General features: G+C 43.1%; 56 protein-coding genes, 1 tRNA gene and 3 pseudogenes (1 of these 60 running past the window's edge). 21 read left to right on the top strand and 39 right to left on the bottom strand.

The features are described from left to right. From CAPGI0001_RS13080 to CAPGI0001_RS04705, 8 genes and pseudogenes are all read left to right on the top strand, one after another. Positions 1–568: hypothetical protein (locus tag CAPGI0001_RS13080; RefSeq protein ID WP_002667336.1), on the top strand; the 568-nt coding region annotated here is incomplete at its 5' end. A 431-nt stretch (positions 569–999) separates the two neighbouring features. After that, positions 1,000–1,830, top strand: coding sequence for a hypothetical protein (locus tag CAPGI0001_RS04670; RefSeq protein ID WP_002667293.1), 831 nt, complete (start codon positions 1,000–1,002; stop codon positions 1,828–1,830). A 537-nt stretch (positions 1,831–2,367) separates the two neighbouring features. Further along, on the top strand, positions 2,368–3,459 hold the full coding sequence (gene ychF, locus CAPGI0001_RS04680; protein ID WP_002667552.1) for a redox-regulated ATPase YchF: 1,092 nt from the start codon (positions 2,368–2,370) through the stop codon (positions 3,457–3,459). A 130-nt stretch (positions 3,460–3,589) separates the two neighbouring features. Next, entirely contained in the window at positions 3,590–4,579 is a 990-nt protein-coding gene (locus CAPGI0001_RS04685; RefSeq protein ID WP_002667600.1) for an MlaD family protein, read from the top strand. A 133-nt stretch (positions 4,580–4,712) separates the two neighbouring features. Further along, the gene (locus tag CAPGI0001_RS04690; RefSeq protein WP_211205493.1) at positions 4,713–5,954 is read left to right on the top strand and encodes a 4Fe-4S dicluster domain-containing protein; all 1,242 of its coding nucleotides are present in this window, start codon (positions 4,713–4,715) and stop codon (positions 5,952–5,954) included. Between the two features lie 452 nt (positions 5,955–6,406). Further along, a pseudogene (locus CAPGI0001_RS04695) lies at positions 6,407–7,013 on the top strand (TetR/AcrR family transcriptional regulator). Positions 7,014–7,103: 90 nt separating this feature from the next. Then, a complete protein-coding gene (locus CAPGI0001_RS04700; protein ID WP_428829066.1) occupies positions 7,104–8,453 on the top strand; it encodes a TolC family protein in 1,350 nt (449 codons plus the stop codon). A gap of 162 nt (positions 8,454–8,615) precedes the next feature. Beyond that, positions 8,616–9,434: a leucine-rich repeat domain-containing protein gene (locus CAPGI0001_RS04705; protein ID WP_002667257.1), complete on the top strand. Its 819-nt coding sequence runs from the start codon at positions 8,616–8,618 to the stop codon at positions 9,432–9,434. 330 nt (positions 9,435–9,764) lie between these two features. Here CAPGI0001_RS04705 and CAPGI0001_RS04710 read toward each other — a convergent pair whose 3' ends face one another. The 5 genes from CAPGI0001_RS04710 to CAPGI0001_RS12590 all read right to left on the bottom strand — a co-directional run bounded on the left by CAPGI0001_RS04710 (position 9,765) and on the right by CAPGI0001_RS12590 (position 17,822). Continuing rightward, a complete protein-coding gene (locus CAPGI0001_RS04710; protein ID WP_081451917.1) occupies positions 9,765–10,628 on the bottom strand; it encodes a phosphatase PAP2 family protein in 864 nt (287 codons plus the stop codon). A 222-nt stretch (positions 10,629–10,850) separates the two neighbouring features. Continuing rightward, the gene (rpoB, locus tag CAPGI0001_RS04715; protein ID WP_002667425.1) at positions 10,851–14,660 is read right to left on the bottom strand and encodes a DNA-directed RNA polymerase subunit beta; all 3,810 of its coding nucleotides are present in this window, start codon (positions 14,658–14,660) and stop codon (positions 10,851–10,853) included. Positions 14,661–15,473: 813 nt separating this feature from the next. After that, entirely contained in the window at positions 15,474–15,710 is a 237-nt protein-coding gene (locus CAPGI0001_RS13085) for a helix-turn-helix domain-containing protein (protein ID WP_162013385.1), read from the bottom strand. Positions 15,711–16,264: 554 nt separating this feature from the next. Continuing rightward, on the bottom strand, positions 16,265–16,963 hold the full coding sequence (locus CAPGI0001_RS04730) for a hypothetical protein (protein WP_155813440.1): 699 nt from the start codon (positions 16,961–16,963) through the stop codon (positions 16,265–16,267). Beyond that, complete coding sequence (locus tag CAPGI0001_RS12590; protein ID WP_002667384.1) at positions 16,908–17,822, bottom strand: DUF6291 domain-containing protein; 915 nt, start codon at positions 17,820–17,822, stop codon at positions 16,908–16,910. Before CAPGI0001_RS12590 ends, CAPGI0001_RS04730 begins: the two co-directional genes overlap by 56 nt. A gap of 1,813 nt (positions 17,823–19,635) precedes the next feature. On the opposite strand from CAPGI0001_RS12590, the gene CAPGI0001_RS04740 reads away from it, so the two are divergent. The 9 genes from CAPGI0001_RS04740 to rlmN all read left to right on the top strand — a co-directional run bounded on the left by CAPGI0001_RS04740 (position 19,636) and on the right by rlmN (position 25,864). Continuing rightward, positions 19,636–20,265 (top strand): hypothetical protein, encoded by a 630-nt coding sequence (locus tag CAPGI0001_RS04740; protein ID WP_002667346.1) that lies wholly within the window; start codon positions 19,636–19,638, stop codon positions 20,263–20,265. A 21-nt stretch (positions 20,266–20,286) separates the two neighbouring features. Continuing rightward, complete coding sequence (locus CAPGI0001_RS04745; protein WP_002667312.1) at positions 20,287–20,850, top strand: hypothetical protein; 564 nt, start codon at positions 20,287–20,289, stop codon at positions 20,848–20,850. Positions 20,851–21,128: 278 nt separating this feature from the next. Then, complete coding sequence (locus tag CAPGI0001_RS04750; RefSeq protein WP_002667521.1) at positions 21,129–22,226, top strand: major capsid protein; 1,098 nt, start codon at positions 21,129–21,131, stop codon at positions 22,224–22,226. After that, complete coding sequence (locus CAPGI0001_RS04755; protein ID WP_232781197.1) at positions 22,211–22,546, top strand: DUF6706 family protein; 336 nt, start codon at positions 22,211–22,213, stop codon at positions 22,544–22,546. The genes CAPGI0001_RS04750 and CAPGI0001_RS04755 overlap by 16 nt, the downstream gene beginning before the upstream one ends. Before the next feature lie 6 nt (positions 22,547–22,552). Next, complete coding sequence (locus CAPGI0001_RS13320) at positions 22,553–23,110, top strand: hypothetical protein (RefSeq protein ID WP_248601295.1); 558 nt, start codon at positions 22,553–22,555, stop codon at positions 23,108–23,110. Positions 23,111–23,219: 109 nt separating this feature from the next. Then, positions 23,220–23,654 (top strand): hypothetical protein, encoded by a 435-nt coding sequence (locus tag CAPGI0001_RS04765; protein WP_002667285.1) that lies wholly within the window; start codon positions 23,220–23,222, stop codon positions 23,652–23,654. Beyond that, the gene (locus CAPGI0001_RS04770) at positions 23,626–24,135 is read left to right on the top strand and encodes a glycoside hydrolase family 73 protein (RefSeq protein WP_002667499.1); all 510 of its coding nucleotides are present in this window, start codon (positions 23,626–23,628) and stop codon (positions 24,133–24,135) included. The genes CAPGI0001_RS04765 and CAPGI0001_RS04770 overlap by 29 nt, the downstream gene beginning before the upstream one ends. Before the next feature lie 89 nt (positions 24,136–24,224). Further along, positions 24,225–24,791 (top strand): hypothetical protein, encoded by a 567-nt coding sequence (locus CAPGI0001_RS04775; protein ID WP_002667389.1) that lies wholly within the window; start codon positions 24,225–24,227, stop codon positions 24,789–24,791. Positions 24,792–24,826: 35 nt separating this feature from the next. Next, complete coding sequence (gene rlmN, locus CAPGI0001_RS04780; protein ID WP_002667264.1) at positions 24,827–25,864, top strand: dual-specificity RNA methyltransferase RlmN; 1,038 nt, start codon at positions 24,827–24,829, stop codon at positions 25,862–25,864. A 45-nt stretch (positions 25,865–25,909) separates the two neighbouring features. On the opposite strand, the gene CAPGI0001_RS04785 is transcribed toward rlmN, so the two are convergent. The 30 genes and pseudogenes from CAPGI0001_RS04785 to bamG all read right to left on the bottom strand — a co-directional run bounded on the left by CAPGI0001_RS04785 (position 25,910) and on the right by bamG (position 52,046). After that, positions 25,910–26,683 carry a UDP-2,3-diacylglucosamine diphosphatase gene (locus CAPGI0001_RS04785; protein ID WP_002667313.1) on the bottom strand — a complete coding sequence of 258 codons (774 nt, stop codon included), beginning with the start codon at positions 26,681–26,683 and terminating at the stop codon, positions 25,910–25,912. Between the two features lie 227 nt (positions 26,684–26,910). Continuing rightward, positions 26,911–27,069, bottom strand: coding sequence for a DUF2004 domain-containing protein (locus CAPGI0001_RS12925; protein WP_002667542.1), 159 nt, complete (start codon positions 27,067–27,069; stop codon positions 26,911–26,913). 113 nt (positions 27,070–27,182) lie between these two features. Continuing rightward, positions 27,183–27,746 (bottom strand): hypothetical protein, encoded by a 564-nt coding sequence (locus CAPGI0001_RS04790; RefSeq protein ID WP_002667407.1) that lies wholly within the window; start codon positions 27,744–27,746, stop codon positions 27,183–27,185. 65 nt (positions 27,747–27,811) lie between these two features. Further along, a pseudogene (locus CAPGI0001_RS12750) lies at positions 27,812–27,979 on the bottom strand (IS1595 family transposase); the annotation flags it as partial. Positions 27,980–28,314: 335 nt separating this feature from the next. Then, positions 28,315–29,070 carry a hypothetical protein gene (locus CAPGI0001_RS04795; RefSeq protein ID WP_002667450.1) on the bottom strand — a complete coding sequence of 252 codons (756 nt, stop codon included), beginning with the start codon at positions 29,068–29,070 and terminating at the stop codon, positions 28,315–28,317. Further along, positions 29,067–29,291, bottom strand: a complete 225-nt coding sequence (locus tag CAPGI0001_RS04800) for a zinc metalloprotease (protein WP_248601296.1) — start codon at positions 29,289–29,291, stop codon at positions 29,067–29,069. Before CAPGI0001_RS04800 ends, CAPGI0001_RS04795 begins: the two co-directional genes overlap by 4 nt. Beyond that, positions 29,285–29,476, bottom strand: coding sequence for a hypothetical protein (locus tag CAPGI0001_RS04805; RefSeq protein WP_002667636.1), 192 nt, complete (start codon positions 29,474–29,476; stop codon positions 29,285–29,287). Before CAPGI0001_RS04805 ends, CAPGI0001_RS04800 begins: the two co-directional genes overlap by 7 nt. Further along, positions 29,477–30,454, bottom strand: coding sequence for a hypothetical protein (locus CAPGI0001_RS04810; protein WP_248601297.1), 978 nt, complete (start codon positions 30,452–30,454; stop codon positions 29,477–29,479). A 12-nt stretch (positions 30,455–30,466) separates the two neighbouring features. Then, positions 30,467–31,393 carry a hypothetical protein gene (locus tag CAPGI0001_RS04815; RefSeq protein ID WP_248601298.1) on the bottom strand — a complete coding sequence of 309 codons (927 nt, stop codon included), beginning with the start codon at positions 31,391–31,393 and terminating at the stop codon, positions 30,467–30,469. 65 nt (positions 31,394–31,458) lie between these two features. Next, a pseudogene (locus tag CAPGI0001_RS12755) lies at positions 31,459–31,626 on the bottom strand (IS1595 family transposase); the annotation flags it as partial. A gap of 175 nt (positions 31,627–31,801) precedes the next feature. Further along, a complete protein-coding gene (locus tag CAPGI0001_RS04820; protein ID WP_002667290.1) occupies positions 31,802–33,049 on the bottom strand; it encodes an FtsW/RodA/SpoVE family cell cycle protein in 1,248 nt (415 codons plus the stop codon). An 11-nt stretch (positions 33,050–33,060) separates the two neighbouring features. Further along, complete coding sequence (gene murD / locus CAPGI0001_RS04825) at positions 33,061–34,395, bottom strand: UDP-N-acetylmuramoyl-L-alanine--D-glutamate ligase (RefSeq protein WP_002667609.1); 1,335 nt, start codon at positions 34,393–34,395, stop codon at positions 33,061–33,063. An 88-nt stretch (positions 34,396–34,483) separates the two neighbouring features. Then, the gene (gene mraY / locus CAPGI0001_RS04830; RefSeq protein WP_002667283.1) at positions 34,484–35,716 is read right to left on the bottom strand and encodes a phospho-N-acetylmuramoyl-pentapeptide-transferase; all 1,233 of its coding nucleotides are present in this window, start codon (positions 35,714–35,716) and stop codon (positions 34,484–34,486) included. A 350-nt stretch (positions 35,717–36,066) separates the two neighbouring features. Beyond that, positions 36,067–36,471 carry a four helix bundle protein gene (locus CAPGI0001_RS04835; RefSeq protein WP_002667422.1) on the bottom strand — a complete coding sequence of 135 codons (405 nt, stop codon included), beginning with the start codon at positions 36,469–36,471 and terminating at the stop codon, positions 36,067–36,069. A gap of 167 nt (positions 36,472–36,638) precedes the next feature. After that, the gene (locus tag CAPGI0001_RS04840) at positions 36,639–38,123 is read right to left on the bottom strand and encodes a UDP-N-acetylmuramoyl-L-alanyl-D-glutamate--2,6-diaminopimelate ligase (protein ID WP_002667561.1); all 1,485 of its coding nucleotides are present in this window, start codon (positions 38,121–38,123) and stop codon (positions 36,639–36,641) included. A gap of 6 nt (positions 38,124–38,129) precedes the next feature. Next, complete coding sequence (locus CAPGI0001_RS04845; protein ID WP_002667404.1) at positions 38,130–40,133, bottom strand: penicillin-binding protein; 2,004 nt, start codon at positions 40,131–40,133, stop codon at positions 38,130–38,132. Then, positions 40,126–40,455 carry an FtsL-like putative cell division protein gene (locus tag CAPGI0001_RS04850; protein ID WP_002667530.1) on the bottom strand — a complete coding sequence of 110 codons (330 nt, stop codon included), beginning with the start codon at positions 40,453–40,455 and terminating at the stop codon, positions 40,126–40,128. The genes CAPGI0001_RS04845 and CAPGI0001_RS04850 overlap by 8 nt, the downstream gene beginning before the upstream one ends. 104 nt (positions 40,456–40,559) lie before the next feature. Further along, positions 40,560–41,477: a 16S rRNA (cytosine(1402)-N(4))-methyltransferase RsmH gene (gene rsmH / locus CAPGI0001_RS04855; RefSeq protein WP_002667606.1), complete on the bottom strand. Its 918-nt coding sequence runs from the start codon at positions 41,475–41,477 to the stop codon at positions 40,560–40,562. Beyond that, positions 41,464–41,928 (bottom strand): division/cell wall cluster transcriptional repressor MraZ, encoded by a 465-nt coding sequence (locus tag CAPGI0001_RS04860; RefSeq protein ID WP_002667373.1) that lies wholly within the window; start codon positions 41,926–41,928, stop codon positions 41,464–41,466. Before CAPGI0001_RS04860 ends, rsmH begins: the two co-directional genes overlap by 14 nt. A gap of 202 nt (positions 41,929–42,130) precedes the next feature. Next, entirely contained in the window at positions 42,131–44,254 is a 2,124-nt protein-coding gene (locus CAPGI0001_RS04865) for a peptidylprolyl isomerase (protein ID WP_002667334.1), read from the bottom strand. 284 nt (positions 44,255–44,538) lie between these two features. Continuing rightward, positions 44,539–44,817, bottom strand: a complete 279-nt coding sequence (locus CAPGI0001_RS12930; RefSeq protein ID WP_155813441.1) for a hypothetical protein — start codon at positions 44,815–44,817, stop codon at positions 44,539–44,541. A 163-nt stretch (positions 44,818–44,980) separates the two neighbouring features. Then, the gene (locus tag CAPGI0001_RS04875; protein WP_002667615.1) at positions 44,981–45,184 is read right to left on the bottom strand and encodes a hypothetical protein; all 204 of its coding nucleotides are present in this window, start codon (positions 45,182–45,184) and stop codon (positions 44,981–44,983) included. Positions 45,185–45,303: 119 nt separating this feature from the next. Further along, positions 45,304–45,471, bottom strand: coding sequence for a hypothetical protein (locus CAPGI0001_RS04880; RefSeq protein WP_162013386.1), 168 nt, complete (start codon positions 45,469–45,471; stop codon positions 45,304–45,306). Between the two features lie 219 nt (positions 45,472–45,690). After that, positions 45,691–45,870 (bottom strand): hypothetical protein, encoded by a 180-nt coding sequence (locus CAPGI0001_RS04885; protein WP_248601299.1) that lies wholly within the window; start codon positions 45,868–45,870, stop codon positions 45,691–45,693. Further along, positions 45,854–46,873, bottom strand: coding sequence for a hypothetical protein (locus CAPGI0001_RS04890; RefSeq protein ID WP_002667277.1), 1,020 nt, complete (start codon positions 46,871–46,873; stop codon positions 45,854–45,856). Before CAPGI0001_RS04890 ends, CAPGI0001_RS04885 begins: the two co-directional genes overlap by 17 nt. 3 nt (positions 46,874–46,876) lie before the next feature. Beyond that, positions 46,877–47,134 (bottom strand): chaperone HtpG, encoded by a 258-nt coding sequence (locus tag CAPGI0001_RS04895; protein WP_248601300.1) that lies wholly within the window; start codon positions 47,132–47,134, stop codon positions 46,877–46,879. 266 nt (positions 47,135–47,400) lie between these two features. Continuing rightward, positions 47,401–48,645, bottom strand: a complete 1,245-nt coding sequence (locus CAPGI0001_RS04900) for a hemolysin family protein (protein ID WP_002667371.1) — start codon at positions 48,643–48,645, stop codon at positions 47,401–47,403. A gap of 188 nt (positions 48,646–48,833) precedes the next feature. Further along, a complete protein-coding gene (lptC, locus tag CAPGI0001_RS04905) occupies positions 48,834–49,394 on the bottom strand; it encodes an LPS export ABC transporter periplasmic protein LptC (protein ID WP_002667613.1) in 561 nt (186 codons plus the stop codon). Continuing rightward, positions 49,391–50,707 (bottom strand): tetratricopeptide repeat protein, encoded by a 1,317-nt coding sequence (locus CAPGI0001_RS04910; RefSeq protein WP_002667405.1) that lies wholly within the window; start codon positions 50,705–50,707, stop codon positions 49,391–49,393. The genes lptC and CAPGI0001_RS04910 overlap by 4 nt, the downstream gene beginning before the upstream one ends. A 91-nt stretch (positions 50,708–50,798) precedes the next feature. Further along, positions 50,799–52,046 (bottom strand): BamG family beta-barrel-assembly machinery protein, encoded by a 1,248-nt coding sequence (gene bamG, locus CAPGI0001_RS04915; RefSeq protein ID WP_002667611.1) that lies wholly within the window; start codon positions 52,044–52,046, stop codon positions 50,799–50,801. 15 nt (positions 52,047–52,061) lie between these two features. Between bamG and CAPGI0001_RS04920 the strand changes: the two genes are divergently transcribed. The 4 genes from CAPGI0001_RS04920 to CAPGI0001_RS04935 all read left to right on the top strand — a co-directional run bounded on the left by CAPGI0001_RS04920 (position 52,062) and on the right by CAPGI0001_RS04935 (position 54,400). Then, entirely contained in the window at positions 52,062–52,313 is a 252-nt protein-coding gene (locus tag CAPGI0001_RS04920) for a hypothetical protein (RefSeq protein WP_040359698.1), read from the top strand. An 8-nt stretch (positions 52,314–52,321) separates the two neighbouring features. After that, positions 52,322–52,397, top strand: a tRNA-Phe gene (locus tag CAPGI0001_RS04925). Between the two features lie 92 nt (positions 52,398–52,489). Further along, positions 52,490–53,566, top strand: a complete 1,077-nt coding sequence (murG, locus tag CAPGI0001_RS04930) for an undecaprenyldiphospho-muramoylpentapeptide beta-N-acetylglucosaminyltransferase (RefSeq protein ID WP_002667512.1) — start codon at positions 52,490–52,492, stop codon at positions 53,564–53,566. Between the two features lie 66 nt (positions 53,567–53,632). Then, positions 53,633–54,400, top strand: a complete 768-nt coding sequence (locus CAPGI0001_RS04935; protein ID WP_002667486.1) for a hypothetical protein — start codon at positions 53,633–53,635, stop codon at positions 54,398–54,400. A 232-nt stretch (positions 54,401–54,632) separates the two neighbouring features. Here the strand turns inward: CAPGI0001_RS04935 and CAPGI0001_RS04940 are convergent, their stop codons facing one another. From CAPGI0001_RS04940 to CAPGI0001_RS04955, 4 genes are all read right to left on the bottom strand, one after another. Beyond that, complete coding sequence (locus tag CAPGI0001_RS04940; RefSeq protein ID WP_002667488.1) at positions 54,633–55,472, bottom strand: nucleotidyltransferase family protein; 840 nt, start codon at positions 55,470–55,472, stop codon at positions 54,633–54,635. 110 nt (positions 55,473–55,582) lie between these two features. Beyond that, a complete protein-coding gene (aroQ, locus tag CAPGI0001_RS04945) occupies positions 55,583–56,005 on the bottom strand; it encodes a type II 3-dehydroquinate dehydratase (RefSeq protein ID WP_002667310.1) in 423 nt (140 codons plus the stop codon). A gap of 3 nt (positions 56,006–56,008) precedes the next feature. After that, positions 56,009–56,929, bottom strand: coding sequence for an LLM class oxidoreductase (locus tag CAPGI0001_RS04950; protein WP_002667466.1), 921 nt, complete (start codon positions 56,927–56,929; stop codon positions 56,009–56,011). Between the two features lie 138 nt (positions 56,930–57,067). Further along, a protein-coding gene (locus CAPGI0001_RS04955; RefSeq protein WP_211205491.1) for a histone deacetylase family protein crosses the window boundary here: on the bottom strand, positions 57,068–57,671 show its 3' portion. It continues 236 nt past the right edge of the window; only the last 604 of its 840 coding nucleotides appear in the window; its start codon lies beyond the right edge, outside the window — the gene reads right to left on this strand; it ends in the stop codon at positions 57,068–57,070.

A 57,671-nucleotide genomic window follows, 5' to 3' on the forward strand; every position in this document is an offset into this window, starting at 1 on the left:
TTGGCGTGATGAAATTACACAAGATGAGGAGGATATGTTTACCTATTATGAGAGTGCTATAAAAAATGATACACTCTGCGAATTGGCTAAACGTAAAAGTATTTATGACTCTGCAAAGAAAACATTCTTACTAATTAATCAGTATGCTTTTAGATGCTCTGATGGAAGTGTCTCTATTAGTTGTAATAGTCTTACCTTTGATATAGAAGTACGAGATGCAAATTTTAAACAAGTACTTGATTGGTTCTCAGAAAATAGAAAACCTCAAAGAGTTTTTAACTTAAATCCAAAGCACGGTGAATATGGAAAAGGTGCACACTCATCTAATAAAGGTAATAAGGTCTCGTTGTTATTATGTGGGAGAGACGAAGCTGAAAAATTATTGTTAAGAGCAATTAATACTGATGATAGAGAAAACAAGACACTTTATTTTTATGATACTAATAAAAAAAGATACATAGAATTTAAAAAAGAATCTAAGAATGTTTATCACGGATTTCATTTAGACATTAAAGATGAGAAAAGAATATCACAGGAACTAAAAGAGAGAATTGATAGACTAAAGTAAGTATATTTTATTTTTTTTTTGTTGATAATTAAGGTAAATGAGAGTTTCTCTCAAAAACCATTTTGATTATCTTTTTAAACGTGTTTAAACTTTTTTGAGGAACTTGGAGATAAACCCTAATAAGAGCATTCCAATCCAAGTTACATCAAGATACTCATATCTCATTATCAAACCTTTATATCCGTCAAGCCAACCATTTGCTTGTTCAATCTTAAACCTATTTTGTACAATTCTTCATCAAAATAAACATCTGGTTGCGCTCCATTATTGAAGCTAAATTTTCCTATCCTTAAAAAGAGAATAATCCAATGATTTATTGTATCTTTGCACAAAGTTCCTGAATTTTGGTGTTCTTTTTCCTCAAACACAAATTTACTAATTTTCAGGAACTTTTACTTTATTAAACAGCTTCTTCATAAAAAATTAAGTATATGATTTACAAAATATCTATTTTCATCATTTTATCACTTGCTTTAAAATGTGCAATGGGAAAAGGCGATAATAACCCAAAGAATAGTATGAGTGAGGCAACTCTTATTGAAGGGGTAAATACTTCAGAATCATTCATAAAGAACATTGAATTAAAACAATACAAATACAAAGGCTCCTATATTGAAGATTTAAAATTAGATGATTTTCAAAAAAAGGATTTTCGCTTGGAGTTTTTCAAATTTTTAAAAGAACAAGAATTTGAAAAAGAAGAATATGCTCAAGTTTTTTTCATAAAACTATTGTTAGTTCGCATTGAACAGAAAGATGAAGCTATTTTATATGATATTTTGAATCATATTTTTAAAGATGATTCATTAGGATATTATTTAGAAGATTACAATGTATATTTATACCAACTTTTCTTATATAAACCTCATTTTTTCATTAAAAACGCCTATAAATATGCTGATGCTTCAATAATTGATTACATCAATCATTCTTTGCCAAACGCTTTGCTCACAGACGAAAAAACAATCAAAAACGATATGGGTGAAATCATAAAAGATAATGACAACCAGCTTTTGATAAGCGAACAACAAGTCGACCTTTTTTCATTAGCAGCATTAAGGGATAAAATCAAGAAACAGAGTGTTATAGAAGTTTTTTATGCCCCTTCACTTAAAAGGGGATGGAAAGAGAAAACTGCTGCTTATTACAATATTTACAATTATATTAACGAAGAAATTTCAACGTCCTTAACCGTAGAAGAAAGAAAATTTTTTGAAGAAAATTTTTACCCAATGTTTCAAGATTATATTAAACGTGTTTAATTTTTTTTGAGGAACTTGGAGATAAACCCTAATAAAAGCATTCCAATCCAAGTTACATCAAGATACTCGTATCTCATTATCAAACCTTTATATCCGTCAAGCCAACCATTTGCTTGTTCAATTTTAAACCTATTTTTGTACAATTCTTTATCAAAATAAACATCTGGTTGTTCTCCATTATTGAAGCCAAATCAAAATTACTTTTAAATCCTCTTTTCCCTAGACTTAAAAAGAGAATAATCCAATAAATTATTGGATCTTTGCACAAAGTTCCTGAATTTTGGTGTTCTTTTTTCTCAAACACAAAATTACTAATTTTTGGGAACTTTTACTTCTCTAAAAAGTTTAAACAGCTTCTATCTTAAAAATTATTGGAAATGCCAATCAAGAGTAAGACGCAATTCATTGCGTCTTACTACGGAAACAGAGAGCAACGATTAATCATTAATCATTGAACATTAATCATTGAACATTAAAAATTAATCATTAACCATTGATAATTATTTTGTATCTTTGCCCTCTAAAAACATCAACAGAATGAAAGCAGGTATTGTAGGGCTCCCCAATGTAGGGAAATCCACTTTATTCAATTGTTTGTCAAACGCTAAGGCACAGAGTGCAAACTTTCCTTTTTGTACTATCGAGCCGAACTTGGGGGTGGTGAATGTCCCTGATGCACGCTTAGAGAAGCTCGAGGAGCTGGTGCATCCCGAACGTGTACAACCCGCTACGGTCGAAATCGTGGATATCGCAGGACTTGTCAAAGGCGCAAGCAAGGGGGAAGGCTTAGGCAACCAATTCTTAGGAAATATACGCGAATGCCACGCCATCATACATGTATTACGCTGTTTTGATAATGACAATATCGTACACGTAGAAGGCTCGGTAGATCCTATTCGCGACAAAGAAACTATAGATATAGAACTACAGCTCAAGGACTTAGAGACGGTAGAGAAGCGCTTGGAGAAGGTAACCCGCGCCGCCAAGGCCGGAGACAAGGTAGCACAAAAGGAGCTTGCCCTCTTGGGGCGTTATCGCGAGGCCTTGCTCAAGGGGATTTCTGCACGTGCGGTCGAGCTAAGTGAGGAAGAGCAAGAGCTCAGCCAAAGCTATCAGCTACTGACGGCCAAACCTATCCTATATGTATGTAATGTAGACGAGGCTTCCGCTGCCACAGGCAACAAATATGTAGAGGCAGTACGTGAGGCGGTTAAGAATGAAAATGCACAAGTAATTGTACTGGCGGTAGCTACCGAAGCCGATATAGCTGAATTGGAGACCTATGAAGAGCGCCAGCTATTCCTACAGGATATGGGACTGGGAGAACCAGGGGCTTCTGTGCTCATTCGTGCCGCTTATAGACTACTCAACCTACAAACTTACTTTACCGCAGGGGTGAAGGAGGTACGTGCTTGGACTATTCCGGTAGGAGCGACCGCTCCGCAGGCAGCAGGGGTGATACACTCCGACTTCGAACGCGGATTCATCCGTGCAGAAGTGATTGCCTACGAGGATTTTATCTCCTATGGTAGCGAAAGCAAAGTGAAAGAAGCCGGCAAGATGCGTGTAGAAGGAAAAGAGTATGTAGTGAAGGATGGCGATATCATGCACTTTAGATTCAATGTGTAGATTTCAATGATCAATGATTAATGATCAATGATTAATGATCAATGATCAATGATTAATAATTAACAATTGAAAATTAACAATTAATCATTAAAAATTGTATCTTTGCCCCCAAATAATTTAATATATCGCCGTGAAAATATCGAAAGAAGCTAAAACCGCAATTATCATACTCTTAGGAGTAGGGAGTTTTATTTTTGGATATAACTTCCTGAAGTCCACGCCTTTGTTCAGCTCGGACAAGAACTATCATGCTGTATTCACCCACTCTGGGGGCTTGCAGACAGGGACGAATGTCACTGTAAATGGGGTTACCGTAGGGGCTGTGAAGAAGATTCAGATAGACCCTGCTACCGCCAAGATCATCGTAAGCTTTTCCTGTAAGAAGGACTTTACCTTCTCCAAGAACAGCCAAGCGGAGATCTACAGCAGTCTGCTTGGCAACACGGGGCTACAGATACTCCCTGCTCTCGATGGCGCTCCACAGGCACAGCCTGGGGATACCCTACCCTCGCATATCCAAGCGAGCTTGATGGATGCTATCGGAGCTAACTTAGAGCCTACCGCCAAAAACCTCAACAAGGTACTCTCCTCCACCGACTCGCTCATGACCACCTTCTCCCGTACCCTCGATGCCAAAGCACAACAGGATATCAAGGAGAGCTTGGCCAACCTGAACGTGACCCTACAACAGATGAGCCGTGCTTCAGTGAGCCTCAATAACCTATTGGCGTCCGCTCAAGCGCCTCTGCACAAGTCCTTGCACAATGTAGAGACCCTCTCAGGCAACTTCGTACAACTGAGTGACTCGCTCTCCAAGCTCCAAGTAGGCAAGCTCATGGCACATGTGGAAAGTACCCTTACTCAGGTAGATGGCCTACTCAAGGAAGTACAAAAAGGCGGTGGTACTGTAAGCAAACTACTGACCGACCCTAAGCTATACAACAACCTACAGACAGCTACCTCCGAACTGGGACTCCTAATGGAGGATATCCGCCTGAACCCCAAGCGCTATGTACACATCTCTATCTTTGGAAAGAAAAACAAAGAGTATGAGACCCCCACTAAGGTAGAAACGCCTATCTCGGAGAGAATCAGTGAGCAGTCGTCAGAGAATCAGTGAGCAGTGATCAGTAATCAGTGAACAGTAATCAGAGACTAGAACCTTTACATCCTAAATTCCTAAAGAACTCATAGTGGCTATACTATTGTTTATACTTATATTAGCAGCGGGCATAGGCTTTTTTGTAAGGAATATGCTGAGACTTCGCAGGGCAATACACTTGGGGGTAGCTCAGGATACTACTGACCACCCTAAGGTAAGGCTCTTACGTATGCTCCGCTTGGCTTTAGGACAAGGAAAAATGGGGGTACGCCCTGTGGCGGGAATCCTCCACCTATTCGTATATATAGGCTTTATCATTATCAATATAGAAGTACTGGAAATCCTTATTGATGGACTCTTTGGTACTCATAGGGTGCTACACTTCTTAGGAGGGTTTTACAACCTGCTTATCGGCAGTTTCGAGGTCTTGGCACTGCTGGTTCTCATAGGGGTAACCGTTTTCTATGTACGCCGCAACATACTGAAAATCACACGTTTTCAGAAGAAAGAACTTCAGGGGCGACCTCGTCGTGATGCCAATATCATCCTCTATGCCGAGGCGGTGATGATGACCCTTTTCTTGGTGATGAACGCCTGTGACCTACTCTTGCAGGAGCGAGGTGTCACCCCCTATGTGCAGGCGGGTGCCTTCCCGATAAGCCAGTGGCTTTCTCCGCTTTTTGCTTCTCTCTCCTCCCCTACCCTGATTCTCATAGAACGCGGGGCATGGTGGGGACACATTCTCGGGATTTTAGCTTTTTTGAACTATCTATACTATTCCAAGCACCTACATATCCTCTTGGCGTTCCCTTATACCTACTTTGCGCCTATAAAACCCAAAGGCGCTATGGACAACCTCGCTACGGTCACACGGGAGGTACAACTGATGCTCGGTACGATAGAGGATACGGGCGATACCGAGGAGACTACGCCTACCTTTGGTGCTTCAGACATCATGCACCTAAGTCGTGTGCAGCTCCTTGCTGCCTATGCTTGTACCGAATGCGGACGCTGCACCGATGAGTGTCCTGCCAACCAAACGGGCAAGCTCCTTTCCCCTCGTAAAATTATGATGGACACCCGCCGCAGAGCACAAGAGGTAAGCGCTAATATACTACAGAACAAGGGTACTTTTGTCCCTGACCAGAAAGCGCTCTTGGGCGACTACATCACCCCAGAAGAGCTCTGGGCATGCACCACTTGTGCCGCTTGTGTAGAGGCTTGTCCTATGGAGATCAGTCCCCTGTCGATCATTGTGGAGATGCGCCGCTATATCGTCATGGAACAATCTGCCGCCCCCGCCTCACTGAACAAAATGATGACCCAAATGGAAAATACCTCTTCCCCATGGGGCTATAACCCCGCCGAAAGAGAAACAGTACTCAATGAGTAATGGTCTTTCGAGAGTAACTCATGAAAGAAATCACACAACACACATATAATAAAAAAGAAGCTTTTGTAAAGCTTCTTTCTTTTTTATCCCCAATAGAAAGCCTCCTCTCCAACAGAGCCTCTATAATTATACAAAACAATATATCAATTATTTAACCACCTTCTCCACAACCATTCTTTCCTCCGAAAAAATTTTGGAAACTTTTTTTGTTTATTTAGTTTTTTGTATTACCTTTGCACCCGAAAAAGTGAAGAGTGTTTTGAGTGAAGAGTGTTTTGAGTGAAGAACGAAGAGTGAAAAGTGAAGAGTGTAGCCAAGCGAATAAACTTGGGTATGTGGTGAAGAGTGAGTAACTGATCACTGACAACTGACAACTGACCACTGACAACTGTTCACTGACCACTGACAACTGTTCACTGACCACTGACAACCGACGACTAACGACTGAGATAATGGATATAGTACCTCGTGCTTTAGGATATTTTTTACAGTATGGGTTTAAGACCTTTACAATGGATGATTTAGCGCATAACTTAGGAATTTCTAAGAAAACCCTTTACGAGCAATTTGCCTCGAAACAGATTTTAGTAGATGCTTGTTTGGATTATGCTTTGGAGATGTCTTGCTGTAGAACAGAAACATTTTTTTTCTAAGGAAGACAAAAGTGTTATAGAAAATGTCTTTTTAGGACAAAAGGAAGTGGAACATCTCTTCAATATGAAGAGTGCTCGCCCCTTATGGGAACTTAAGCGCTATTTTCCAGATACTTACAAGCGCATGGATAAGGAATTTGCTCAGGCGGATGCTCTCTTTATAGACATGCTCTTCGAAAGAGGTTGGAAGGAGGGGCTTTTTCGCAAGGATATCAATATCAAGTTCTATAAGCAGTTCTACACCCAAGTACAGCGATTGCGCTCCTTCGAAGAGGCTTTCGACGAAAGAGATTTCCCCTTCTGGGAGACTATCTATACCATGATGGAGTATTTCTTTAGAATCATTGTCAATGAAAAAGGAATGAAAGAACTGGAAAGAGTCTTGTCAATGATTAATGATCAATGATTAATGATTAATGATTAATGATTAACGATTAATGATTCTAAAACCCTTTATTATCTAAAAAATAAATTAGTAGAAGTGAAACATATTTTTATTACCATACTAAGTATCTGCGTGGGGACAAGTTCCCTATGGGCGCAGGAGGTAGGCAGAGAACTCACCCTCTCCCAAGCTATTGGCTATGCTCTCCAGCACAAGGCCAATGCTCAAAAGGCTCAAATAGAAGTCCGCAAGAGTGAATACAAGATCAAAGAGGCTCGTGCCAATGCCTTGCCTACTATCGCGGGCTCTGCGGGGCTCGTCTATAACCCTAAGCTACAGGCTACTTATATAGATGGGAGCGCCTTTGCTATCCCTGGAATGCCTGTATCCAATGAGCCCAAGAAGCTCGAAATGGGGCAGGAATGGGCGTCCTCGGCAGAGGTGAAGCTCACTCAGGTGATCTTCAACCAAGCGGTATTTATCGGCCTGAAAGCGGCTCGTACCACCCGTGAATTCTATCAGCTCAATGAGCAGCTCACCCAAAACGATATTATCGAAAAAGTAGCTCAAGCCTATTGGCAAGTATACCAAGGAGAACAAGCCCTTGAAAATGTGCGTGTAAACCTCGAACTTACCGAGAAAACGGCTAAGATAGTCGAAGGTTCCTACAAAGCGGGGTTGGCCAAAAAAATAGACCTTGACCGCGTAACTGTAGCCCTGAACAACCTACGCTCCGCTGAGCAACAAGCCAAGAGTGGCTTACAAGTGGCTACCCTCGCCCTGAAATACATGATAGGTATGCCTATGGATGAGCCTATCTCCTTGCCTAAAGAAGCCTTCAAAGCTGATTATTCCTTGGTTTTCGAAAAAGGAAATGCCTCAGAGCGTACCGAGATAAAAGTCCTCGAGAAGCAAAAAGAGCTCCTTAGCCTCAGTACTAAGGCACAACGTGGAGGACTCTACCCGTCTCTCGCCCTACAAGCTACCTATGGCTACTTAGGGATGGGACCTAAGACCCCTATCTTCTACGGGAAGGCTGATAAAGTGTATTGGTCTGACTACTCAGCCATTTCCTTAGGACTAAAAATACCTATCTTCTCTGGCTTCGGTACCCGTGCCAAGATAGAACAAGCTAAGATGGAAGAGGAAGCCCTCGAAGCGACCCTGAAGGATACGCGCCTTGCCCTAGACTTAGCACAGGAGAGTGCCCAGACAAAGCTGGCTAACAACCTACTGACCATACAGACACAGGAAGAAAATGTGAAATTGGCCAACGAGGTACTCCAAAATACCCAAAATAACTATCACGAAGGCCTCGCCTCCCTTAACGACCTTTTGGAAAGCGAAAGAGCCCTATCCGATGCTAAAAATAGCTATACCAACGCTCTACTTTCCTATAAGCTCGCCGAAATAGAGCTGCTGAAAGCACAAGGAAAACTCGGAACAATGATTAATGAATAATGATCAATGTTCAATGAATAATGTTCAATGTTCAATGTTCAATGAATAAGGAAGAGTGAAGAATTGCAATAAAGGTAATTCTTCACTTTTTTTAAATATCTTTTGTTATTTGGTAATTATTTTGTATTTTTGCCCCAGAGAAACAAATTAAATCATATTATAATGAAAAAAATTCTATCCTTAGCCTTAATAGTGGCTGCTTTTATTGGTTGTAGCAAAAGTAGCGATGACCCAAAAGAAAACGGAATTCCTGCAAGTTATTACAAACTTAGTGAGGATGGACTTACACTTCTGAAATGGGAAGATACTAACACTACTTCTCTTGATATGCAAGCAGATAGCAAACTTCAAAAAGTAAATACAATAGCTGCAAATGCTTTTAGAGATAGTAAGGTAGAAAACATTACACTCCCTAATAACCTGAAAGAGATAGGAGATTATGCCTTTATCAATTCAAGACTTCATACGATTACTTTTAATACTTCGTCCTCTGTTACTTTTGGACAAGCTGTGTTTGAAGATACTCAATTAGTTTCCGTAAAGTTGCCTAACACCAAAGAAATACCTGCTTCCTCTTTTTCTGGCTGTGTGAATCTAAAAGAAGTACAATTCGGTAAGACTGAAAAAATAGGAGAAAGAGCCTTTCGAGGTTGTGTAGCTCTTACTCAGATCAACTTAGACAACACCACCCTTACCGAAATAGGAGAAAGAGCCTTTGCTGGTTGTGAGAATGTAGAAAAAGTAATCTTACCATCCACTATCAAGAAAATAGATAAAGTGGCTTTTTTTGCTTGTTTTCGCTTGTCTACTCTTATTGTAAAAGCAATTGAAGTACCTACTTTAGTAGATCCAAATGCTCTCAATAATGGTTCATCAATAAGAAGAAACATCCTTGTACCCTCCTCAAGTGTACAAAAGTACAAAGGAGCTCCAAATTGGAATTTCTACAGTGATGAAATCTCTGCCATTCTTGAGATTTAGAAATCAAAAAACTATACAACTCTGAGTGAAGAATTACTATGGGTAGTTCTTCACTCTTTGTTTTTTAATATCTTTTCGGTGGTTTGGAGAGTGAATTGTCCATATACAGGAGAGGGCGAATTGCAATTCGCCCCTACACGTGTGTTATCAGGACATTGGCAAATATACATATAAATCATGTAAATACACAAAAAAAGACGTTATGGGCATGGTATGAGGGCGTTTGCGTGTGTCGTAGGGGCAAAGTCCGCGAGCTGGCGCAGCGGAGTATGTGATGAAATTCATCCACATTACAATTCACCCACACCGCAATTTGTCTCCTTCGCTCCCTTAAAATTGCAGGGTCAGGGCGGCGCCAAAGGTGTTATGTGTAGGTTCCCAGATGGGGAGCACCGAGAGGGAGGACGAGGTCTCTGGTATGGCCTTTTCTATGGGGAGGGGTTGTTTTCTTTTTCCTAAAATACGGGATGTATACGGGAAAAGCAGGTAAGAGAGCTTAGCCGAGAGAATGCCTATCCCCGCTCCTGCTACGACATCGGAAGCCCAATGGCGGTTGTTATGGATACGCAAGAGCCCCACTCCTGCCGCCACTGCGTAGCCGCCTATGCCTATCCATGGGTCGTAGTGCTTGTACTCCTGATAGAGTATCTCCACTCCGGTGAAGACAGTGGCGGTATGCCCTGAAGGAAAGGAGTTGTGAGTACTTGTATCAGGACGATGATGGCGTACGGTATACTTGGTTGCATTGACAAATATGGCGGTAAGGGCATAGGCAGTAGCCCCTATGACCAAGCGTTCCTTGAGAGAGTGGGCTGGAGGCAAGCCCAAATTGGGGAATGCAAAAACACTGGCTATGGGTAGGTATTGTACATAATCATCGGCACGTACCTTGCCCTTTACATTCTCCACGACATAGCGCTGCAATTTGTGGTCAAAATGGGAATCGATAGAAAAGGCACCACGAGCGATGAGCACCGCAGGAATAGCCAATGACCACGGGTTTACATACGGCTTTGCCACTACTGGATCAGTAGGCGCTATTGCAGCTATGGTATCGCGCTGCAAGCTATCCAAAGGATATACACTCTCCTGTAGCGGAGAGGAATCAGTGAGCAGCAAAGGACTGCAAGCTCGCGCCAGCGAAGGAGGGAGCAAGGAAAATATACAAACTGCTGAAAATAAAAACCTTTTCATAATGAATTAATGATATTAGTCTTCAATCAAAGAGGTAAATCAAGGATAAAAAACTTTCGTGTAATTTAATTTATTAAGAATCAATAAATTAAGACGCAATAAATTGCGTCTCTACTATTCCTTATTTTTTATTAAGAAAAAAGAGTGAAGAATTACTCTCAATGGTAACTCTTCACTCTTCACTTTTATATTGATCATTGATCATTGACCATTGATCATTCTTTAGTCTTCTAAGCGGATATCCAAGCCCAATCCTTTGAGTTCGTGCATGAGTACGTTGAAGGACTCAGGCAATCCTGGTTCAGGCATGGTATCGCCATGTACGATAGCCTCGTAGGTACGAGCACGGCCGATAACGTCGTCGGACTTAACGGTAAGGATCTCGCGAAGGGTGCTGGAAGCGCCATAAGCCTCGAGAGCCCATACCTCCATTTCCCCGAAACGCTGACCTCCGAACTGTGCCTTACCACCAAGAGGTTGCTGGGTGATAAGAGAGTAAGGACCGATAGAACGGGCGTGCATCTTATCGTCGATCATGTGACCGAGCTTGATCATGTAGATCACCCCTACGGTAGCCTTCTGGTCGAAGCGCTCTCCGGTACCTCCGTCATAGAGGTAAGTATGTCCGAAAGCAGGTACCCCTGCCTCATTGGTATATTCGGTAATCTGCTCGAGGGAAGCTCCGTCGAAGATAGGGGTAGCAAACTTCTTGCCGAGTTTCTGTCCTGCCCATCCGAGTACGGTTTCGTATATCTGACCGATATTCATACGAGAAGGTACCCCAAGCGGGTTGAGTACGATATCCACAGGAGTTCCGTCCTCAAGGAAAGGCATATCCTCATCACGTACGATACGGGCTACGATACCCTTGTTACCGTGGCGACCGGCCATCTTGTCCCCTACTTTGAGCTTACGCTTCTTAGCGATGTATATCTTGGCGAGCTTCATGATACCAGCAGGTAGCTCATCCCCCACGGTAAGGGTGAACTTGTCGCGGCGGAGCATACCCTGAAGGTCGTTCAGCTTGATTTTGTAATTGTGAATCAAGTCGTTGATTAGCTCGTTGGTATGCTCATCGGTAGTCCAACCACCAGAGAGCAAGTGTGTATAGTCTTCTATTTCTTTGAGACCTCTTTGGGTATGTTTTCTACCCTTAGGAATCATTTCTTCTCCTAAATCATTGAATACCCCTTGAGAGGTTTTTCCATTGACCAAAGAGAAGAGTTTTTCGAGGAGGACATCCTTAAGCGCCTCTGCTTTAGCGTTGAACGCTGCATCGAGGGCTGCCATTTCGTCTTTTTCTTTGGCACGTTTTTGTTTGGTTTTCACCGCACGGGAGAAGAGCTTTTTACCGATAACCACTCCTTCGAGGGATGGAGAAGCCTTCAGAGAGGCATCCTTCACGTCGCCAGCTTTGTCACCGAAGATCGCTCTAAGGAGTTTTTCCTCAGGAGTAGGATCACTTTCTCCCTTAGGAGTCACCTTACCGATAAGGATATCCCCAGGTTTGATATTAGCTCCGATGCGTACGATACCGTTTTCATCGAGGTCTTTGGTAGCATCCTCGGATACGTTAGGGATATCGTTGGTGAGTTCCTCTACCCCGAGCTTAGTATCACGTACATCGAGGGTATACTCGTCGATATGGATAGAGGTGAAGATATCCTCACGGATTACACGTTCGGAGATCACAATCGCATCCTCGAAGTTGTATCCTTTCCAAGGCATGAAGGCGACCTTCATATTGCGACCTAAGGCGAGTTCACCCTGTTCGGTAGCATATCCTTGGCAGAGTACTTGCCCCTTGTGCACGCGGTCACCCTTGCGCACGATAGGTTTTAGGTTGATACAAGTACCTTGGTTGGTACGGCGGAACTTAATAAGGTCATAGGTAGTCAGTTCACTATCGAAGGAAACAAGGATTTCGTCTTCGGTGCGGTCGTACTTGATAACAATTTTGTCGGCATCCACATAGGTTACGGTACCTTCTCTTTCGGCATTGATAAGTACGCGGGAGTCGGTAACTACACGTTTTTCGAGACCTGTACCCACGATAGGGGCTTCAGGGCGCAAGAGTGGTACCGCCTGGCGCATCATGTTGGATCCCATGAGCGCACGGTTCGCGTCGTCGTGCTCCAAGAAAGGAATAAGGGAAGCGGAGATGGAGGCGATCTGGTTAGGCGCCACATCTATGTAGTCCACTTCTTCGCGAGAGATGACAGGGAAGTCCCCATCTTCTTTCACTACCAAGCGTTCGTCGAGGATATTTCCTTGGTCGTCCACTTGGATATTGGCTTGAGGAATCTTAAGACCTTCTTCCTCCTCAGCACTCATATAGATGAGTTCGTCGAGTTTTATTTTTCCATTTTCTACCTTGCGGTAAGGAGTCTCTATGAATCCCATGTTGTTCACCTTGGCATATACGGCCAAAGAGGAGATAAGACCGATGTTTGGCCCTTCAGGGGTTTCGATAGGACAAAGGCGTCCGTAGTGAGTATAGTGTACGTCACGCACCTCAAAGCCTGCACGTTCGCGGGAGAGACCTCCAGGACCGAGGGCAGAGAGACGGCGCTTGTGGGTGATTTCGGCTAGCGGGTTGGTCTGATCCATGAACTGGGAGAGCTGGCTGGTACCGAAGAAAGAGTTGATCACCGAAGAAAGGGTCTTGGCATTGATCAAGTCCAGTGGTGTAAAGACCTCATTGTCACGTACATTCATACGCTCACGAATGGTACGTGCCATACGGGCAAGCCCTACGCCGAACTGAGCGGCGAGCTGTTCGCCTACGGTGCGCACACGACGGTTGGAAAGGTGGTCGATATCATCAACCTCCGCTTTGGAGTTGATAAGCTCGATGAGATACTTAACAATGGTGATGATATCTTCCTTGGTAAGTACCTGTTTTTCCATAGGGATATCGAGCCCTAATTTTTTATTCATACGATAGCGCCCTACATCGCCCAAGTTGTAGCGTTGGTCAGAGAAGAAGAGCTTATCGATGATGTCGCGAGCAGTTTCCTCATCGGGTGGTTCTGCGTTGCGCAACTGACGATAGATGTGCTCTACAGCCTCCTTCTCGGAGTTAGTAGGGTCTTTCTGGAGGGTGTTATGAATGATGTTGTAGTCCACACTGCGCTCATCTTCCTTATGAAGGAGGATGGTCTTGGCATTGGATTCTACAATCTGGTCGATATGTTCTTTTTCGAGGATGGTATCACGGTCAAGGATGATCTCATTACGCTCGATAGATACCACTTCGCCTGTATCTTCGTCCACGAAGTCCTCATGCCAAGTGTTGAGCACACGGGCAGCAAGGCGGCGACCGAGGTATTTCTTAAGACCTGTCTTAGAGACTTTTACCTCTTCTGCCAGGTCGAATATTTCGAGGATATCCTTGTCACGCTCGAAGCCTATGGCACGGAAGAGGGTCGTTACGGGTAACTTTTTCTTACGGTCGATGTAGGCATACATGACATTGTTGATATCCGTGGTAAATTCTATCCAAGATCCTTTGAAAGGAATGATACGAGCCGAATAGAGCTTGGTACCATTGGCATGGTAAGACTGCCCGAAGAACACCCCTGGCGAACGGTGTAGCTGAGAGACAACCACACGCTCAGCCCCATTGATGATAAAGGTACCACTACCTGTCATATATGGGATGGTACCCAAATATACATCCTGTACAATGGTTTCAAAATCCTCATGTTCTGGGTCAGTACAAAAGAGCTTAAGACGAGCCTTGAGGGGAACACTATAAGTAAGTCCACGCTCTATACACTCCTCCACAGAGTAGCGAGGAGGGTCTATGAAATAGTCCAAGAACTCCAGTACAAACTGGTTGCGGGTGTCGGTGATAGGAAAATTCTCCTTGAAGGTGCTATATAGCCCCTCGCCACTTCTGGCATCCGACTTGGTCTCCATCTGGAAGAAATCTTGGAATGATTTCACCTGAATATCCAAGAAATCCGGATAGTCAGGCACATGCTTGGTTGAAGCAAAATTAATTCTGGAAGATTGGTTCGTAAGCATCTTTTTGTTAATGATTAATGATTAATGATTAATGATCAATGGCTTTCTGACTCCTAATTCAATGATTAGATTTTATACAATATTCATCATTGTAGGTATTGCCACCAATCATTAGCTATAAAATATACACGAAAAGACACAGCCTTCAGGACAGAACTATCCCAAGGACTGAGTGCAATCAGCTGTGTGTATTACAAGACATATACTTCTTTCAAGGGGGCAAAGATACAAATTTATTTTTATAATAAAAAACTTTTTTTCGAGTTTTTTATCCCAAGGGAGATTTGGAATGGGGGCAATTGAAAACATGGGGGAATTTGAAATGGGGGCGAATTGCAATATGGGCGAATTGCAATTCGCCCCTACGACGCACGCAAACGTACTCACACCATGCCCGTGATGCTTTTTTTTGTATTTACACGTATGTTTGCGAACGTCCTGATAACACACGTGTAGGGGCGAATTGCAATTCGCCCTTCCACATGGGGGCAATTGAAAACATGGGCGATTTGCAATGGGGGTGAATTTGAAATAGGGGCGATTTGAGGAAAAAACACATACAACAGCATAGGGTAATTTGCAATATGGGCGAATTTGGAATGGGGGCAAATTGTAACATGGAGGCGATTGGGAATGAGGGTGAATTGTAACATGGCGAATTTGAAATGGGGGCAAATTTGGAATGGGGACGAATTTGAAATGTGGGTAATTTGCAATATGGGCGAATTGCAATTCGCCCCTACAATGTGCGCAAACATACTCACGCCAATATCAATGTTCAATGATTAATGACTTCTGCTCACTCTTCACTTTTCACTTTTCACTCTTCACTCTTAACTCTTCACTCTTCACTATCTTCCTAAAGGCTGGATTATAGAGGGCTTCTTGGTCGTATTGCTTACGTAGGCGGTAGATGGTCGATGGAGCGCGCCCCAGCAGCAGGCAGAGCTGGGAGACGGTGGCACCCTCTTGGCAGGCTAAGTGCACCAAGAACAGGCGCGCATACAGGTGCTTAGGCACTCGACTGGTCGAACATATCTCCTGTGCCAAACAGCCCGTCAGCCGGCAGACCTTCGTGAGGATTTGCCCAAGACGCTCATGGCTCAGCCCTGCGGGACAACTCGCTGACTCACACGAAGAAGACCCGTTACTTTCCCTCTCTTGCAAAGGATTCTTGGCCTTCTCAAAACTATAGCGGATGCTACCCCCCAAGGCCTGAACGGTGGTATACAAATGTACAAAAACTTCTCGATAGGATTCCTCTATCGATTCTTCTGGAATGGTAATATAAAGCATTTTTTTTAATGATTAATTTTTAATGATCAATGGTTAATGATCAATGTTCAATGGTTAATGATTAATTTTTAATGATTAATGATCACCTGTCAATATGGGCGATTTGCAAATCGCCCCTACAATAGAACGCAAAACCCTCATGCCAATATCAATGATTAATGATCAATGTTCAATGATTAATGACTTCTGCTCACTGTTCACCACATACCCAAGCTCATTCGCTTGGCTACACTTTTCACTCTTCACTTTTCACTCTTCACTCTCCCCTGCCCTCTGTTCAAAAAAGTATTTCAAGGCGATTTCTTTTTTCAGGGCGATTTCCTCATAGAGGGAGGCGGAGGGGTTGTATCTGGGTCTGTTCTCTTTACAGAGTTCGAGTCGTTCCTTCTGGTAGCGAGCCTGTAGGAGTTTTTTTCCTCTGGGGAGAAATCAGGGAGCATGCCCACCTGCCGCATGGCATCAAAGAGCCAAGAGCAGAACAGGGGCATTTGTCCGGTTTGCAAGTACTGCTGCTGCATCTGCTGGACGAGTGCTTCTATGCGTTCTCGGGAGGGAGGTGCAGGGGGAGTCTCCTCTCGGGGAGTCCTCTCGAGGGAGAGGTGAGGATGGTTTTGGCGTGTTTTCCTCAGCCAAGAGACATACTTGGTGAGTACCTGAGCTATATAGGGTGCATTGATCAGGTTGTAGTGCGCAGTAGCCTCCCCCAGTTCCCCATAGCGCTCGAGCTGGAATGCCTTGTGGAGCTCCTCCAAAGCCAAGTGAGCAAAGCGGCTACAGACAAGGTTGGAGATATCCTCCTTGTTCATGGCATCAATAGTGCCCTTGATACCTATCAAAGCCGCATGCTGAGTGACAATCAGCCCAATAGCCATACGGGCTACCGGCTCGGGCTGTTCTCGCAAAGGAGCAAAGTCCCTGAGCTTCTCGACAAAGCCCACGGGAGAAAGCCCATTACCAACCTTGGAGATTTGCGCTAAGAGAAGCTGCGGTTTGTCTTCCTGCCACATAAGTGTTGGCTTGTGTGGTATTGTTGTTAGTCTCTGCGGACAAGATGTTTCCATTTTCATCGATAACTAAGGGTTGAGATTGTTTGTTTTTGGGGAAAGATTGCTGTTTGTTCTCATGAGCGCGCCGTGTTTCCCAGTGTCGTATAGCAGCGCGCCAGTCCTTCATAGGCTGATTCCCCACGCGCCAGCCCTTGGAGGCATAGAAGCTACAGAAGCTCTCAGGGGAGATATCATTGCCGCGCTCCCTACAATAGGCTGCCACTTCTGCAGGAGAGGGAGGGGTGAATGCCTTGGCCGAGGATTTTTCTTTTTCTTTTTGCGCGGAATTTTTTTCTTTTTCTTCCTTAAGCGTCTCTACCGAAAGCTCTTGAAAATCAATTTCTTCGATGCCACTTTTTTTTACACTCGCGCTTTTTTGTTTCTTTTTTTCTAAAAAAGAAAGATCATTATCATTATCATTATCATTGACATTATCATTATCATTAAGCGATAAATTTTTCGGGGGGCGATTTTTCTTATCGGGGGGCGATTTTTTCATCGCTTGGGCGATATCCTCAGCATCTTCTAAAGAAAGAGCTCCTTTGAGCACTTTCTGATAAAGATCTTTATGCCATCTCTTAAGATTTCCCATGCGCCCACTCACTTTACTTGATACGACTGTTTTATGATACTTATCTTCATCTCTATCAAGGGTTTGTTGTATAAACCCGAAGGCGATTTTTGCCATAGGCGAGAGCGTAGGCGTTTTGCCATTGAGGGCATACTGGGCTACTGCTTGGTACAGTTCGAGCTGAATCTCAGCGGGTAATTGCTCCATTACGTTGAGCCAATCACGATAAAATACAAATGAATCCTTCATAATAATCAATGTTCAATGACTAACGATTAATGATCAATGAGTAATGAGTAATAGACTACTAATCGACATTAAAAACGTTGCAAAATTACAACATTTTGAAGCCGAAAACAAGAGATTTAACATATAAGAGAGCAGCGGAGAGTGAAGAGTGAAGAGTGAAGAGTGAAGAGCGAAGAGTGAAAAGTGAAGAGTGAGCAGAGGTCATTAATCATTGACATGTTAGCGCGAGGGTTTTGTATCCTGCTGTAGGGGCGATTTGCAAATCGCCCATGCCCTGCATTGACAGTGAGCAGTAAGCAGAGGTCATTGATCATTAATCATTGATCATTAATCATTGACATATTAGCACGAGGATTTTGTATCCTGCTGTAGGGGCGATTTGCAAATCGCCCATGCCCTGCATTGACAGTGAGCGGTGAGCGGTAAGCAGAGGAAGTTAAATAGAAAAAATCAATAGTGGTATAGAAAAAAATAATAAAAATCTATTGGTCAAAGAAGAAAACCACACTACCTTTGCACCGTCAAAGAAACAAAAAGATAAATTGTTTTTCATATATTAGATTTTGTGGTTAGAATTGGTAAAAGAGAGCTTGCGCTCTCTTTTATTTTTTACCGCTCACTCAGCCTAAAGTCTTGCACGTTCGGGGTCGTTGGTATTGGCGGGGAAGGTGACAGGCTCGGAGCTCTTGTAACCTGAAGCACTCGCCTGTAGGGTATAGTTATGATCCACTTGTAGCACTACTGTATACCCCCTTGAGTATCGCTTGGAAGGGAAGTGACGCCGCCACTACCCCCCTACTATTGCAGTAAGCAACCCTGCAAAAAACAACTTTTTCATATTTATTACATTTATTTTTTCTGATTTACAGGGAAAATATAAAAATTTTTTCACTGTTTATTGACTTTATTTTGTTAACTGTATTTATTTTAACGATTTTTAGAGTCTGAAAACAAAGCCCTCTGTATGGGCGATTTGCAAATCGCCCCTACGACACACGTAAACATACTCACACCATGCCCATGATGTTTTTTGTGTATTTACATGCATATTTACACGTATTTACACATATTTACATGATATTTGCCAACGTTCGGATAACACACGCGTAGGGGCGAATTGAAATGTGGGCGAATTGCAATTCGCCCCTACAACACACACAAACATATTCATACCATGCCCGTAATATTTTTTGTGTATTTACATGCATATTTGCGAACGTCCAGAAAACACACGCGTAGGGGCGAATTGTAATTCGCCCTTCCACATGGGGGCAATTGAAAACATGGGCGAATTTGAAATGTGGGCGAATTTCAATTCGCCCCTACAACGTGCGCAAACATACTCACACCATGCCCGTAATGCCTTTTTTTGTGTACTTACATGCATATTTACACATATTTACATGTATATTCGCCAACGTTCGGATAACACACGCGTAGGGGCGAATTGTAATTCGCCCTTCCACATGGGGGGGCAATTGAAAACATGGGTGAATTTGCAATGCGGGCGAATTTGAGGAAAAAACGCACGCAACAGCATAGGGCGATTTGCAAATCGCCCCTACAACGCACGCAAAAAACCTCATGCCAATATCAATGTTCAATGATTAATGTTCACTGACCCCTGCTCACTGACCTCTGCTCACTTTTCACTCTTCACTTTTCACTGATCTCTCCCCTCCTACTTCTATTCTCATTTCTCACAACGATTCTTCTTGATTTGTACATCAAAAATGTTGTACTTTTGCATCGAATTTAAAACAGGTCTTAGGCGTTAGTCTACGAAACCCTAATACCCCATAATCCTAAAACCATGAACAAAGAAGAATTTTTATCGCTCTTGACAGAGAAATTTTCAGCAATGGATGCCGCTCACTTGGAAACCTTAGCTGCTTCCTTGGCTGCCCAACAGCCTGATGCTCACCAAGGACAAGCCTTGGTCAATAAGCTCACCGCAGAGCAAGTGGCGGACTATCTTGCGGCAACACCCCCCACCCCGACAGGCATAACTCCCTCTGTAGCAGGGGATACCCCAAGTGCTGCGGACTCCTTGGACAAGCGCATCGAGGAGAGTGTACGCAAGGCTGTACTGGCTTTCGAACAGCGCCTAAGCCTATTCGAGACACAACAAAAACAACAGCTACAACACAACCGTCTTCAGGAGGTACTCGCTCAGTGCCAAGATAGCAATTTCCGCATGCAGAGTCTCCGCGACTTCCCCCTAATGCACTTTGCTACCCCTACCGATTTCGAACAATATCTACAACAAAAGAAAAATGACGTACAACAAGCAAATCAAACCCTCGCCAACAGAAGCTTGGCATTACAACACCCACCTTTTTACACCAAGGAGACACCGCGCCAGAATGTCTCTCCTGCGGTGGTCTCTTTTATCCAACTCCAAGCCAACGCGCAGCAACAATTCAAAGGAAAACAAGTATAACTCTTTTACCAACAACGACCTATGAAATTACACATTACCGAATCCTACCCCTCCCCAGGTCTTTTTATGCACACCCTGGCCGACCTCTCCGGTGGGGTAACCATTACAACAGAGGTCTTAGGGGGTGCTAAACTGATCGCAGGAACGCCTATCGGCAAGGACTCCCTCGGGCGCTATGCTGCCGTGAAAACAGCCCGAACCTCCACTACCCTGACAAGCGCCTCTGCTACTGAGATAAAGATTGCCAAGGGACATCACTTCCTCCCTGGGGACTATATCGCTGCGGATACCACTAAGGGGCAGAAAATCAAAACAGTCAATAAGCAAAACCCTGAGTATGACCTCCTGACTCTCGAGACGGCTTTAGGAGTGGAACTCCCTAAGGAAACACCCCTATTCCAGTCCAAGGGCAATGACCTCCTCCCCAAGGTGACCCCCGTGGCTTTGGCCTCCTACACCTACTTGGTGCCTATGCGCGACAACCTTTTCTGTGCCGCTTGGGTGAGTTGCGTAGTGAGTGAAGCCCTCATGCCCCCTATGCCTAAAACCATCAAAGACGCCCTCAAAGGAGTTATCTTTTTATAATGATCAATTTTCAATGATCAATGATTAATTTTCAATGATCAATGGTCAATGATTAATTTTCAATGGTCAATTTTCAATGATCAATGATTAATTTTCAATGGTCAATGTCCAATCATTATTCATTGTTCATTATTCATTGTTCATTATTCATTAATCATTAATCATTGTTCATTAATCATTAATCATTATTCATTATTCATTATTCATTATTCATTATTCATTAATCATTAATCATTAATCATTAATCATTAATCATTGTTCTCTAATTATTAAAAAAAATGAATGCATCACTTATGACAGGTCTTAACCAGACCGATTTGCAAGCGGTTGTAGGCTCCTACAATCTCGAACAATATTATTATCCTACTCTTTTTCCTTTGCGAGAGGCTTCTACCCTCTCGTGGCGTATGCTTCAGGGGCAAGCAGGGCTGAAAGTAGCCGGAGATATCATCGCTCGTGGCGCTTCTATTCCTAAAAAAAACCGCAAAGGACTCTCTAAGCTCTCTGGGGATATCCCTAAGCTCTCCATCGCTCGCGAGAAGAATGAGGACGAACTCACTGAGTACGACCTAATGGTAGCTGCCTGTGGCGCCAATCCCGATATGCTCTCCCTTATCGAGTTCTGGGCTGATGACACCAAGGCCTGCTGGCATGGTATCGCTGCTCGTGCCGAATGGATGGCACTCCAACAGATTTCCTTAGGACGCTTCTCGCTGACTACCGAGAACAACGCTTCTGTAGTAAGTCAGTACGACTTGGATTACCAAATCCCTGCCGCTCAGAAAATAGGAGTAGAGGCCTCTTACAACAATAATACCACCGGAAAACCCCTCTCCAAGGACTTCATCAAGGCCTTGCGCTTAGGGCAACAGCTCCACGGGGTTTCTTACAAATATGCCTTTATGAACGTGGATACCTTCCTCAAGTTTGCCTCACAAGAGGAAATAGGCAAGCGCTGTGCTCCCTATGCGAATGCTCCCCTTGCCGATGCTCCTGACCTGAGTACCGTCAATGCCTACCTTGCCAAGCATGCCGAGACTTATCGCGGTTTGCAGATCATCGTCATCGACCAGGAGATCTCCTTGCAATCCATCAGTGGGGAGACAAGAACGGGCAACCCCTTCGAGGACGACGTGATTCTCTTCTCCGAAAGCAAGGTCTTGGGCAACACTTACTGGAAAGCCCCTATCGACATGAAGATGACTTCCTCCCACGCCCTAAAGGTGCTCCACGGGCATACCCTCATCAAGAAGTATTCCGAAGAATCCCCTGTGCGCGAGGTCACCGAGGGTATCGCCAACCTCTTCCCTGCCTGGAACCTCGCCGCTCGCTCCATCCTTATGCAAACCAACAGCACCTCATGGAACAAGAACTAATGACCAATGCTCTATACCTGAGCCGTACCCTCTCGCCCTTAGGGATAGAGAAGGAAACCCTCGAGCTGCTTCTGCTCAAAGCGCAGCTATCTCCACAAGCCCCCGTGGAGATAGCCCGCTGCGACAGAGCCATCTACCAATTCTTCTCCTTGATACTGGCACCCGCCTCCCTGAAAAAAAGCGAAGGTGCCTACTCCCAAAGCTGGAACTTAGAAGCCCTCAAGGAGTACTACACCGCCCTATGCTATGAGCTGGGCGAGCGCAACATCCTCTTCCCCTCCCACGCCCCTAAACTCAACGACCAATCACAGATATGGTGATGAAGAGTGAAGAACGGAGGGAGTGAAGAACGAAGAACGAAGAACGAAGAACGAAGAACGAAGAATGTAGCCAGCGAGTGCCCACAGCTAACTTCACTCTTCTCTCTTCACTTTTCACTCTTCACCACATACCCAAGCTCATTCGCTTGGCTACACTTTTCACTCTTCACTCTTCACTCTTCACTCTTCACTTTTCACTCTTCACTCAAAATGCTTTACCCTCATTATCTTTTTCTTCTTACTCCTTCCCTCTCGCAGCAGCGGGCGGATGGCACATGGACGGCGAGTACCCTCTCGCGCTCCTTTGCCTGTCGCTGCTTGCAGGAGGCCAATAGCAAGGGGCAGGAAGTACCTCTGGCCAATAGCCTCTACCATCATGTACAGACCGCCAATGCCTCCTTCCGCCGCTTCGCCTATGTGGTGTACCTCCCCCGCGATGCCCCACACATCCCCGAGGGCTCCCTTATCCTTATTGCCAACGACCCCGAAGGCAACGACCCCCGTAGCTGCTCCATCGTACAGAAATACGACCAAGGACAACTGCATAATAGAATCTTTTTATAATGTTCAATGTTCAATGATCAATTTTTAATGTTCAATTGTTACTCATTAATCATTATTCATTGTTCATTAATCATTATTCATTGTTCATTAATCATTAATCATTGTTCTCGTGACTTTCGAAATAGAAACCCACCTTTACCAGCTTCTTTCCACCCCTGAGGTGAGGAAGCGTCTTGGACTCAGCGGGGGCATTTACTTAGGCAATGACCGTCCTAATGACTCACAGAAGGAGGATATAGTCATCCAGTGTCTTGCCTACCGCTACCTTCGCCCCAAGGGACAACCCCCGAGTGAGAAGCTACCCCCTCCCAGTGGGCAGGCACAGATTCTCCTCTATGTCCCTGACCATTACGTATATATGGGGAGGATAGGCGCCCAATACGTATCCCCACGCTACCGCCTGAAAGAACTCTGCCAAGAGGTTATCAGTGCCCTACGTGCCTCATGGATACAGGGAAACATACACTATATTATTGACAAACAAACTCTTACTTCTTTTCCTAAAATACACCAACATGCAGCCACTATCACCCTACGTTTTTAAGAAACAATATATCCCCTACGCCCTTGATAGCGAACGACTTACGGGTATTTCCGCCCTATTTAGTCTTGCCCAAGCGGCGCTGGAGACAGGCTGGGGCGCCCATACCCCCGGCAATATGTTTTTCGGTATCAAGGCCACCGCACTCACCCCTGACCACCTCAAGCAGCTGTTGCGCACCCAAGAGATACTCCCTAAGCCCGCTCGTAAGGGCGACTTCCCCGAGATTCTCAGCATCACCCCGCTGCCCAATGGCAAATACCTACACGTGGTCAAGGACTGGTTTCGCCGCTACGACTCCCCCGCTGAGAGCTTCCTGCACCACGCCCGACTGCTCACCCGCAACCCTCGCTACCGCCAAGCACTCCTCCACCGTGAAGACCCTCTCGCCTTTGCTCACTTCATCGCACAAGCAGGCTATGCCACCGACCCCGACTACGAAGGCAAACTGAGGAGAATTATACGAAAGATCAATGAGCAATGAGCAATGAACAATGATTAATGAGCAATGAGCAATGAACAATGATTAAAAATTAATCATTGATCATTAAAAATTAAAAATTAAACATTATTATGAAATTTTTCTTTTTCTCTCTTTTACTCCTTGTCAGCTGTAGGAGTGTCAAGAAAAGCCAAGAGCATACACAACTTTTCCAGCAACGTGATTCTGTGGAAGCCTATCACGAGTATAGGGGCGAGAGTCTCTTGCGGGAGTGGCATTCGCAAGAAATCGCCTTGGAGGTTGTCCCCGCCGATAGTCTCGCCCCTGCTGCCTCGTCTTCGCCCCTGCCAGCACCTCCCCTGCTCCTCTCGCCCGAGCGAGTGCCCTCCTTGTCCCTTTCGCCTAAGCGAGGGTATCCCTTGCAAGGGGTGGTTATCTCCCAGCAGAAGACGGCACAAGGGCAGACCCTTTCCATACAAGGGGCGAAGGTGCTAAAACTGCACTTTAGGGAGAAAGCACTGGAGGAGCAGCTCAAGCAGCATGAACAGCGAACCACAGAGAAGCAAACCCACCAGAGACATATTCGGGACACCCGCAGAGAAACCTTTGACCTGAGGAGACACCCCTACTTCTCCCTTTTCCTTTGGGGCGTGGCGATGCTGCTTCTTTTTCTATTACACCCGAGAAAACAAAAGTAAATGTTTCAGCTTTATTTTGTACCTTTGCAGCCATTATGAAAGATATTCGTGCCTTAAAAAAAGAAGAACTACAAGCCTTTTTCCTCTCTCATGGGGAAAAGGCTTTTCGTGCTAACCAAGTATATGAGTGGCTTTGGACGAAGGGGGCTCACTCCTTCGAGCAGATGACCAACCTCTCCAAGGAGACCCGCCAGTTGCTTTCGGAGCATTTTGTCATCAACCATATCAAGGTGGATACCATGCAGCGCAGTGAGGACGGTACGATCAAGAATGCCGTACGCCTACACGACGGGCTGTATGTGGAGTCCGTGCTCATCCCCACCGATACGCGTATCACCGCTTGTGTCTCCAGTCAGGTAGGGTGCTCGCTGAACTGCTCTTTTTGTGCTACGGCACGCCTTAAGCGTATGCGCAACCTCTCTCCCGACGAGATCTTCGACCAAGTGCTCACCATAGACCAGCAGAGCCGCCTCTACTATGGGCGTCCGCTGCGCAATATCGTCTTTATGGGCATGGGCGAGCCCCTGATGAACTACCCCAATGTGATGAAGGCCATCGAGCGTATCACCTCCGAGAAAGAGGGGCTGGGCTTCTCTCCCAAGCGCATCACCGTATCCACTTCGGGGGTCTCCAAGCTCATCCGCAAGATGGCTGATGACAAGGTCAAGTTTCGCCTTGCCGTATCCCTACACTCGGCTATCGAGGAGACACGCAACAAGATCATGCCCTGGACGGTGGACTTCCCCCTTACCGAGCTGAGAACCGCCCTCCAATACTGGTATCAGCAGACCAAAAGCCGCATTACCTACGAATATGTAGTCTGGAAAGGGATCAATGACTCCCCCAAGGATGTAGAGGCGCTGGTGGCTTTCTGCCGTTTTGCTCCCTGCAAGGTAAACCTTATCGAATACAACCCTATCGACGAGGGTCTCTTCGAACAGGCCGACGAAAAAGCACTACAACTGTATAAGAGAAAACTCGAAGAAGCAGGCATCACCACAACCATCCGCTACTCCCGTGGCAAGGACATCGATGCCGCCTGCGGACAACTGGCCAATAAGAATGAAAAGTGAAGAATGAAGAGTGAAGAATGAAAAATAACTACCCCAATCAGGGTGTCACTCTTCATTCTTCACTTTCCCGACCAGCTGGCAGAACTCCCCATCGAATACGGCATAAGTATAGTAGTGTATCCAGTCTCCTGTATTGATATAGGTAGCGCCGCCGCCGAGGTCTATGGTCATAGGCAGGTGGCGGTGGCCAAAGAGAAAGTAGTCATAGTGCTTACTCTGGAGCTTGCGGCGGCAGTATTGCACAAGCCATTCCTTGTCTTCGCCAAGGAAATGCACATCCTCGTCTCCGGAGATAAGTTTGTTCTTCACCGAGAGATATTGCGCCAAGCGTACCCCAATATCGGGGTGTAGCCAGCGGAAGAGCCACTTACAAAAGGGGTTGGTGAAGACTTTTTTCATGCGCTTGTACCCCTTGTCCCCAGGGCCTAAGCCGTCGCCATGGCCTATGAGAAAGTGCTTGCCACGGCAGGTAAATTCTTGCGGACTGCGGTATACAGGGATATCCAATTCCTGCGGGAAGTAGTCATCCATCCACAGGTCGTGATTGCCTACAAAGAAGAAGATAGGCAGTCCACTATCGCGAAGCTCAGCGAGCTTGCCCAATACACGTACAAAACCGCGGGGTACCACCGTCTTGTACTCGAACCAAAAGTCAAAGAGGTCTCCTAAAAGAAACAGCGCCCCCGCATCGGTCTTGATAGTATCCAGCCAATGCACAAAGCGCGTCTCGCGCTCCCGACTCTCCTTATAGGTCGGTGCGCCTAAGTGATTATCCGAAGCAAAATACAGCTTCTTGCCTTCTGGTAAATTTATTTCCATGTTTTCAGTGAGCGGTGAACAGTAAACAGTAGTCATTGATTTACAGTTAGTTTTTTCTGAAGTGAATAAAGCATTTTCCCCACTTGATCTATCAAGTACATCACATTTTGTATGTCTGATTCTTTCAAGTAATCTATTTTTACACAAAGTAATAATATATGAAATTATTTCGACACCTCAATAAATAAATTCCTATTATTTACTTTGTAAAACTTCTACTCTATAAATTAACTTTCCCAGTCAATAGCAAGGATTTCCCCATTCAAGTCATACTTCACAGCAAGGATTTCATCAGTTTCCTCTGGGCGTATCATATAGTTGACAATTACCTCGCCTATTGATCTTTCACAAATGGTATACCACAGTTCAATAGTTCCTACCTTCATTTCTCATCGAAACCACACCTCTCACCGTGATTTGAGCCTTTACAGAAAGCCCTATCACTAAACTGAATAATACAAATACTTTTTTTATTACTCATTCTTTTTCTGAAAAAAACCTATATACTAATAATTGGAGAATAAAAATCCTCCGTTGGGAAGAACTCCTTCTTTGTTTTCAAATCTTGGAGCTTAATGATATTTTTCTTGTCCTTATCTAAAAAAATCTTAAAAATTTCCTTTTCTTTCGTTTCATCATTTGTTAGTTCTACATTATCGCCAACAATTTTAACGGATTCAAAAATCGATGGATAATCCACAAAATCAGTATAATCCATACGAGGGGTAAGGTTTTTATCCAATTTAGCTCCTTTTTCTACAGAGTAAATTATTTTCTGAGCAGAAATAGGTTGCTTTTTATAAGATCTTAATTCTTTAACCGACAGAAATTCAAGATTGATTTTATAAATCATCCTGTCTTCATTAGCGATAATAGAATCCTTTACTTCCATTCTCCATTGAAAAGCAAGCATCATATTATCTTCAAAAATCCTTCGGTAAGGAGATTTTTGCACTTTTTGTTTGGTAATTTTTTCAGGTGGTGGAGGAATAGATTTTTTCTTCTTTTGTCCAAAAGCCACAAAGTGAGCTGCCACCATGACAATTAAAAGTAATTTTTTCATAAGTTAATCTAATTTAAATTCATACGAAAATCCTTCGTGGATTAAATATTTATTGAGGTGTCTATTTAGCTACATACTAATTGACTTTGGGAAACGGGAGAACGTTCTACAATTCTTTTTATTAATTTGTTAAAGATAGTATCTTTATTTTGTGAGCGATTGATTCTAAAACTGTATTCCGCTAAATATCGGTCTATGTTAAATTCTGATACCCAAGAATATATACCTCGTAATTTGCGACAGCAATATCCATCTTCCCATTTTAAAGAAGCTAGCTATTCTTCGCAATCTAAGTCTGTTTTAAAGCGTTCAGTAACTCTAAGATATTTTTCCCCTTAAATAATTCCATAACACATTCATTTTCAGAGTGCAAATATATGAAATTATTTTAACACCTCAATAAAATTAATATCATAGATTTCAGTAACACCATTGTTGATTATTTTTGCAATCCCATTCCATTTCCTCTCTATTAAATCTTTCCATCATTGTCTTACGGCTTCCGAGGCAAAACTTCGTGTGCAGCGGTTTGCTCATCAGCATTAGAAGCGCCAACTCAAAAATTATATCACGGCTCTGTAAAGATATAATCAAATCCTTCATCCTCTTCACCAAACGCTGCTCTATATCTTTTTGCGTACTCTTGTTTTGAAATCTGTTTTCCAGAAATTGCATCTATAAAATAATATAGATCACAATTTCTTTCTGAACAAACTATCAGATGATCCTTTTCTCTTTTTTGTTTTTCTTTTTTTGCTAATTCTATATATTTCTCTAAACATTTATCTTTTGGGTAACCATCTTTTATGATAGCCTCCCACATATTCATTTCTTCTACATAAAATATTTCAAATCCAAAATAATTTGTTCCTCTAATATTAACAATTCTACCTTCTCCAGTTTTAAGGTTGATATGTCCTTTCTTTTCCAAGAATTGTAAAATATAAGGATATTTAATTTTCTTGAATTTCTTATCTTCATCTACAATTCTTTTAACGCCTTTTTTATTGTAATAAACAGATTTTCCGATAAGTACATTTTCTCCTATAAAATGCTTGATGCTTTTAATTTTTCCATTCGGATAATAATCTTTACGGCGTGTTATAAAAGAAGGGGAGGGCAAACTTTCCTCTATATATCCCCCTTCTTCTTTGTCAAAATATATATCATAAACTCTGCACCCTTCTTTCATATATATATCTCTCAATAATACCCCTCTTTTATATTTAAGCTCTTTAGCGAGCTTAAAATCAAACGTTTCATTTTTAGGTTGTGCTATTACATAGGAAGCATACAAATATAGTAATACTAAAAATACTCTCATAATTGCTCATTAATTATTCTATTTAATATTTCTTTTATTGCGGGGTTTATTAATTTCCATTGCCATTGATAGAGAGCAACTCCTTTGTTTAGATAATCCATCACATTATCTGTTTGTTGCCCTTCATAAATAAAGTCATCACTATTCTTTTCAAAAGTATGATCTAACCCAATACTGTGCAAAACTTCGTGTGCAGCAGTTTGCTCACGAGCGTTTAACAAGCAAAAAGAGTACTTATTCCTATCCCTGCGCCAAAGCCTTCATCAAATTTGCATTCTCCCCAAGCTGTGGTAGCCAGTAGGAAGAGTTGCTGGTCAATGGAGGTCTCTAAGGTGGTCTTGGCAAGGTCGCGCTTCTCTATCAACGCCTTGAAGTCTATGGGGGTTTTGTAGTAAGTGCCTTTCATTTATCTTATAACTTCTAATTCTTTTTTACCTTTTGGGCGATATAAATATATAGGGAAAATTCTTACTTTTTTTCTATTTTCCTCTTCATATCTTCCTACTAGTACAGGCTCTCCTTTACAACGAGGACATTTCATTGCTGTAAATAATAATGTGACTACTCTATCTTCACAATAATAAACCAACTCTTCATTATCAATTGAAGTCATATTAAAATTCTGTAGAGTTCCATCAAATGCAGCTGTATAAAATTTTGCAATATCCTTACTTTCTTTTTCATTAATAAATAAAGCTTGAGCTACTTCTTTTTCTTTATATAAAATACTCTCTTCAAATTTATTTTCTTCTTTATTGATAATCATATTTCTAAGTTCATTAAACTTGTTTAGAACTTCTTTTTTTAGATTTAAGCTATCAGATAAATCAAATTTTTCTCCATCTTGCCATCCTTTTAATTGATATGGGACATTAGCCTGAAATGTTCCACAATATTCTACATAAGGTTTTCCCATATCTACAAATATATTTTTTCCTGTTTCTTTTTCTTTTTTTAGTGGAACTTCGAAATCTATCACAGGTGTAGAAATCTTTTCAATATCTCCATTATCTTTAAAACGAATAGCTTGTATTTTTAATTGGACTCTTGCCCCTCCTTCTATCATTTTTTGTGGAATTCCATTGATGTGTATAGGAAAAATTCTAATTTTCCAAGATTGTAAACCACTCTTTAAAATTGCTGTATTTATGGGGACACTTGCGCTTAAGGCACCATTTCCCAATCCATAATATCTCTCAATAGGGAAGCCATTAATTAGTATTTCAAAATTACAACCTCCTATAAAATACTCTGCTTGATAACTAATAGCTTGCTCATGATATTTAACTTCTTTATATAAATTTGCTATTTTTTCCATTTTTATTCTTTCTTTACAACTTAAAAATGTTAAAATAATTATAGCTAATAAATATACTTTTTTCATAAATTAGATACTTTACCTACGTATAATTACAAATTCATCACTACCTTGGGGTAAATATAATAAAATAGGGTAGGGAGCTGCTCCATAAGTTGTTCCTTTACTTATTAAAGGACTCCAACCTTTTATATCTAATGGAGAGTAATTATTAAATTCTTTAGTATGTGTTTTTCTCTCCAAAGTTACTAACTTCCCTTCTGCATAAAGTTTTAACTCATAATCCTCCAAGGGTATCATTGTTCCTTTACTATATTCTTCTACATCTTCCTTTATTTCCTCTAAATCTTTTTCTATTCGTTTTTCTGAAAGATAATCAAAAATACAAACCTCATCAAATCTTTTTTGAATCAGTTTCATCCACTCTTCTGAATTCCCGTCATTAAGTATCTTTCTGATCTTTTGATGAAATGCTACCACCTTTTTCTCTAATTTATCCTTATCCCATTTACGAAGGTCTTGCCCCTTACTCCAACCTTCTAATTCATAAGGCAATTCTGTAAGCTCTACATCCCATTCTTGCTCAAAGTAAGGTACATCCTCCTTAGGGGCTACAATAGGCAAAGGAATACTATTGTAGTTTAATATCTCATTGGTCTCTTTATTGCGTATATAACTATCAAATGATATATTCGAATTTTTAATATCCTTAGATACTATTAGTTTTTCTCCAGCTTTAAAGGCTGGAAATATCCTCAATTTTACCTTATATTTCCCATTTTTTAATATATATGGGTTCATATCTACTCCACTATTTGCACCTACATAATCACAATCTGCTTTTATATCATTGATATAAAGTTCGTAAGGTACGCGCATTGACAAAGAAATGCCATAAGTTATTTGTTTTTCCAAGGGTATTTGTTGTATTTTCATTTCCCCTGTATTTTGTGCATTATGACAATTAAACAGTAAGATAGCCAATGTCAAGATTATATTTTTCATAAACTAATCTAATTTAAATTCATACGAAAATCCTTCGTGGATTAAATATTTATTAAGATGTCTATTTAGCTACATACTAATTGACTTTGGGAAACGGGAGAACGTTCTACAATTCTTTTCATTAATTTGTTAAAGATAGTATCTTTGCTCTGTCAACGATTAATTCTAAAACTGTATTCCGCTAAATATCGGTCTATGTTAAATTCTGATACCCAAGAATATATACCTCGTAATTTGCGACAGCAATATCCATCTTCCCACTTTAAAGAAGCTAAGTATTATTCGCAATCTAAGTCTGTTTTAAAGCCTTCAGTAACTCTAAGATATTTTTCCCCTTGAATAATTCCATAATACATTCATTTTCAGAGTGTAAATATATGAAATTACTTTGCCTGCTCAATTTAGTTATTATATTCGTTCATCTATATCTGACCTCTGCTCACTGACCTCTGACCCCTGCTCACTGTTCACTGACCCCTGCTCACTGACCTCTGACCCCTGCTCACTCTTCACTTTTCTCTCATCACTCTTCACTCCATGGGAGCTTACCGAGAGCACGATTCCCAGCGCCATACAGGTCATCCAGATGGAGGTACCCCCTGTGGTGAAAAACGGCAAGTTCTGCCCTGTTACTGGCAAAAGACCTACGGAAACGCCCATATTGACAAACCCTTGGAAGACAATCGGGATTCCCACCCCTAAGACCAACAATTTACCGAAAATAGTGGTGGCTTTCATCGAGATGACCACAAAGCGCACCAGCATAATGATAAAAAGCAGTATCAGGGCAGAGCCCCCCAATAGTCCATATTCCTCGACCACTATAGCAAAGATAAAATCCGACGAACCCTGAGGCAAGAGGTTCTTCATCACGCTCTTTCCTGCTCCTTGCCCCCAGAATCCACCCGAGACAATCGCCATCTTGGCACGCTCCGACTGGTAGTTCTCTTCCTTGTCCTTGCTCATAAAGGTCTCTATTCGGTTCTTCCACGTGTCCACACGATGCGGAAAAGCATCCGGAAAGGCTTTTACAACCAACATGAACAAGGCAAAGAGCAACACTGCCAGTATACTACTGCCCAGTATGTACTTAATCGGGTAGCGCCCTATATAGAGCACCATCAGCACCATGGCGTACATCATCGCCCCTGTGGAGAGGTTTGGCAGGGTAACCATCGCCAGGGTAATCCCTACAGGCAGCCATAAGGGCAATATACTTTCGACGAAGCTATACTTGGTCTCATACACCTCGGCCAAGTACGAGGCTACATACATCAGTAGGATAATCATAGCAAAAGCCGATGGCTGAAAGGAAATCCCCATGATGTAGATCCAGCGGCTGGCATTAGCCCCCTCTATGGTGCTTCCCTTGAGCAAGGCAAAGAAAAGCAATATCCACGAAAGCAGTAGCCCCAGTCGCGCCAATGGGCGAAAATAACGATACGGAAACCTATGGATTAGGTAGATGATCAGAAGCCCCGCCGCGATCAACCCCACATGCCTTATCAGGTATCCACGTGTGGAGATACCTGTCCTTTCCAAATACACCAAGTTGCTGCTCGAGCTATACACTGGCAGAAAGGAAAGCAGGGCAAAGAAGAGGATGACTCCCCAAAGGGAAATATCCCCCTTGAGATAGCGTCTGAAGCGTTCCATAGGATTGTTTTTTATAGCATATTTACATAATGCTTGAACTGGTTGCCTCTGTCCTCATAGCTTTGGAAAAGGTCAAAGCTGGCACAGGCGGGAGAAAGCAATACAGTGTCACCTTCTTGAGAGAGTCCACGACCTACCTGTACGGCATCCTCCATGGAGTGAGTCTCTATGATGGTAGGAACGATGCTTTGGAAAGTCTGAATAATCTTCTGGTTATCAAGACCTAAGCACACAATCGCTTTTACTTTCTTGCTTACATACGGAATCAGTGGTGTATAGTCATTTCCTTTGTCCTGACCCCCAACAATCCACACAAGTCCTTCCTCCATGGAGTCCAAGGCATAGTATACGGAATTGACATTGGTAGCCTTGGAGTCATTGATATATCTGACCCCCTCTACCTCACGGACAAATTCCAAGCGGTGGGGTACTCCCTGAAAGGTCATCAGGCTGTTGCGAATGTTCTCGTTGCGTACATTCAATAATTTGGCAACCATGGTAGCTCCCATGGCATTCTTTAGATTGTGTTTTCCTTTAATTGTCAAATCTTTAGTGGACATCTCGAATATATTTTGGTTAACATTTACATACATATTTTTCTCATCAAGGCTCCAAGCGCCTCTCTCGAAAGTTTTTTCCAAGGAGAAGGGCAAAAGTTGTGCTTTTACTTGGCCTTTACCAATCTCCTGGGCGGTGACGGGATCATCTGCATCATAGATGAGAAAATCAGCCGCTTGCTGGAACTCGGTGATGCGCATCTTGGCATCTATATAGTTCTGAAATTCATAGTTATACCTGTCCAAATGGTCAGGGGTGATATTGAGCAATAGGGCTATATGTGGGTGGAAAGAGGTAATATCGTCCAGCTGAAAACTACTGATTTCCAATACATAATATTCCTTAGGCTCTTGAGCTACCAAGCGGGCAAAGCTGTAGCCTATATTCCCTCCTACTGCCACCGAGAGGCCTGCCTCTTTGAGCAGGTGGTATACCAAGGTGGTCGTGGTGGTCTTACCATTGCTACCTGTGATAGCGATAATCTTCGCATCGGTATAGCGAGAGGCAAATTCTATCTCGGAGATAATCTCAATACCTTTTGCCTTGGCTTGCTGTACGATAGGCACTTTATGAGGAATCCCAGGGCTTTTGATAATGCAATCGGCAGAGAGGATTTCGCTTTCGGTATGTTGGCCTTCCTCCCAGCGAATGCCCTTGGCATCCAGCTCCTTCTTGTATACCTCCTTCAGGGGTGATTTGTCTGAGAGAAACACCTCCCAGCCTTTTTGTTTTCCGAGAACGGCAGCCCCTGTGCCACTCTCTCCGCCTCCAAGTATAACTAATTTCATGCTAAGGGTTTAGATATTTAGGGTTATAGGGTTATAGAATTTAAGGGTTTTACTCTTTACTCATTAATCATTGATCATTGATCATTGTCTATCGGATTTTCAGGGTAATAAACGATATCAGTGCCAAGATAATTCCCACGATCAGAAAGCGCATTACTATTTTACTCTCATGATAGCCCTTCTTCTGATAGTGGTGGTGTAGGGGCGACATGAGGAAAATCCTACGTCCTTCGCCATATTTCTTTTTCGTATATTTGAAATACGCCACTTGCAACATCACCGAGAGGTTCTCGATAAGGAAGATACCACAGAGTACGGGGATAAGCAGCTCCTTGCGCACCATGATGGCCAGCACCGCGATAATCCCTCCTATGGTTAGGCTACCGGTATCCCCCATGAATACCTGTGCGGGATAGGTGTTGTACCACAAGAAACCGATGAGCGCTCCCACCATCGCCGCTATGAAGATGGTCACCTCTCCCACATGCGGTATATACATGATATTGAGGTACTCTGAGAAAATCGTATTCCCTGATATCCATGCAAATATCCCCAAGGTGAATACGATAATCGCCGAACTCCCCGCTGCCAGCCCATCGATACCATCGGTTAGGTTGGCTCCATTGGATACGGCAGTGATGATAAATATCACTATGGGGATAAATATCAACCACACCCAGTGCTTATAGTTCTCTCCTGTCCACTTGATCAGCGAGGCATAGTCCAATTCGTTGTTTTTCATAAAGGGAATGGTCGTCTTGGTCGATTTTACCTCGGCCATCTCCGAGAGCGGACGACGCTGCGCTTGCGTCTGTACCATGCGGGAAGCCTGTGCATTCTCGTTCTTGACGGTAACATCCGGATGAAAGTAGAGAGTTGCCCCTACGATAATCCCCAGAGATACCTGCCCTAAGACCTTGAAACGCCCCTTGAGCCCATCCTTGTTCTTGCGAAATACCTTGATATAGTCATCGATAAAACCAATCAGCCCCATCCACAAGGTAGTGATTATCAGCAGGATGATATATATATTATCCAAGCGCGTCAGTAAAAGCACCGGAATGAGCAAAGCCAAAATAATGATAATCCCCCCCATGGTAGGTGTACCGGATTTCTCCTTCTGTCCCTCCAGTCCTAAGTCTCGCACGGTCTCGCCCACTTGCAAGCGGTACAAAAGACCTATGATACGCTTCCCACTAAGGGTAGCGATGAGCAGCGCTAAAATAGCGGCTATCCCCGCCCTGAAGGAAATGTATTGGAACATTCCCGCCCCTGGCAGGTTATACGCTCTATGTAAATAATCAAATAAGTAATATAACATAACCACAATTAAGTGAAAAACGAAGAGTGAAAAGTGAAGAATGCACATCCTGCATCCATTCTCTTTCTATCTGTCTTCTATTCACTTTATCTTTTATCTATCAATCTTTATTTAATTCCCTTATTAAGTGAAAAACGAAGTGTGAAAAGTGAAGAATGCACATCCTGCATCCATTCTTTTTCTATCTGTCTTCTATTCACTTTATCTTTTATCTATTAATCTTTATTTAATTCCCTTATTAAGTGAAAAACGAAGAGTGAAAAGTCAGGGTAAAACGCAATGAATTCTGTCTCTACAGAAAACTACGCCAATTAGGATTCCCAGCTATGAACACTCGCTCTCTTCACTCTTCACACAAAACCACTCTTTACTCCCTTCTGATTAATCCTTTTTTTTCCTGTTTTTATAGAAGTCACAAGAATAGAAATAATCTCATCACAATCTTTTTGAAAACTATTTTTTATTTTCTCATCAAAATGTTCTGTATCATATAGCAAAGAAATCCAGTAAAGTGTTTCATTTGCCTCTTTCAAAGCTATGGAAAGTTTAGAAACAAAATCAGAAATACTTTGAGCATATTCAGCCTCTCTTATAAGAGCACCTATAGCAGTACCACTTCTAAGTAACTGTTTGCTCAGTACATATTCATTACTTTCTCTTAGAAATTTTGAAAGTTTTACAATCCTGATAGCAAAGTTATATGTTTTCTTAGACAATATTCCTTTTTTATCTTCCTGCAACTCTTTCTCTTCCATTTTCTTTGTATTTTTAATAATTCAAGTTTCCCAAGCTACTTTTAGGTTATAATTTTATTTATAACAATATGATAATCAACAACATGTAACCCCCTATCATATCCTCACGCGTCTTCACTCTTCACTCAAAACACTCTTCACTCTTCACTCAAAACACTCTTCGTTCTTCACTCAAAACACTCTTCGTTCTTCGTTCTTCGTTCTTCACTCTTCACTCCCCTCGCTTCTTCCAGGTCGTCAAAGTGTGTCCTTACGCCCTTGACTTCCTGATAGGTCTCATGGCCTTTGCCGGCTATAAGGACAATATCCCCTTTTTGGGCGAGGTGGCAGGCTACTTTTATCGCCTGTCGCCTATCGGTCACTGTCATACTCTTGTGCTGGTTCTCTGGGGTGATTCCCGCTTCCATCTCTCGGAGGATTTCCTCGGGGTCTTCCTCACGAGGGTTGTCGGAGGTGAGTATCACCTTTTCACTCAGCGAGGTAGCTATATGTGCCATGATGGGTCGCTTGCCTTTGTCACGATTCCCACCACAGCCTACCACGGTGATAAGCCGCTGTGAGGGGTCTTTTATGTCAAGGATCGTTTCTATCACATTCTGTAGGGCATCAGGGGTGTGGGCATAGTCCACGATTACTGTCACCCCACTAGGGGAGACAAAGTACTGAAAGCGCCCAGCTACACTCCTAAGGGTGCTGATCTGGGTGAGTACCTCCAGAGGTTCCTCGCCCAAGAGTACCGCTGTGGCATAGATGGCCAAGAGGTTATAGGCATTGAACCTGCCTATGAGCGAAGTCCATACCTCGTGATTGCCCACTCGTAGGGTCATCCCAGCAAAGGTGCTCTCCAAGAGCTGTCCCTTGAAGTCGGCGGCACGCCCAAGGGCATAGGTGCTCTTGTGTGCCGAGGTGTTCTGAAGCATATACGCCCCATTCTTATCCTCTATATTGGTCAGCGCAAAGGCTGTTTTTGGCAAATGGTCAAAGAACTTTTTCTTCGTATCGCGATACTGAGCAAAGGTCTCATGGAAATCCAAGTGATCTTGCGTAAGGTTGGTGAACACCCCGCCGGCAAAAACCAGCCCTTCTATACGGTGCAGGGCGATGCCGTGCGAACTCACTTCCATGAAGCAGTGCGTTACCCCTTGACCCACCATGCGGCGCAATACCTTGTTCAAGGTAAGCACATCCGGAGTGGTGTTGTGTGTCTCCTCCCGCTCTTGGTCTATATATATGGCTATGGTGGAGATCAGTCCCACCTTGTAGCCCAATTGTCGAAATAGCTGATAGGATAGGCTGGCTATGGTCGTCTTGCCATTGGTACCTGTAACCCCTACCAGGCGCAACTGCTCACTGGGGTGCCCATAGAAGTGGGCGGCTATCTGTCCCATGGCGCGGCTCGTATCGGTCACTTGTACATAGGTTACCCCCTCGGCAAGTGCTTCGGGGAGGTCTTCCACGACCAACACCTTTCCTTGTTGGGCAATTACCTCTGGGATGAAACGATGCCCATCGGTATGTGCGCCTTTTATAGCAAAAAATAGCGTATTAGGGGTAATATCTCGAGAACTCTGGGTGATATTTCCCACTTCTTGTGAGGTATCTCCTATGGTTTGGAGTACTTCTACGCCTTGTAATAGCTCTTTGAGTAACATAATTCCCTATAAAAATTTCAATCGTATGGTTTTGCGGCCGCCTATATACTCCCCTCCTGCGATGGACTGCGCGGTAACACGCCTGCCTGTGCCCTCTATGGTGACACTCAGTCCCAAATTCTCCATGATGGCTATCGCATCCATAGCTTCCATACCCAATACATTGGGCACTATGGTCTTATACTTGCTCAGGATATCATTATACTGTCCGTAACTCTTGGCCACTTGTGGGGAGGTTGTCTCTATATCGTCAATGGTGTCAATGAGCAAGGAGTTGGTGTATATCTTCTGGGCTATACTCTTGAATACAGGCCCTGATACATCGGCTCCATAATACCCTATCTGCTTGTCAGGGTTGTGTATGACCACTATACAAGAGTATTTCGGGTTTTGAGCAGGAAAAAAACCTGCAAAAGAGGATATATACCCCAGCTTGGACTTATCCTTATAGTCTTTCTGTGCTGTCCCTGTCTTCCCTGCCATGGAGAAGTTGGGCGAGTAGAGGCTCTTTCCTGTCCCGTACTTGACGGTATTCTCCAGTACCTTCTTTACCACCTCGGCGGTCTCTGGCGTACAGATGGAGCTGTTGAGCACCTCTACGTCAAATTTTTGTATCGACTTATTCCATTGCTTCACCTCGCGTATCATGCGTGGCTTGAGCATCATTCCATTGTTGGCAATAGCATTGTAGAAGGTGAGCACCTGTAGGGGGGTCATCTCCAGCCCGTAGCCGAAGGCCATCCACTCCAGAGCAATCCCACTCCAGCCACGCTGATTGGGCTGCGGTACGAAGGGCGTCCCTTCTCCCAGAATAGGCATGCCCAGCTTCCTGTTTAGGTGCATTTTATTTATCCTTCCGACAAACTTCTTAGGGTCTTTCCCGAAGAGGTCATGTACCATCTGCACGATGGCCGTATTGGAGGATACTTGCATGGCTTTGGAGAGGTTGATCGTGCCATATCCGCGGCGGTTGGAGTCCCACACCTCTCTCCCATAGAAGGAGATCACCCCCTTCTTGGTATCCACCGTATAGGTGGTATCTATCTTGGCTTCTTCTAAGGCGACTACCAGGGAAACGGTCTTGAACACCGAACCGGGTTCGTAGGTCTCTCCCAAGGCATAGTTGAAGCGCTCCCCATAGCTACCATCCTTGTTGCGCCCCAAGTTGGAAATAGCCTTGATTTCTCCTGTGGCCACTTCCATGACCACCGCACAGCCATGATCCGCTTGATAGGTCTCCAGCTGCTTGAGTAGGGCGTGGTGCGCTATATCTTGTATATTTATATTAATGGTCGAAACCACATCATAACCGTCCTTGGGCTCTATCTCATTGCTGTCCTCTATGGGCTTCCATTGTCCTTGGGCTATCTTCTGTTTCAGATGCCTGCCCTCTACTCCGGAGAGGTATTTGCTGAAGGCACCCTCCAAACCTACCTTGAAGGTATTCCCTTGCCCATCGGTGCGCTCATATCCTACGATACGCTGGGCTATCGCTCCCAAGGGATATTCCCGTGAACTGCGCCCCTCCACGATGAGCCCCCCTTTGTAGGCTCCCTTGGAGAAAAGAGGAAACTGGCGAATGCGCGCACACTCATCATATCCGAGCCCGCGCGCGATAAGGAAATACTTATTCTTGTTCTTGCGTGCGCCCCTAAGCGCCTCTTGGTAATAGGACGAAGGTCGAGAGAAAAAACGCCCCAAAGAGTCGCTCAGCGCCTTCAGATGCGTATCAAAATTCTTCTTCGAAGGGGTCATCGCATCAAAATGAATATCATAACGCGTGATCGAGGTTGCCAAAAGGCTCCCATCATCCGAATACAGATTCCCTCGATTGGGCTCTATGACAAATTCCTTGATGGTATTCTCGGCGATCAAGTCGCGATACTTCTGCCCATTGAAATACAGCCCGATAAGCTTGGAGACAATCGCTATAGCAAAGATAAACAGCCCTATGCCCACCAAGATGGTGCGCAAATTCACTATCCTATCTCTTTGTATTTCCTTACTCATCTTTGACTAATACCTTTATTTTATTCGGTGGTGTCGGTGACTGCTTCAGCCCGGTGTCCTTCAGTGAGGAGAGTATCGTAGACTCAAGCTTTACTTTCTGCAAGCGCGATCTTACGTCCACAAACTCGCTGCGGAGCTCCTTTACCTCCCCTTCCAGCTTGGCTATGGCATATATCTTTTGGTCTATCAAGTGACCACTATATATCATGATGATACCTATGAGCAAAACAAAAAGAATCACTGCCCAATTCCTCATAGCATGTGCCCCTATGAGAAAATCTGCCTTGAACAGTTTTACAAATTCTTCTTTTATTCTTTGCATTGTATTCGGTTGTCAGTCGTTAGTTTTTAGTTGTTAGTTTTCAGTTTTTAGTTGTTAGTCGTTAGTTACTCATTCTTCACTCTTCACTTTTCACTCTTCACTCTTCACTCTTCACTCAAAACTCGTTCTGCTACTCTGAGCTTGGCGCTACGAGCGCGGTTGTTGCGGGCTATCTCCTCGGCAGTGGGCAGGATGGGCTTGCCTACCTTGCGGAAAGGCACTTGTATATTCCCATAAAAATCCTTCTCAGGCTCTCCTGAGAACTGCCCATCGCGGATAAAGCGCTTGATGAGCCTATCCTCCAAAGAGTGGTAGCTGATCAAGGCTATACGCCCCATAGGCTTCACTATATCAGGCAGTTGCAAAAGCAATTCCTCCAAGGCACTCAGCTCCTGATTCACCTCGATGCGAATGGCTTGATACAGCTGCGCTAAATGTTTGTTTTCCTGGTTCTTAGGAAAATATTTCTGTACGACCTCCTTGAGATCGGCAGTGGTGGCGATCGGTGCGGTCTCTCTGCGCTGCACGATGGCCTGTGCCAATTTCCTACTTTGGGAAAGCTCCCCATAGCGAAAGAAGATCTCACTAAGCTCCTCCTGCGAGTAACCATTGACCACTTCCTTTGCGGAAAGTGGTTGCTCAGGGTTCATACGCATATCCAGTTCCCCCTCCATACGAATGGAGAAACCACGTTCGGCAGTGTCAAACTGGTGGGAGGAGACCCCAAAATCCCCCAATACCCCCGATACTTCCTTCACCCCATAGAAGCGTAAAAAACGCTTGATATGCCTGAAGTTCTGCCCTATAAGGGTAAAGCGGTCATCGGCAATCGCATTGGCTTGTGCCTGTGGGTCTTGGTCAAAGGCAAACAACCTTCCCTGGGGGGAAAGCCGCTCCAAAATGGCACGCGAATGCCCCCCTCCTCCGAAGGTTACATCCACGTAAGTACCTGCAGGATCTATCGATAGCCCCTCGATACACTCCTGAAGGAGTACCGGTATGTGATAACTATTCTCCTGCATCTGCTCCCATAATTTTTTCCGTCAGCGCCATGAACGCCTCCTCATCGATACTGGCTATTTCCGCCTCATAACACTCTCTGTCCCACACTTCTATGAAGTTCAGGGCAGGAGCCAAAACGACTTCCTTATCGATCTTGGCAAATTCCAACAAAGGCTTAGGAATGAGAAAACGCCCGGAGCCGTCCACCTCTACTTCCTTGACCCCCGCCGTGTACTTGCGCAAATAATCCAAGTGTTGCTTGGAAAAAAGATTCAATTTCGAGCGCATCTTCTCCATAATCTCCTGCCATTCGCCCTGCGGATACAGCTCTATACACCCCTTAAAAATCGAAGGCTTTAGAATAAATCCCTTGTGTAACTCACTCTCTAACACGGCTTTAAGCCCCACAGGGATCGTCACACGCCCCTTGGAGTCCGCCTTGCATTCGTATGTTACAAAAGTCTGTATCACTTTGAGTCATTTTATCGGGTCAAAGGTACAAACTTTTTCCCACTTTCTCCCACTTTCTCCCACTTTTTTTATCAACAAAGATTTTTTTGACTTTTGCACATAAAAAAACTTTGCCAATCCCTGTAGGTATTGGCAAAGTCGATGAATTAAAAAATAGTTAATGATGAATATTCGCAATGCGAAAAATTAAGAATTGAGTATCTTAGTAGAATTTAGCTCTATTATCCTTAATATCGGCAGTAGCTTCCAAGGCTGAGAAAAGATCCTGAGAAGCACGGTTGAGCTTCTGGTTTCTCAAAGGCGCCATGTAACTACTATAGTTAGGCAATGCAGGAGCGATGTCCTTCTGTGTCACTTGAATAACGTATACCCCGTTGTCCCCTGCGATTGGTTGGCTTACTTTTCCTTGAGGCAAGGCAAAAGCAGCGCCCAACACACTTGGTTCACTTCCTTGTCCGGGAAGGGCTGGATATTCTTGGGTTACATTCTCTGCTGTTTGTATATTTCCAGCCTGTCCAGAGGCTTGCGCTACTTGCTCCAAGGTACTTCCCTTGAGCTTCTCTGAAAGCTGTTTGGCTTTCTTCTCTTTGATAAGGATAGGCGCTACTATAGGACGCGCATCGGAGGCTGAGGCTACTCCCTCGCTGATCTTCTTAGTAAGCTGTGCGATTATATAACCATCCTTAACATCTTCACGGTGTATATCACCTACTTTGGTATCATCTGCAAAAGCCCATCTGACCAAGGCGCGGTTGTTACCCAGACCTGGGATATCTTCTGCCATAGCATCCAAGTTATTAGCAGGCAATACATTGTATCCCGCTTTAGCTGCCAAGGAAGCAAAGTCCTTAGGATGCTGTAGCGCTTGTTCGTTGAAGGCGGTAAGCTTGGTATAGATTTCGTTCTGTGTCGCTTTAGAAGGCTCAATATTGCGTACAATGGTAGCCAATTGTACCCCTTCTCTCTGGTCAGTAATCTTGATGATATGGAATCCGAAATTCGTTTCCACAAGCCCTATATCACCTACTTTTCCATGGAATACATAGTCGTTGAAGGTAGGTACCATCATCCCTGGTGAGAAGAAGTCGAGGTCTCCCCCATTAGGAGCGTTGGACGAGTCATCGGAATTAACCATTGCCAAGGCAGCATAGTCCTCTCCTGCTTTTACTTTTGCCAAGATATCTTCCGCTTTTGCTTTGGCTTCTTCCTTGCTACGAGTGATGGTCTCATTACCTGGGAGAGAACCCTTATAAGCGATAAGAATATGGCTTGCTCTCATTTGGGCATTAGGCTTTTTGGAGAGCATACGGGTATAGCGATAAGTATTGGCTTCTTTGTAAGGGCCATAGAGGTCTCCTACAGGGAGGTTGTAGAGTGCCTCAGCATGATCGGCAGGAAGCCTGTCCTTACTTACATAGAGGCTATCGAAAGGCACATCAGAATTTTCATTTACGAACTGTGGCACATCCTTAGCTGCCAAGGCGCCGAAGCCAGGAAGGGTATCGTTGGCTTGTCTTTGGCTATTATATACCACTCTGGGAGCGTTAAGGGCTTGTAGGCTCTGCTCTACCTGCTTGATATCCGCTTCTGAGGCAGTCTCAGTAACCCATACGAACTGAATATTGCGCATTTCTTTCTGCTCGAACTGTTTTTTGTGAGCTTTTACATACGCATCTATCTCAGCATCGCTTACCTTGACCTCACTATCAGGAATACTTGTGTAAGGCAAGGTTACATAGTTGAAGGTTACTTTGTCCGCTTGACGGTGGTAGGCATCCTCTCCGTCCTTGAGAGTCACACCCAATCCAGCACGAATTAGGCTAAGGTATAGCTCACGCTTGGCAGCATCCACATAGGATTTCTCTTCTGCTTGCCATTGTTGGTACTGGGCGGGGTTGACCTTCTTGATCTGAGCGATCACTTGGGCAAACTTAGCTATGGAGAATTGCCCTTTTTCATCCTGAAACTGAGGGTCTTGTGCATACTGAGGTACACGCTTGATCATGGCAAAGATCTGCTCTTTGCCCACTGAGATTCCCAGCTTTTCGAACTGTTGGTCTATGATTTTCCCTTGTACCGCCTGTTGCCATAGAGCATTGACGATATAGCCTTGTCCTATGCTTCCCCCCATGTTGCGGGTGGTGTTCTCCACTTGAGTAGAGAACTCTCGATAGGAGATATCATCCCCATTTACACTCCCTATCACCAATTGGTCAGGGGTGGTGTTACGGCTGAAAATACCGGAGATAACAAAGGCAAAAAGCGCTAATCCAATTACCAGGATTAGGAATACAGTACGTTTTCTGATTTTTTCTAAAACGGCCATTTTTTTAGTTTTGAATTTTGAGTTTTGAATTTTGAGTTCTCATCCTCTCACCGACAACTGTTCACTGACAACTGTTCACTGACAAACTGACAACCCAAAAAATCGGGTGCGAAATTACAAAATTTTTACCAATTTTGAAAGTTTTATTTCCTTTATTTATTCACACCTTGTTCTAACAGAGAGAGATATACATAAGTATTTGATTTTATGAAATATACAACTATAGCAAGACAACCGAGCCTCTAAAAGCCTTCTTTGAGGAAACTATCTTAGAGAAATATCTCTTACTCCAATTTCAGAACATCATATTCTGATACTTCATAGCCTGTTATATTGTTTTCTATAAAAGCATTCAATAATTTTTCGGATATAATATTTCTTCCCTCAAAATGAAATATATCATATTGGGGAAAAGAATTTAATAAGTAAACTTCTTTAATTATGAGTTCTGTTTCAAAATCTTCAAAAGTTTTTTTCTTTTTTGATTTAAAGAAATCTTTTGAAGTAAAACAGAATTCTTGGATAATATCTCTCCATTCTAGTATGAATTTGGATTTTTTCATATCTATATATTGGAAAATATCATCGTAAAAACGGAATAAATAATAATCTTTTATAATTATTCTATTTTCCAATAAGATAAAAGAGTAAAATTTAGAAGTGGGGATATTAAAGTTTACAATAATCCTTTTTATTTTCTTATTAATCAAAATTCCCCAGTGTGAATTATAAGAGCTCAATAGATCTGTTTTTTTTAGCCTTTTTATTAAACTCTAATTCTAAATAAGGTATTTTATTAGGAATCTCTCCAAAAGAAAGTCTTTCATTGGAGAATGGAGAGCCCAATACACAATTTTCTGTTGGGGACACTTGTGGATATTCTCCAATCATATCTAAGTCAATAGATTCATCTATAGTAAAGTATTTCATTTATTAATTTTTTTAAAATATTCGTTTAGATTTATTCCTGAGTCTTTTGCATCTATGATTTTTCTTTTTTAAATCAGGAATCAATTCTTCTTGTAAGAATTTATTTGCTTGTTCTGGTGTTATATTCGGATTTTTTCTAAAAACTTATCTAATTTAGAATTTACATACTTATTATAAACTGGATGATTTCCGTGTATACCATTTCCAATGAGTTCAGTATATTTTTCCAGTCCTATACCATTCTGTAACATATTTGGATGAAAACCATCTAAGGCTGCCAATTTCATTATTTTTACATATATTCCAAGGAATAACATGATGTGTTTCTATATTTTCTGTAGTCCCCAATATCTTAGCAAGGATATTTCTATCTCCAAAATCTATCTTGTCTCCTATCCTCTTCCAAACCAATTTAATCTTCTTCTCACCCCATTCTATTGTTTGTTCTACTAATTTTTTCCCTTTGGCAAACTCTCCTGCAACATCAAATCTTCTTAATGAATTTATCAGTTCTCTAAATCTTTAGCTATAGCACTTTCAAGTCTTTTAATGATATCTTCTTTTGTAATACCTCTACCTCCTTGTTGGATAATATACAGCTGGTCAAAATTATCTATTGCTCTTAAATAGGCTTTATATTGTCCTAAGTCTTTAAACAAAGTAAATATTCTATTCCTCTCTTTCAAAAATGTACAAATTATCTTTTACATCTTTGATATATAGTTTATTACCACTCATATATAAGGGTTGGGTAGCCGCTAAGTGATTGCGAGTATTTTTTCTTTCTTCTTCAGGAATGAGTTCGTGTTCCCATACTAATTTTCTTGCTTTGTAATCAAAAATACCTATCCAACCGATACCCCAATGTTCCTTAGGTTTAGAACCTACAAATGTAAAATAATCTCCTTGTAGTAAAGGGTCAAATATAGATTTATATTGTCCCATATTAGGGTCTTCTTCTGAAAAGAAGTAACTCTCTTTCACTGTAAGTGTTTGAGTATCTATAACTGTCCAACCATTTGAAGCGATAGAAAAAATATTTTTAGTAACTTCATCTAACTGAACGCCAAAGCAATCGGTATGGTATTGTACACATCCCGTTTCGATATCTAAGACAATTAAGCGGTATTGTTGCGTATAAACCCATAGATTCCCGTGTACAATACCTATCATTTTGTATATTTTATCCTCTTCATCAGGATAAGGAGAATCCCCTAAGGAAGCAATGGTAAATTGCCAAAGTGTTTCTATATCGGTATTGATACGCTTTATCTCTCCCTCAAAAATATCATACGCTATAATGATATTTTTTTCTACATATAGCTTATATGGGATATACTCTTTGAAAATTAGCTGGTTGATCTCTAAATCAAGAATATTGAAGTAATTTTTGTAATCTTTTTTATCAAGATAATACTTCCAAACCCATTTATCATTAGAAGGAGATAATAAATCTGCTTTTTCAATAGTTTTTAAAAGTATCCCATCTTGCCATATTTTTAAACATCTTGCTCCATCTACTGTGAAGATTTTTTGATCTATTGCTATTATGTCTAATGGTACATTTTCTAAAGGTATAAAAACCTCATTAAAAAATATTCCTTTAGTAGGTTCATATACTGAATACACCTCTGTTTTTGGGTCAAAAGCTTTTACTTTTTGGATTTCTTTTATTTTTTTAAACTTCATAAATTAAAATGTTACTTTAATACTTTCTTGAAATGAACTATATTTAGTAGAAGTTGATAATTTTTTAGTTTTTGCGAAATCTCTTAAGTCTTCGGCTGATTCAATACCCATATTTAACCAAATAGATTCATTAGCTTTATAGACTCCTTCAGCATCTTTAGCTATAGCACTTTCAAGTTTTTTTATGATACCTTCTTTTGTAATACCTCTACCTCCTTGTTGGATAATATACAGCTGATCAAAGTTATTCCTCTCTTTCAAAAATATGCAACGTATGATTACTATCTAAGATATAGACTATCCTTTGTGCATTTTGATTTCAAAAAATAAAAAAGGAAAACATGTGATTGCCTTTCAAACCTTCAAACACGACTACCAACTTGGAACAAAGGTATAAAAAATTCTTGAAGTAGTATCCTCTTCCCCTAAAAAATAAGATTTGGTGTGCAAAAAATCTTTGCACACCAAATCCTACATAAAGCCTCCGCTTACCGCTCCCTCTTTCCACTCCCTTAAGTCATTGATCATTAATCATTAATAAAGACTCTCACGGTAATAATCCTATTGTCAGAGACTTCTTCTACCAAGAAGCGGAAGCGATCTATCTCTATCTCTTCGTTACGCTCAGGGATCGACTCATGTACGTCCGTCACCAAGCCTCCTAAGGTGTCGTAGTTCTCGCTCTCGGGGAGGGCTAACTTGTATTTCTCATTGAGGTACTCCACTTCCAAGCGTGCTGAGAACACATACTCCTTGTCCGAGATGGGGAGCTCCTTGGTATGTATCTGGTCGTGCTCGTCCTCTATCTCCCCGAAGAGTTCCTCCACGATGTCCTCAAGGGTCACCAAGCCCGAAGTACCCCCGTATTCGTCAAAGACAATCGCCATACTCTGGTGCTTCTTGGTCAGCGTATCCAAGAGCTTGGAGATGTATATCGTCTCGGGAACAAAGGTAATCGGACGCAAAAACTCTCGTATGGTCTTAGGCTTCTTGAAGAGGTCAAAGGCATGTACATAACCGATGATATCATCTATATTCTCCTGATACACAAGGATTTTTGAATAATTCGAACGTACAAAAAGGTCTCTGAGACAGGCCACACTCTCCTGTATACTGATGGCGATGATCTCCGTGCGGGGCTTCATGATATCCCGTGCCTTTACTTGGGAAAAGCCTAAGGCATTTTGGAATATCTGCACCTCACTATCCATCGTCTTATCCTCGGACATGTTCTCTATCTGCTCAGAAATGTAATTCTCCAATTCTTCCTTGGAAAAGGTCAAACGAGTCACATCGCCTTGGGTATTGAAAAATACGTGCAGGATATTGTCCGACAACCAAATAACAAAAGCTGTGATCGGGGAAAATATCAAATAAAGCACATAGGTCACCGGCGAGAGGGCTCTAAGTAGTGTATTGGAATATATCTGAAAGAAAACCTTCGGCAGGAACTCTCCTGTGATGACAATCACTAAGGTCGAAATAATCGTCTGCCAGAGTATCCCATGAAAATATTCTGGTAGGTAGCTTAGAATCAACTTGCCCATCTCTATTCCATAGATCACCAAGGTGACATTGTTTCCTACCAACATGGTTGCGATAAACTTGGACGGCTTGCGGGTGAGTTTCTCTAAAATACTTCCGATAACCCCTCCTTGTTTCTTCTCTATCTCCAGTTGTACCTTGTTCGAGGAAACATACGCTATCTCCATCCCTGAGAAATACGCAGAGAAGAAAAGCAATACAAGTATGATAATAATCGATGTTAACAACTTATTTAATGATTAATTTTTAATGTTCAATTTTTAAGGATTAATACTCTGACCTCTGCTCACTGACCTCTGTCACATGCACCAGCATAGGGCGATTTGCAAATCGCCCCTACAACAGAGCGCAAAAACCCTCATGCTAATATGGGGCAACCTCTGTTCACTGCTCACTGACCTCTGTTCACTGCTCACTACTCCTTCACGGGTATAATTCCTGTGATTTTATGGGCTTTTAGGTGGGTGAATCGCTTATCGAAATCCATGCCTATCCCCTTGGTAATGGAGCCCTGTAGGCTGTCTATATACTCAAAAGGTTGCTCGGTGAATACCCAGTCGGTATTGGCTTGCCAGAAGAGCTCTGAGGTCTTAAGCACCTTGCCATCATAGGTGATAATCTCCACACTATCACGCAGTTGCACCATCTGAGTAGGCAGGTAATAGATGCCATACCGCGCCTTGATGATATTCTCATGTGCCTGCTCATCATAGAGCTTGAGCACCAAGCCCTTAGGAAACTCCGTATAGGGAAACTTCTGAGTGGAAAAATCCTTGTTCAGTGCACTCTCCAGTACCGTCCTTACCTTGGTCGAATCGGTGTAGATAAGGCGGAAATTATACGTCTCCCCATTGGGTATTTTCTCCTGTGAATCTGCGCTTTTCTTAGCCGCCTCTTCACACGAGAAAAACATTGTAAGGACAAGAAGCCCTACAATGTTCTTAAGAAAATATACCTTTATATATGTGTGTATCATAACTGTGGTACCTTAACCGATTGGCCTATCCAACACTTGAAGGTGATGGTCTTCCCTGCCAAGCCTGAACTGAATATATCGGCACGTGAGGGAGCGAGCTTATCATAGTGTGCTGCCAATTTCTCCAAGCCTCCTTTTCTTGCGGTAGAGGCTGCCAGCCAGTATACAGCGCGCTTTTCGAAAGCAGTAGTACCACAATCATTCGCCGCAGAGGCATACGCCTGTGCCATTACCTGATAAGCAGAAGCATTGGACGGATTGAAGGACAAGGCTTTCTGTGCATAGCTCACCGCAGTGCTACCAGAGTATTTGGTAGCTATTTTTACTAAATAGCTTGACTTCTTCAAGGGGTCTTTCTCCAAATCCACCGCTTGGTTGAAGTACTTCACTGCCTCAGTCGTATTCTTTTGTTTTTCCTTTAGGATACCCAAGTATAGCGCAGAAGAGGCCGATGGGGCTAACTGGTTCAAGCGCTCTACGATTTTGACAAATAGCGGATCGGTGGTACACTCCTTGTCGGAGAGCTTGGCTGCTGCACGGCGCAACCACTCGGTGTTGTCCTTGTTAGCATCATATACCTTTTGGTAAAGAGGTACAAGGTTCTTACAATCCGCCAATTGTCCCAAGGAATTATCCACACTCTCGGTGATGTTCTTGAGGTTCTCCACACGAGTACGGGCTACTTGTAGCTGACCCTTTTCCTTCTCAGTCAGTGTATTAGCTTCTTCCTTAGGCAAAAGCTCATTCATGCGCACTGAGAGCTTGTTGTTCTCATTTTCTATGATTTCAGATACATTGTCATACACATCGAACACCTCTTGTAGGGGTTTCTTATTAGCCTTGTATAGGTCTAAGGCTGTAGCAAAGTACTGATAGATAGCGGTATCATCGGCAAAAGCATCCTTATCCTGCTTATATACCCCGTCCAAAAGAGCAAAAAGCTCCTCTTTGGTACCCTTATTGTGCTCTATGAGTATATATGCCTGATGGATTTGGTTGTTAGCGGCAGAGAACTTTTGTGGAAAATATTGATTATATTTATTATAAAGCTCTTGTAAGTCTTTGATATATTTATCCTTATCCACTCCCTTACTAATCTTATCCCTGAGGATACGCTCCCCATATTGGAAAGTAGACTGGTAGAGTTCAGGGCAATTGTCATAGACAAATTTCCAAGAAGGATACGCCTCATCATAGTTTTTTAGCTTGGCTGCCTCCACATATACGGAGGCCTTCATAGGGCAATCTTGCTTCTGCGCGAAAGCCGTCACTGTCCCCATCAAGAGGAACCCATACAATAATTTCTTTTTCATCTTCTTATTTTTTAAGGGGTTATATCAATTGTCAATTGTCAATTATCAATTATTAATCATTAATCATTGAGCATTATTCATTAATCATTGATTAGTGGTATTTTGTTCTCTGGAACCACTTATCGCTAAGGGTAAGGGCTAAGTGTAGGGTAAAATAGTTTTCCTTAAGGAGAGAAGTATCTCCCTTGCGCCCCCAAGTAGCCCCAAAGGAAACATTGGAAAGTCCTTTCATAGGTAGGGTAGCTCCAAAAGTCATGCCATAATCGTTGATGGACTTGTCTCGAAGCACGATTCCTGTACGTTCATAGTAGAACCCAGCACGATAAGTAACTCTTTTCCAGTATTTTGTATACGCTGTATTGTGTGGCAAATAAAATCCTCCTACTGAGAATTTGTACGCATTTTCATAACTTACAAAGGAGGAAGTTACAAAAGGATTGGAAAAATCTTGCATTTGTACAAAATTGGCAGTAGCTCCGACAAACCACTCATTAGGGTTGCCCACTCCTGCCGAGATTGCCCATTCGGAGGGCAAAGTCAGGTGAGTACGCCTCAGAGAAGCATCGGTCACCTCTCGACTATCTTTGATGATAAAATTGCCATTATTAGGCAAAAGCGAATAGAGGGTCAGGTTGTTATCCGATCTAAGGGTGGTCTGTGGCTTATAGGAAAGTCCTGTGTTGAGGCTGAGCTTTTCGGTAAGAGCGCGCTCATACTGCACTCCCATGGTAAAGCTGCCGCCACGGTATAGGGACTGACTGTCCTCACGGGTGATGTACGCCAATACAGGTGAGCTATAGAGATTGCTTAGGTTGCTACGACCGAAGTTGAACCCGCCGGCCACTCCTATGCGAAGCCCATTTATAACCTGGTAGCCCAAAGCCATATAGGCTTGGTTCACCCCGCCACTTCCCTCATAGGAATAGTACTGTTCGCGCCCCTGTACTGTCTCTTTCGACAACAGTCTATACCCTACGGAGGTATACGGACGCAAGCCTACTGAAAAACCTAAGTTCTTATAGATAGGAAACGAAAGGTTCACATAGTCCAATAGGAAAGTACGCTCCGAATAGCTATCACTCTGGGAATGCATACGGCGAATATCGTAGGACGAAGCCAAAGAAAATACGGTACGCTTGAGCTTGGCCAAAGACGCCGGATTGCGCACATCCACACTGGTAGAATCCACATAGGCATTCATCCCGCCCATCAGTGCATTCTCAATATTTCCCTCATAACGCCTATCTCCCAATCCATAATAGGAAAAAGGAGAGTTCGTGCCCTTCTGCCCATAGGCAAAAGAAACCATGAGCAAAGCTAAAATAAGTCTTATCTTCATAAAGATTGATCGTTAATGATGACCGCCTACACCCCTGTTTTGGGCAGACAAGCCGTCATTATTGTTACGAATTGCAAATATCCAACTTTTTTAGCATTTACACAAGAAAAAAGAAAGGTTTCCTTGTTAAACTTTTGTTTATTAAAAAACATGAATTTTAAACCACTGAAAAACAATAAAATAGAAATTAATGAAAAATTTTTTCGAATTTTTCTTGAAAAACACTTGCAGGAAAGAAAAAAAGTCGTACCTTTGCACCCGAATTAACCAACCATGGTGCCTTAGCTCAGTTGGTAGAGCAAAGGACTGAAAATCCTTGTGTCCCTGGTTCGATTCCTGGAGGCACCACCATTTAAAAACTAAGAGACTACTTTTCCTCAAGAAAAGTAGTTTTTTGTTTATCCCCATCATTGATCATTAATCATTAATCATTGAACATCAAAATGCGTATCATTCTCTCCGGCGGGGGTACAGGCGGTCACATCTTCCCTGCCATCGCTATAGCCAATGAGCTAAAAAAAAGATTCCCTACGGCCGAGTTCCTCTTTGTGGGTGCTGAGGGGAAAATGGAAATGCAGCGGGTACCCCAAGCGGGCTATCCTATCGTGGGGCTACCCATACGTGGGCTACAGCGCAAGGCGAGCCTCTCGACCTTAGCCTTCCCCTTCAAGCTCCTCTCAAGCCTGTGGAAGGCCTACCGCATCCTCAAGAAGTTCCGTCCCGATATGGTCATCGGTACCGGTGGCTATGCCTCCGCCCCTACCCTGAAAATAGCACAATGGCTCGGTATCCCCTCCTTTATACAAGAACAAAACTCCTACGCAGGAGTTACCAATAAGTGGGTAGCCCGTGGCGCCAAGGGAGTTTTTGTCGCCTATGACCACATGCAGCGCTATTTCCCTCATTCCCCTATCTTCCTCACTGGCAACCCTATCCGTGAAGAGGTAATCGATATCAAGGACAAAAATCCTGAGGCTTTTACTTGCTTTTCTCTTGATCCTGATGCCTTCACCCTTGTGGTGATTGGTGGGAGCTTAGGGGCTCGAAAAATCAACGAATTGGTAAAAACACATTTGGATTTTTTCCAAGAGAAAAAGGTACAAATCCTCTGGCAATGTGGCTCTTACTACTTCGAGGAATACCGCCAATACGACAGCCCCCAAGTGCGTGTCCTCCCCTTCGTGGAAGACATGAAAGCTGCCTTTGCCATTGCCGATGTGATTCTCTCCCGCGCAGGAGCCAGTACTGTGAGCGAACTGGCCGTCGTAGGCAAGCCCGTTATCTTCGTACCCTCTCCCAATGTCGCCGAAGATCACCAAACCAAGAACGCCCAAGCAATAGCCGACCAAAACGCTGCCCTACTGCTTCGGGAAGCAGATATTGACTCGCACTTCGCCCCTATGTTCTCTACACTCTGGAGCGACCCTGCCAAAAGAAAAGAGCTCTCCGATAACTTCAGAAAGCTCGCTCGACCCCACGCTACACAGGAAATCGTAAATATAATGATTAATGAACAATGATTAATGGTCACTTCCATACATTCAGTGTCCTAAATACAATAGACGATAATTCACTAATAAATTATTATGAAAACAATATTTTTCTACCTTTTCTTAATGAGTTTTACTGCCTCTTTTGGACAAAAACAAAGAACGGATCTTCAAGAAGAAAATCTAAAAGGAAAAGTAAAAACAACAATTACTACCTACTATAATGCTGTTCTCAGAGATGGAAAGATAGTACGTGATGGCTACCCAAAATATAGATATTATTCCAAAGAGGTTGTTTATAATAAAGATGGTAACATGCTAAATGTCAAAGAAATAGGAAAAGACGCCTTTGTACAACAATATTATTTCTATGACAAAAAAGGTAGAAAAATAAAGAAACAAGAATCTAAGCATCATGGAGAACCAGAACTTGCTTCCAAGTATAGCTATGTCCAAGGAAAATGCATTGAAAAACTCTATATAATAGGAGAGCTTTATTGCATTGATACTTTCAAGTACAACGCACAAGGTGATCCTATCGAAAAAAGATCTATAGGAGTAGGGCAATATAGGCAAGACTATGACTATAGGGTTAGCCTGAAGTATGATTCTTCCAGAAGATTGATTGTCACCAATTTATCAGAAGAACAACGGATTACCAAATATACTTACAACAAAGAAGGGCATTTAGAAAAAGAAATACTCTCTGAAGATGGTGATTGGATAGAAACTACACTATATAAGTACATTTCTTTTGACTCACAAAAAAACTGGACAGAACGTATTATGTATTTAACAGATGATGCGGGGGTAAGCAAACCTTTTTTTATAGAAACACGCAAACTGACTTACTATGAAAAATAAACAAGCCCTCTCCCTCTAAAAGAGAGAACAATGATCAGTAATTAGCCTATTACTTCGTTCACTGACCCCTGCTCACTGACCTCTGTTCACTATTCACTGCTCACTGATTTCTGTCACACGCACCAGCATAGGGCGATTTGCAAATCGCCCCTACAACAGAGCGCAAAACCCTCATGCTAATATGGGGTAACCTCTGCTCTCTGACCCCTGTTCACTGCTCTCTGACCCCTGTTCACTGACCCCTGCTGAGTCTCTCTATTTCTCTTTTGACTACCGCCAAGTCCTCCTGATAGGTCATACCGAACCATACAGCATCGGTAGGCACTACCTCCACTACATAGCCCTGTGCCATGGCATGGCTCACCAAGGTAGGTATGTAGAACTCCGCCTTGGGATCGTCCTCGTACTGAGCGATAAAGTCCTGAAAGAGAGGTACTCCCATTTCGAATATATCAGGGGTAAAGCCCCAGAAGTTCATCGATACGAAGCTCGAGAGGGCAAAGCGCTCTCCTGTACGTTCGTCGGTAGCTTCATCATCACTTGTTTTAAGGAGCTTGGTGCGCTCTTCTATGCTAAGGAGTTGGTTGTCAGCACTTACCGTACAGATACCACGGGATACCGTACCATTCTCACTTAGGGTATTGCCCAAGCGATAGCCTGCCGAGTAGAACGTCTTTTCCTTGCCTGTACGCAAGGCTTCTGCCATCATCTGGAAAGAATGACGCCCGTAGAAGTCGTCCGCATTGATGATAAGAAAAGGAGTATCTACAAGCTCCTTAAGGCATAGCAAGGCATGTCCTGTCCCCCATGGCTTCTTACGTTCCACAGGGTTATGCTTGTCCTGACATACAAAGGCAAGCTTCTCGGAAGGAAACTTCTTCTCAAGGTGTGTTCTTAGTGCCTCCTCTATCTCACTACGTACAATCAGTACTACTTGGTCAAAACCTGCCGCAAAGGCATCTTGTATAGAGTAATCCAAGAGAATGGAGTCTCCATGTATGGGCACGATTTGTTTATCTGCCCCAAAACGCGACCCCAAACCGGCCGCAAGTATCGCTAAGGTTATCTTCATCAATAATAATGGTTAATGGTTAATGAACAATGAGTAATGAGCAATGATTAATGGTTAATGATTAATGAGCAATGAGTAGTTAAGGAATTAATCATTATTGGCATTGATCATTAATCATTAAATAAAAAACTTTCTAAAGCTAATCTGTAACTCTCCATACCAAAGCCTACAATTACCCCTTTGGCTACCGCAGCTATATAAGAGTGGTGGCGGAAGGCTTCACGGGCAAAGGTATTGGAGATATGTACCTCCACCACAGGGGTGGTGATGGCACGTATGGCATCGTGTAGCGCCACGGAGGTGTGGGTATAGGCTCCTGCATTCAGGATAATGCCGTCATAGCTAAAGCCCACCTCATGGAGCTTGTCCAAAAGAGCCCCCTCGTGGTTGGACTGGAAATAGCTTAGCTCCAACTGGGGGTAAGCCTGCTGAAGGGTGGCAAAGTATGCCTCAAAGCTATCTGCTCCATATACACTGGGCTCACGCTGCCCCAAGAGGTTCAGGTTAGGCCCGTTGATAATAATCACTCGCATAGGCTATTCGTTCATATGTGGGAGCACTTCTTTGCCAATTTCGTCCAAGACTTCTGCCATAGGACGCGAACAAAACTTGGCAATGAAGATTGTATGGTTTACTCCCATAAATTTAAGGGTTTGTAACAAGTCAATCAGATAGTTACGACCTAATCTGAAGCCCAATTCTATATTGATAGGCTCCGCTGATGGATCCTCCAGAAGGTCTATATATAGGGGTTGTATATAGGGCTTATCCACCTGGTTGTGCTTCTTGAGGGCTTCTTTCCAGTTCTGTATGATATTCTTGGTATAGGCGAACTCACGAGGATAGTATATCCAGCCATCGCCATTTTGGGCGATCCAGTTGAGGTTGATCCCTCCAGCATGTCCGGTGATATACATCGGGATACGCTTGTTCACAGGCTTAGGAATCACATCTGTCTCGCCCTGCATCTTCCCGAAAGAGGTATTATAGTGAGGAAAGTCATCCTTCCAAAAAGTGCGTATGGTCTCTATCTGTCGCATGAAGTCTATACTACGGTTATCATACGGCTTATTGAAAGCTGGGTACTCTATAGCTCGGTCTCCTGAGGCTACCCCCAGGTGCAAGCGCCCAGGAAAAAGCCTATCTATACTGGCTGCTGCTTTGGCAAAGTGGATCGGGTGGCGTAGGGGCAGTACCATACTGGCGGTACCAAGCTTGATACTCTGGGTCAAGGTCGCAATATGTGCCATATAGATCCACGGATCGTAGATCTGCCCTACATCACGGAAATTAGGATCAAAAAGAGGTACATCCCTCACCCATAGAGTATCAAACCCTAAGGACTCCGCCTGCTGAGCCAGCCTAATCTGTTCTTCTTTATTCATCTGAGGTATTGGCCCCTCAAAAGCCTCTATAGGGAACAACACCCCCATAGTAAGTTTGTCCATTGCTATCATAATTGAGTTTGAGTTTAAAGGTTATAGAATTTTAGGGTTTTTGGATTCAAGGGCTTGAGCCACTATCGCCTGACAACTGACTACTGCCCACTGAACGTGGCAAAGTTACAATATTTTCTTTAAAAATAGCTACTTTTATCAATAAAATATACGTTGGGCTTCTCTAAAAGTATTCGTATGTGCCTCGAGGATAATCGAGAGCTTAGGCGAATACCCGCCTCCCATGCTGCATTGCACAGGAATCCCTCTTTTTTGGCATTCCTCGAATACGATTCTATCCCGCTGAGCACAGCCCTCTATACTGAGATTCAATAGTCCAAAGCGATCACTCCCCAAGACATCTACTCCCGATTGGTAAAAGACAAAATCCGGTCTATGTTGCTCAAAGAGTACAGGTAGGGTCGCTTCCAAAAGAGACAAATACTCCTTATCCGTGGTTTGTTTGGGGAGTTCTATATCCTTGTCCGACTGCTCTTTGACAAAGGGATAGTTATCCCGAGCATGCATGGAGAAGGTAAAGACTTCCTCCCGATGGGCAAAGATCTCCGCAGTGCCATTGCCCTGGTGTACATCCAAGTCGACAATCAGGATACGCTTAGCACGGCCTGTCTTAAGCAGATAAGCAGCTGCCACGGCTTGGTCGTTGAGCATACAAAAGCCCTCTCCCCTATCCGAGTAGGCGTGGTGGGTGCCTCCGGCTATATTGAAGGCTATACCTTCCTCCAAGGCGTAGTGTGCCCCA

Source organism: Capnocytophaga gingivalis ATCC 33624, from assembly GCF_000174755.1.
GTDB lineage: Bacteria > Bacteroidota > Bacteroidia > Flavobacteriales > Flavobacteriaceae > Capnocytophaga > Capnocytophaga gingivalis.

What these genes read in the sequence shown, in the direction of transcription:
- CAPGI0001_RS04670 (WP_002667293.1), top strand. Translation starts at nt 1,000, where the DNA reads ATGATTTACAAAATATCTATTTTCATCATTTTATCACTTGCTTTAAAA.
- ychF (WP_002667552.1), top strand. Translation starts at nt 2,368, where the DNA reads ATGAAAGCAGGTATTGTAGGGCTCCCCAATGTAGGGAAATCCACTTTA.
- CAPGI0001_RS04690 (WP_211205493.1), top strand. Translation starts at nt 4,713, where the DNA reads ATGCTGAGACTTCGCAGGGCAATACACTTGGGGGTAGCTCAGGATACT.
- CAPGI0001_RS04705 (WP_002667257.1), top strand. Translation starts at nt 8,616, where the DNA reads ATGAAAAAAATTCTATCCTTAGCCTTAATAGTGGCTGCTTTTATTGGT.
- CAPGI0001_RS04710 (WP_081451917.1), bottom strand. Translation starts at nt 10,628, where the DNA reads ATGAAAAGGTTTTTATTTTCAGCAGTTTGTATATTTTCCTTGCTCCCT.
- rpoB (WP_002667425.1), bottom strand. Translation starts at nt 14,660, where the DNA reads ATGCTTACGAACCAATCTTCCAGAATTAATTTTGCTTCAACCAAGCAT.
- CAPGI0001_RS04730 (WP_155813440.1), bottom strand. Translation starts at nt 16,963, where the DNA reads ATGTGGCAGGAAGACAAACCGCAGCTTCTCTTAGCGCAAATCTCCAAG.
- CAPGI0001_RS12590 (WP_002667384.1), bottom strand. Translation starts at nt 17,822, where the DNA reads ATGAAGGATTCATTTGTATTTTATCGTGATTGGCTCAACGTAATGGAG.
- CAPGI0001_RS04740 (WP_002667346.1), top strand. Translation starts at nt 19,636, where the DNA reads ATGAACAAAGAAGAATTTTTATCGCTCTTGACAGAGAAATTTTCAGCA.
- CAPGI0001_RS04745 (WP_002667312.1), top strand. Translation starts at nt 20,287, where the DNA reads ATGAAATTACACATTACCGAATCCTACCCCTCCCCAGGTCTTTTTATG.
- CAPGI0001_RS04750 (WP_002667521.1), top strand. Translation starts at nt 21,129, where the DNA reads ATGAATGCATCACTTATGACAGGTCTTAACCAGACCGATTTGCAAGCG.
- CAPGI0001_RS04755 (WP_232781197.1), top strand. Translation starts at nt 22,211, where the DNA reads ATGGAACAAGAACTAATGACCAATGCTCTATACCTGAGCCGTACCCTC.
- CAPGI0001_RS04770 (WP_002667499.1), top strand. Translation starts at nt 23,626, where the DNA reads ATGCAGCCACTATCACCCTACGTTTTTAAGAAACAATATATCCCCTAC.
- CAPGI0001_RS04775 (WP_002667389.1), top strand. Translation starts at nt 24,225, where the DNA reads ATGAAATTTTTCTTTTTCTCTCTTTTACTCCTTGTCAGCTGTAGGAGT.
- rlmN (WP_002667264.1), top strand. Translation starts at nt 24,827, where the DNA reads ATGAAAGATATTCGTGCCTTAAAAAAAGAAGAACTACAAGCCTTTTTC.
- CAPGI0001_RS04785 (WP_002667313.1), bottom strand. Translation starts at nt 26,683, where the DNA reads ATGGAAATAAATTTACCAGAAGGCAAGAAGCTGTATTTTGCTTCGGAT.
- CAPGI0001_RS12925 (WP_002667542.1), bottom strand. Translation starts at nt 27,069, where the DNA reads ATGAAGGTAGGAACTATTGAACTGTGGTATACCATTTGTGAAAGATCA.
- CAPGI0001_RS04790 (WP_002667407.1), bottom strand. Translation starts at nt 27,746, where the DNA reads ATGAAAAAATTACTTTTAATTGTCATGGTGGCAGCTCACTTTGTGGCT.
- CAPGI0001_RS04795 (WP_002667450.1), bottom strand. Translation starts at nt 29,070, where the DNA reads ATGAGAGTATTTTTAGTATTACTATATTTGTATGCTTCCTATGTAATA.
- CAPGI0001_RS04805 (WP_002667636.1), bottom strand. Translation starts at nt 29,476, where the DNA reads ATGAAAGGCACTTACTACAAAACCCCCATAGACTTCAAGGCGTTGATA.
- CAPGI0001_RS04810 (WP_248601297.1), bottom strand. Translation starts at nt 30,454, where the DNA reads ATGAAAAAAGTATATTTATTAGCTATAATTATTTTAACATTTTTAAGT.
- CAPGI0001_RS04815 (WP_248601298.1), bottom strand. Translation starts at nt 31,393, where the DNA reads ATGAAAAATATAATCTTGACATTGGCTATCTTACTGTTTAATTGTCAT.
- CAPGI0001_RS04820 (WP_002667290.1), bottom strand. Translation starts at nt 33,049, where the DNA reads ATGGAACGCTTCAGACGCTATCTCAAGGGGGATATTTCCCTTTGGGGA.
- murD (WP_002667609.1), bottom strand. Translation starts at nt 34,395, where the DNA reads ATGAAATTAGTTATACTTGGAGGCGGAGAGAGTGGCACAGGGGCTGCC.
- mraY (WP_002667283.1), bottom strand. Translation starts at nt 35,716, where the DNA reads ATGTTATATTACTTATTTGATTATTTACATAGAGCGTATAACCTGCCA.
- CAPGI0001_RS04835 (WP_002667422.1), bottom strand. Translation starts at nt 36,471, where the DNA reads ATGGAAGAGAAAGAGTTGCAGGAAGATAAAAAAGGAATATTGTCTAAG.
- CAPGI0001_RS04840 (WP_002667561.1), bottom strand. Translation starts at nt 38,123, where the DNA reads ATGTTACTCAAAGAGCTATTACAAGGCGTAGAAGTACTCCAAACCATA.
- CAPGI0001_RS04845 (WP_002667404.1), bottom strand. Translation starts at nt 40,133, where the DNA reads ATGAGTAAGGAAATACAAAGAGATAGGATAGTGAATTTGCGCACCATC.
- CAPGI0001_RS04850 (WP_002667530.1), bottom strand. Translation starts at nt 40,455, where the DNA reads ATGCAAAGAATAAAAGAAGAATTTGTAAAACTGTTCAAGGCAGATTTT.
- rsmH (WP_002667606.1), bottom strand. Translation starts at nt 41,477, where the DNA reads ATGCAGGAGAATAGTTATCACATACCGGTACTCCTTCAGGAGTGTATC.
- CAPGI0001_RS04865 (WP_002667334.1), bottom strand. Translation starts at nt 44,254, where the DNA reads ATGGCCGTTTTAGAAAAAATCAGAAAACGTACTGTATTCCTAATCCTG.
- CAPGI0001_RS12930 (WP_155813441.1), bottom strand. Translation starts at nt 44,817, where the DNA reads ATGAAAAAATCCAAATTCATACTAGAATGGAGAGATATTATCCAAGAA.
- CAPGI0001_RS04875 (WP_002667615.1), bottom strand. Translation starts at nt 45,184, where the DNA reads ATGAAATACTTTACTATAGATGAATCTATTGACTTAGATATGATTGGA.
- CAPGI0001_RS04880 (WP_162013386.1), bottom strand. Translation starts at nt 45,471, where the DNA reads ATGAAATTGGCAGCCTTAGATGGTTTTCATCCAAATATGTTACAGAAT.
- CAPGI0001_RS04890 (WP_002667277.1), bottom strand. Translation starts at nt 46,873, where the DNA reads ATGAAGTTTAAAAAAATAAAAGAAATCCAAAAAGTAAAAGCTTTTGAC.
- lptC (WP_002667613.1), bottom strand. Translation starts at nt 49,394, where the DNA reads ATGATACACACATATATAAAGGTATATTTTCTTAAGAACATTGTAGGG.
- CAPGI0001_RS04910 (WP_002667405.1), bottom strand. Translation starts at nt 50,707, where the DNA reads ATGAAAAAGAAATTATTGTATGGGTTCCTCTTGATGGGGACAGTGACG.
- bamG (WP_002667611.1), bottom strand. Translation starts at nt 52,046, where the DNA reads ATGAAGATAAGACTTATTTTAGCTTTGCTCATGGTTTCTTTTGCCTAT.
- CAPGI0001_RS04920 (WP_040359698.1), top strand. Translation starts at nt 52,062, where the DNA reads ATGATGACCGCCTACACCCCTGTTTTGGGCAGACAAGCCGTCATTATT.
- murG (WP_002667512.1), top strand. Translation starts at nt 52,490, where the DNA reads ATGCGTATCATTCTCTCCGGCGGGGGTACAGGCGGTCACATCTTCCCT.
- CAPGI0001_RS04935 (WP_002667486.1), top strand. Translation starts at nt 53,633, where the DNA reads ATGAAAACAATATTTTTCTACCTTTTCTTAATGAGTTTTACTGCCTCT.
- CAPGI0001_RS04940 (WP_002667488.1), bottom strand. Translation starts at nt 55,472, where the DNA reads ATGAAGATAACCTTAGCGATACTTGCGGCCGGTTTGGGGTCGCGTTTT.
- aroQ (WP_002667310.1), bottom strand. Translation starts at nt 56,005, where the DNA reads ATGCGAGTGATTATTATCAACGGGCCTAACCTGAACCTCTTGGGGCAG.
- CAPGI0001_RS04950 (WP_002667466.1), bottom strand. Translation starts at nt 56,929, where the DNA reads ATGATAGCAATGGACAAACTTACTATGGGGGTGTTGTTCCCTATAGAG.